Origin of the sequence: Pelomonas aquatica (assembly GCF_026712205.1) — a bacterium.
Taxonomy (GTDB): Bacteria; Pseudomonadota; Gammaproteobacteria; order Burkholderiales; family Burkholderiaceae_C; genus Pelomonas; species Pelomonas aquatica.
This window is the reverse complement of the sequence record NZ_JAPPUW010000031.1, coordinates 1-50,154: the sequence shown is the minus strand read 5'-3', so window position 1 is coordinate 50,154 and position 50,154 is coordinate 1. Positions and strand designations below refer to the sequence as shown.

At 69.5% G+C, this 50,154-nt stretch carries 40 protein-coding genes and 2 tRNA genes; 14 read left to right on the top strand and 28 right to left on the bottom strand.

All coding sequences use genetic code 11. The annotated features are described in order from the left end of the window. Positions 1-169 precede the first annotated feature (169 nt). Entirely contained in the window at positions 170-3,004 is a 2,835-nt protein-coding gene (locus tag NYP07_RS22370) for a TonB-dependent receptor (protein ID WP_268154135.1), read from the bottom strand. Positions 3,005-3,453: 449 nt separating this feature from the next. Then, positions 3,454-4,446: a glucokinase gene (glk, locus tag NYP07_RS22365; protein ID WP_268154133.1), complete on the bottom strand. Its 993-nt coding sequence runs from the start codon at positions 4,444-4,446 to the stop codon at positions 3,454-3,456. A 343-nt stretch (positions 4,447-4,789) separates the two neighbouring features. On the opposite strand from glk, the gene NYP07_RS22360 reads away from it, so the two are divergent. Together NYP07_RS22360 and NYP07_RS22355 are read left to right on the top strand one after the other, a co-directional pair. Continuing rightward, positions 4,790-6,694, top strand: a complete 1,905-nt coding sequence (locus NYP07_RS22360) for a glucokinase (RefSeq protein ID WP_268154131.1) — start codon at positions 4,790-4,792, stop codon at positions 6,692-6,694. A gap of 65 nt (positions 6,695-6,759) precedes the next feature. Beyond that, positions 6,760-7,557 (top strand): glutaminyl-peptide cyclotransferase, encoded by a 798-nt coding sequence (locus NYP07_RS22355; RefSeq protein WP_268154129.1) that lies wholly within the window; start codon positions 6,760-6,762, stop codon positions 7,555-7,557. Between the two features lie 56 nt (positions 7,558-7,613). Here the strand turns inward: NYP07_RS22355 and NYP07_RS22350 are convergent, their stop codons facing one another. Beyond that, positions 7,614-8,792, bottom strand: a complete 1,179-nt coding sequence (locus tag NYP07_RS22350) for an acyl-CoA dehydrogenase (RefSeq protein ID WP_268154127.1) — start codon at positions 8,790-8,792, stop codon at positions 7,614-7,616. Between the two features lie 144 nt (positions 8,793-8,936). Between NYP07_RS22350 and NYP07_RS22345 the strand changes: the two genes are divergently transcribed. Both NYP07_RS22345 and NYP07_RS22340 read left to right on the top strand, forming a co-directional pair. Further along, entirely contained in the window at positions 8,937-9,815 is an 879-nt protein-coding gene (locus tag NYP07_RS22345) for a LysR family transcriptional regulator (RefSeq protein ID WP_268154141.1), read from the top strand. Positions 9,816-10,125: 310 nt separating this feature from the next. After that, a complete protein-coding gene (locus tag NYP07_RS22340; protein ID WP_268154125.1) occupies positions 10,126-10,884 on the top strand; it encodes a hypothetical protein in 759 nt (252 codons plus the stop codon). Positions 10,885-10,985: 101 nt separating this feature from the next. Here the strand turns inward: NYP07_RS22340 and NYP07_RS22335 are convergent, their stop codons facing one another. After that, the gene (locus NYP07_RS22335) at positions 10,986-11,264 is read right to left on the bottom strand and encodes a hypothetical protein (RefSeq protein WP_268154123.1); all 279 of its coding nucleotides are present in this window, start codon (positions 11,262-11,264) and stop codon (positions 10,986-10,988) included. Positions 11,265-11,311: 47 nt separating this feature from the next. On the opposite strand from NYP07_RS22335, the gene NYP07_RS22330 reads away from it, so the two are divergent. The 8 genes from NYP07_RS22330 to NYP07_RS22295 all read left to right on the top strand — a co-directional run bounded on the left by NYP07_RS22330 (position 11,312) and on the right by NYP07_RS22295 (position 19,919). Next, a complete protein-coding gene (locus tag NYP07_RS22330; RefSeq protein ID WP_268154121.1) occupies positions 11,312-11,470 on the top strand; it encodes a hypothetical protein in 159 nt (52 codons plus the stop codon). A 162-nt stretch (positions 11,471-11,632) separates the two neighbouring features. Next, positions 11,633-12,757 carry an ABC transporter substrate-binding protein gene (locus tag NYP07_RS22325; RefSeq protein ID WP_268154119.1) on the top strand — a complete coding sequence of 375 codons (1,125 nt, stop codon included), beginning with the start codon at positions 11,633-11,635 and terminating at the stop codon, positions 12,755-12,757. Positions 12,758-12,857: 100 nt separating this feature from the next. Further along, the gene (gene kynB, locus NYP07_RS22320; RefSeq protein ID WP_268154117.1) at positions 12,858-13,499 is read left to right on the top strand and encodes an arylformamidase; all 642 of its coding nucleotides are present in this window, start codon (positions 12,858-12,860) and stop codon (positions 13,497-13,499) included. Beyond that, positions 13,496-14,749, top strand: coding sequence for a kynureninase (gene kynU, locus NYP07_RS22315; protein WP_268154115.1), 1,254 nt, complete (start codon positions 13,496-13,498; stop codon positions 14,747-14,749). Before kynB ends, kynU begins: the two co-directional genes overlap by 4 nt. A gap of 3 nt (positions 14,750-14,752) precedes the next feature. Next, on the top strand, positions 14,753-15,580 hold the full coding sequence (kynA, locus tag NYP07_RS22310) for a tryptophan 2,3-dioxygenase (protein WP_268154113.1): 828 nt from the start codon (positions 14,753-14,755) through the stop codon (positions 15,578-15,580). A 108-nt stretch (positions 15,581-15,688) separates the two neighbouring features. Continuing rightward, positions 15,689-16,897 carry an NAD(P)H-dependent flavin oxidoreductase gene (locus NYP07_RS22305; protein WP_268154111.1) on the top strand — a complete coding sequence of 403 codons (1,209 nt, stop codon included), beginning with the start codon at positions 15,689-15,691 and terminating at the stop codon, positions 16,895-16,897. Positions 16,898-16,982: 85 nt separating this feature from the next. Then, positions 16,983-18,800: an aminopeptidase P family protein gene (locus NYP07_RS22300; RefSeq protein ID WP_268154109.1), complete on the top strand. Its 1,818-nt coding sequence runs from the start codon at positions 16,983-16,985 to the stop codon at positions 18,798-18,800. Positions 18,801-18,818: 18 nt separating this feature from the next. Then, the gene (locus NYP07_RS22295; RefSeq protein WP_268154107.1) at positions 18,819-19,919 is read left to right on the top strand and encodes an NAD(P)/FAD-dependent oxidoreductase; all 1,101 of its coding nucleotides are present in this window, start codon (positions 18,819-18,821) and stop codon (positions 19,917-19,919) included. Between the two features lie 21 nt (positions 19,920-19,940). Here the strand turns inward: NYP07_RS22295 and NYP07_RS22290 are convergent, their stop codons facing one another. Further along, positions 19,941-22,184: an aminotransferase class V-fold PLP-dependent enzyme gene (locus NYP07_RS22290; RefSeq protein ID WP_268154105.1), complete on the bottom strand. Its 2,244-nt coding sequence runs from the start codon at positions 22,182-22,184 to the stop codon at positions 19,941-19,943. A 105-nt stretch (positions 22,185-22,289) separates the two neighbouring features. Here NYP07_RS22290 and NYP07_RS22285 point away from each other — a divergent pair, with 105 nt between their 5' ends. Continuing rightward, on the top strand, positions 22,290-22,778 hold the full coding sequence (locus NYP07_RS22285) for an Lrp/AsnC family transcriptional regulator (RefSeq protein ID WP_420852398.1): 489 nt from the start codon (positions 22,290-22,292) through the stop codon (positions 22,776-22,778). 58 nt (positions 22,779-22,836) lie between these two features. Here NYP07_RS22285 and NYP07_RS22280 read toward each other — a convergent pair. The 11 genes from NYP07_RS22280 to NYP07_RS22230 all read right to left on the bottom strand — a co-directional run bounded on the left by NYP07_RS22280 (position 22,837) and on the right by NYP07_RS22230 (position 33,365). Then, a tRNA-His gene (locus NYP07_RS22280) sits at positions 22,837-22,912 on the bottom strand. Positions 22,913-22,940: 28 nt separating this feature from the next. After that, a complete protein-coding gene (locus tag NYP07_RS22275) occupies positions 22,941-24,854 on the bottom strand; it encodes a peptidylprolyl isomerase (RefSeq protein WP_268154103.1) in 1,914 nt (637 codons plus the stop codon). A gap of 111 nt (positions 24,855-24,965) precedes the next feature. Next, positions 24,966-25,041 (bottom strand) — tRNA-Val (locus NYP07_RS22270). Between the two features lie 28 nt (positions 25,042-25,069). Then, positions 25,070-25,372 carry an HU family DNA-binding protein gene (locus NYP07_RS22265; protein WP_268154137.1) on the bottom strand — a complete coding sequence of 101 codons (303 nt, stop codon included), beginning with the start codon at positions 25,370-25,372 and terminating at the stop codon, positions 25,070-25,072. Positions 25,373-25,556: 184 nt separating this feature from the next. After that, complete coding sequence (gene pgsA / locus NYP07_RS22260; RefSeq protein ID WP_268154101.1) at positions 25,557-26,123, bottom strand: CDP-diacylglycerol--glycerol-3-phosphate 3-phosphatidyltransferase; 567 nt, start codon at positions 26,121-26,123, stop codon at positions 25,557-25,559. 74 nt (positions 26,124-26,197) lie between these two features. Next, complete coding sequence (locus tag NYP07_RS22255) at positions 26,198-26,929, bottom strand: substrate-binding periplasmic protein (protein ID WP_268154099.1); 732 nt, start codon at positions 26,927-26,929, stop codon at positions 26,198-26,200. 73 nt (positions 26,930-27,002) lie between these two features. After that, positions 27,003-27,746 carry an SDR family oxidoreductase gene (locus tag NYP07_RS22250; RefSeq protein WP_268154098.1) on the bottom strand — a complete coding sequence of 248 codons (744 nt, stop codon included), beginning with the start codon at positions 27,744-27,746 and terminating at the stop codon, positions 27,003-27,005. Between the two features lie 7 nt (positions 27,747-27,753). Continuing rightward, positions 27,754-28,683 carry a CsgG/HfaB family protein gene (locus tag NYP07_RS22245; protein WP_268154097.1) on the bottom strand — a complete coding sequence of 310 codons (930 nt, stop codon included), beginning with the start codon at positions 28,681-28,683 and terminating at the stop codon, positions 27,754-27,756. A 163-nt stretch (positions 28,684-28,846) separates the two neighbouring features. Further along, positions 28,847-31,207: a penicillin acylase family protein gene (locus tag NYP07_RS22240; protein WP_268154096.1), complete on the bottom strand. Its 2,361-nt coding sequence runs from the start codon at positions 31,205-31,207 to the stop codon at positions 28,847-28,849. 123 nt (positions 31,208-31,330) lie between these two features. Continuing rightward, complete coding sequence (locus tag NYP07_RS22235; protein ID WP_268154095.1) at positions 31,331-32,119, bottom strand: SDR family oxidoreductase; 789 nt, start codon at positions 32,117-32,119, stop codon at positions 31,331-31,333. 133 nt (positions 32,120-32,252) lie between these two features. Continuing rightward, positions 32,253-33,365 carry an ABC transporter substrate-binding protein gene (locus tag NYP07_RS22230; protein WP_268154092.1) on the bottom strand — a complete coding sequence of 371 codons (1,113 nt, stop codon included), beginning with the start codon at positions 33,363-33,365 and terminating at the stop codon, positions 32,253-32,255. A gap of 187 nt (positions 33,366-33,552) precedes the next feature. Here NYP07_RS22230 and NYP07_RS22225 point away from each other — a divergent pair, with 187 nt between their 5' ends. Further along, positions 33,553-35,184 carry a sensor histidine kinase gene (locus NYP07_RS22225; RefSeq protein WP_268154090.1) on the top strand — a complete coding sequence of 544 codons (1,632 nt, stop codon included), beginning with the start codon at positions 33,553-33,555 and terminating at the stop codon, positions 35,182-35,184. A gap of 4 nt (positions 35,185-35,188) precedes the next feature. Here the strand turns inward: NYP07_RS22225 and NYP07_RS22220 are convergent, their stop codons facing one another. The 12 genes from NYP07_RS22220 to NYP07_RS22165 form a co-directional block, all read right to left on the bottom strand. Continuing rightward, entirely contained in the window at positions 35,189-35,374 is a 186-nt protein-coding gene (locus tag NYP07_RS22220) for a hypothetical protein (RefSeq protein ID WP_268154088.1), read from the bottom strand. Positions 35,375-35,668: 294 nt separating this feature from the next. Beyond that, positions 35,669-37,165 carry a sucrose phosphorylase gene (gtfA, locus tag NYP07_RS22215; RefSeq protein WP_268154086.1) on the bottom strand — a complete coding sequence of 499 codons (1,497 nt, stop codon included), beginning with the start codon at positions 37,163-37,165 and terminating at the stop codon, positions 35,669-35,671. Next, on the bottom strand, positions 37,162-38,484 hold the full coding sequence (locus tag NYP07_RS22210; protein ID WP_268154084.1) for an MFS transporter: 1,323 nt from the start codon (positions 38,482-38,484) through the stop codon (positions 37,162-37,164). Before NYP07_RS22210 ends, gtfA begins: the two co-directional genes overlap by 4 nt. A 2-nt stretch (positions 38,485-38,486) precedes the next feature. Then, entirely contained in the window at positions 38,487-39,404 is a 918-nt protein-coding gene (locus NYP07_RS22205) for a PfkB family carbohydrate kinase (protein ID WP_268154082.1), read from the bottom strand. A gap of 136 nt (positions 39,405-39,540) precedes the next feature. Next, the gene (locus tag NYP07_RS22200; protein WP_268154080.1) at positions 39,541-41,007 is read right to left on the bottom strand and encodes a glycoside hydrolase family 32 protein; all 1,467 of its coding nucleotides are present in this window, start codon (positions 41,005-41,007) and stop codon (positions 39,541-39,543) included. 173 nt (positions 41,008-41,180) lie between these two features. Next, the gene (locus NYP07_RS22195; RefSeq protein ID WP_268154079.1) at positions 41,181-42,248 is read right to left on the bottom strand and encodes a LacI family DNA-binding transcriptional regulator; all 1,068 of its coding nucleotides are present in this window, start codon (positions 42,246-42,248) and stop codon (positions 41,181-41,183) included. Positions 42,249-42,290: 42 nt separating this feature from the next. Next, complete coding sequence (gene galK, locus NYP07_RS22190) at positions 42,291-43,439, bottom strand: galactokinase (RefSeq protein ID WP_268154077.1); 1,149 nt, start codon at positions 43,437-43,439, stop codon at positions 42,291-42,293. Next, the gene (locus tag NYP07_RS22185) at positions 43,436-44,470 is read right to left on the bottom strand and encodes a UDP-glucose--hexose-1-phosphate uridylyltransferase (RefSeq protein WP_268154075.1); all 1,035 of its coding nucleotides are present in this window, start codon (positions 44,468-44,470) and stop codon (positions 43,436-43,438) included. The genes galK and NYP07_RS22185 overlap by 4 nt, the downstream gene beginning before the upstream one ends. Beyond that, positions 44,467-46,629, bottom strand: a complete 2,163-nt coding sequence (locus NYP07_RS22180) for an alpha-galactosidase (protein ID WP_268154074.1) — start codon at positions 46,627-46,629, stop codon at positions 44,467-44,469. Before NYP07_RS22180 ends, NYP07_RS22185 begins: the two co-directional genes overlap by 4 nt. Further along, positions 46,626-47,762, bottom strand: a complete 1,137-nt coding sequence (locus NYP07_RS22175; protein ID WP_268154072.1) for an ABC transporter ATP-binding protein — start codon at positions 47,760-47,762, stop codon at positions 46,626-46,628. The genes NYP07_RS22180 and NYP07_RS22175 overlap by 4 nt, the downstream gene beginning before the upstream one ends. A gap of 19 nt (positions 47,763-47,781) precedes the next feature. Beyond that, complete coding sequence (locus NYP07_RS22170) at positions 47,782-49,077, bottom strand: ABC transporter substrate-binding protein (protein WP_268154070.1); 1,296 nt, start codon at positions 49,075-49,077, stop codon at positions 47,782-47,784. A gap of 2 nt (positions 49,078-49,079) precedes the next feature. Beyond that, complete coding sequence (locus NYP07_RS22165) at positions 49,080-49,970, bottom strand: carbohydrate ABC transporter permease (RefSeq protein WP_268154068.1); 891 nt, start codon at positions 49,968-49,970, stop codon at positions 49,080-49,082. Positions 49,971-50,154 lie beyond the last annotated feature (184 nt).

Here is a 50,154-nt window from a genome sequence, read left to right as displayed (position 1 = left end):
TCCGGCTTCCTTCAGACCCACAGTCACCCGCGGAACCCTTGCCATTGGCTAACCATTCCCCTTGCCGGGCTGATAGAGGACTCTCACCTCCGAGTAGGTGCACCCTGCCGGGCGCACCAAGAAAAAGCCCCCAGGCCAACCTGGCCGGGGGGCTCTGAGTGCCGAAGGGTTACTGCAGCTTGTAGCTGACCTTCACGATGATCGTGTGGCCTGTCTTGTTTTCGGTGTCGATGCTGTTATCGCGATTCAGCTGACGATAGACCGGGTTGTTCAGGTTGTTGCCCTCAACTCGGAAGCTGAGCCCCTTCATCTGCCCCTCCTGGAACTCGTAGCCAACCTGGGCCGACACCCAGCTCGAACCCTGAATTCGCTTCAGCACCGGGTAGCCGCCGGTCTGGTCGTTCGCCACGAAGCCGACGTAAGTCGAGCGGTAGTTGTCAGCGACGAAGGCGCTGAAGCCCCACTTCTCAAAGTACAGCGTCAACTTGGCGTTTTCCTTTGACAGGCCCGGGATCGCGATGTTGCCGACCTGCGGGACCTGCACGTTAGGAATCTGACCCAGCACGTCCGGGAACTTGATCGTGCTGCCGGTGTTCGAATAGCTGGCGTAAGCGCCGAAGCCATCCAACCAGGACGAGATCATGTTGAACGGCGCAGACACGGCCCATTCAAAGCCATGGACATTGCCACCCGTGCCGTTCACCGAGGTGGTGAAGATACCGACGTTGCCCTTGCCGGTGGTGCTCGGTGCCAAGCCAAGTGACTGAACGTAAGGCGTGAAGTCGTAGGACAGATTGGTCTGCGGAGCGATGTAGGTGTCGATCTTCTTGTAGAAGAGCGCACCACTCACATAGGCCTTCTTGCCGAAGTACTTCTCATAGGACAGGTCGAAAGCCCAGGCCTTGAAGGGCTTGAGGTGCGGGTTACCACCCGAACCCACCAGCAGATCGTACACAGGCGACGTCTTGTCCCCAGTCAGGAATCGAGATGCGGCAAAGGAATTGCGCATGTCGGTCAAGGTCGGCCGCGCAATCTGCTGGGCCACGCCAAAACGCACCACGTTGCCACCACCCAGTTCCCCGTTGAGGTTGAGCGAGGGCAGGAAGTCGGTGTACTTGGAGCCATCCGTTACCAACGTGCCAGCCGGGTTCGTCAAGGTCACACCGGAGCCAACTTGGGCGCGGTAGCCGCCCGAGGACTGATCCGTGTTCACGATCTGCAAGCCTGCGTTGCCTCGCACCGGGATACCGCCGATCTCGGTGTCGATGTTCGCCTTCGCGTACGCGGTAGTAACCTTCTCAGCGATGGTCCAGGTCTTGGACAGGATGTCATCGTTGTACTTACGAACAAGAACTGCGCCGTCCCACAGGTTGACCTTGGGATCGAAGGTCAACATGTTCAGACCTGTGCCGCCGATGTTCGTCGACACATAGGCATCGGATGGGAAGGCAAACGGATCGAAACCATTGCCGGTCTTGGACTGAAGCACGCCTTCGTCGACGATGCGGTCCTTGGTGCGCTTGGCGTAGTTCAGGCCGCCTTGAATGCTGCTGAACATTGACCCGCTGGGCAGTTCCTTAGTCAGGTCAAAACGGATGGCGCTGACCTTATCCGTCACGGTCGGGCCCTTGTCGTAGCCAGCCTGAGCCAGGTTTTTGCCCGGGACCACGGGGTCCGGCACGCCGCTCCAGCCTTGCTGGTCACGCACGAAGATCATGGTCCGGTCTGTGTACGCCGTGGGGTTGCCGACCTTGAACTGGACGGTACCGCCGCCCGTGTTGTCGAAGCTCAGCGTATCGGCGGCGGCAATGCCAGCGTAGGCCTCGATATCGCGCTCCACGCGCTTCGCCGAGTTGTTGCTCAGGTCGACGCTCGCGGTCCAGCCGTCATCAAGCTTAAGGGTGTTCTTCCAGCCCAGCGACTTAATGGTGTCGTTGTCGAAGATGCTTTCCGCGCGGTCAATGAGTCCGGCACCATTGGCACCGAGCTGGAATGTGCCCTTGGTGGCCACGCCGTTGACGACAGTCGCGTTGGTGATCGGGCCACCCAAGCCACCCTGGATCCGGGCTTCCTTCTGGACGGCGTCAATCTTCGAATAGAACACATCCAGCTGGCTGGTGAAGTTCTTGTTAGGCTTGTACGCCAGGATCGCCGCACCACCCCAGCGACTGTCAGTCACGCGACGGTTCTTGTAGTCGACACCGTTGCCGAAGGGAGCGGGCACGGTCACATTGTTTTGCACCGTTCCGTCGGTCAATGTTGCCTTCACGGTGGCGGAACCCCAACCACCCGTGCCCAGTTCGTTGGTCGTGCCATCCGCCTTGACGAAGCCCAGGGCAATACCGATGGTCCGATCTGCAAACTGATCGATGTAGGCCAGGCTCTTTCGATTGCCCGTTCCAGGGTTGGGCAGGCTGATGCCGGTGCGGTCGCGCTCGTAGCTCGCAGCAAGCACCCGGCGACCAAACGCCAGCGGATCGATCAGGCGCTTGTCGATCGTGCCAGCCATGCCCGCACCCATCAGCGCCGCATCGTTGGTCTTGTAGACGGTGGCGCTGGCGATCAGTTCAGCCGGGTAGACGCTGAGATCAACCGCGCGGCTGTCACCGGTGCTGGTTTGCTCGCGACCATTCAGCAGATAGCCCGTGAAGTCCTCATTCAAACCACGAATGGCGATATTGGATGCAGTGCCGCTCTTGGTACGTTGCGCCGTGACACCAGGCAGTCGGGCCAGAGCCTCGGCAATGGTCGTGTCGGGCAACTTGCCAATGTCTTCCGCCGAGATCGCCTCAACGATGGAGTCGTTATTGCGTTTGACCGAAATCGCGTCCTCGATGCCCTTGCGGATGCCGGTGACGGTCACCGTTTCGAGCTGCTGGGGTTGCGGCGCCGTCTGTGCCGTCGCCGCCGCGGCGGCGATCAGCAGGGTGCAGCCGACGGCCACCGGACTGATGTGGAAGGACTCGGCGCGGCCCGAGCCGCGCTTGTCATTGCTCATGCTCATGAATGTCTCCTCTGGTTCACTGGAAAACGGCTTGGCCCGGGAGGCGCCGCCGGGTGCCGGCTTGCGTCTGGAGGGCGAGAACCCAACGTCTCGACCATGTTTGTATCAAAACTAGATTTTTTTCCGCACCTGCGTAAACCCTAGAAGTTGCGCAGAAACGACCTGATTTCCGACAAATGCCAAGGGAAAACCAGCATTAAATCAAGTGACGATCGATGGCGCCGCCGAAGTCGACATCAAGAAAAACAAAATTCTGTAGCTCAACTACACATCAATTTTCAGGGTCACGGCAGCCATCCATCCGTGAACAAATGCGCACGGCAGAGCCGCTCGGCGCCGCTTGCCAGTGCGGCGCCGAGCAGTCATTTCTGATGGAGTGATGAGGGCTGCGCCACCGAACGGCCGCGCCGCAGGGACAGGCGGCGGGCGCGAGCGGACCCGCCGTGAGCTCAGGCGTCGGCCTGCTCCAGGGCCTGGGCCGCGCCGGCCAGGGCGGCCAGCGTGTCGGTGATGAGGGCGGTGGGGATGCCGGCCAGCAAGGGCTGGAAGCGGCCCTTTGCCTCGAAGCGGCCGCGGAATTCCGATTGGAAGAAGCGCTCGCCCAGGCGCGGCACGATGCCGCCGCCGATGAAGACACCGCCGCGCGAACCCAGCGTCAACGCGACGTTGCCGGCAAAGCCGCCGAGCATCGCGCAGAAGACGTCCAGCGCGCGTGAGCAGGCCGGCGATTCGCCCGCCAGGCCGCGGGCCACGATCTGCTCGGTGGGCAGCGCGTCGACCGCCTCGCCCTCGCCCAGCACGGCGGCGACCGCACGGCACAGCACCGGCAGGCCGATGCCGGACAGGAAGCGCTCGGCCGACACATGCGGGAACTCGCGGCGCGCATGGCTCAGCACGGCGCTTTCGAAGTCGTCCGCCGGCGCCAGCGTGGCATGGCCGCCCTCGCCCGGCAGCGCGATCCAGCGCCCCGGCGCCCGCACGACGCCGCCCACGCCCAGGCCCGTGCCCGGGCCGATGACGGCCAGCACAGCCCCGGTGGCCATGTCCTTCGCCGGCGGTGGCGCCGCGCCCCAGGCGCGCAGCTGGTGCCCGCCCAGCCGCGGCAGCGACAGGGCCTGGGCCTCGAAGTCGTTCAGGCACAGCAGCGTCTGCAGGCCCAGTTCGGCCTGGGTGCCGGCGCGCGAGAAGCTCCAGGCACCATTGGTCAGTTCGATGCGGTCGCCGCCCAGCGCCGTTGCCAGCGCGAAGGCGGCGCTGCGCGGCGCGGCCTGGCCCGGCGCCTGGCCGGCGAGGTAGGCGCGCACCGCGGCGGCCGGCCCGGCATGGCCCGCCACGGGCAGCACACGCACGTCCTCGACCGCCGCGCCGGGGCCGGCCACGGTGCCGAAGCGGGCATTGGTGCCGCCGACATCGGCCACCAGCCAGGGGTAGGCGGCCGTCATGCGAGGGCTCCCGACGACGGGCAGGAAAGGAGGCGGGGTTTCGGGAGTCGGTTTTTGGCAGGCACGGGAGCAAAAAGGTGAAATTTCGGTCGCGGCGGACGGTAGCAAAACTACATATCCCCGACAATACGCATTCGCCCCAACGATTCAATTCGCCTTCTGCAATCGCTTCCAAACGCCTCGCAACCAGCAGCTCCCTGGGCAAAATCGGTTGCCGCAATACTGTAGTGAAGCTACAAGAACTTTCCAGCACCACCGCCGCAGGCCGCCTTGCGCCGCCGCCGGCCGGCCTGCTGAATAATCCGCCGGTCCTTTCACAGCCCGTTTTCCAGCGCCAGCGCCTATGCCCCGTTTCGACAGCCCCCGCCTGCTCGCCGACATCGGCGGCACCTATGCCCGATTCGCGCTGGAAACCGGCCTCGGCGAATTCACGCAGATGGCCTCGCTGCGTTGCGCCGACCATGCCGACTTCCATGCCGCCGTGCGCGCCTATCTGCAGGGCCTGAGCTGGCAGGACGGCGGCCCGCAGCAGATCGCGCACGCCGCCATCGCCATCGCCAACCCGGTGGAGGGCGACCGGGTGCGCATGACCAACTATCACTGGCAGTTCTCCATCGAGGAGATGCGCCAGCGCCTCGGGCTGGACACGCTGGTCGTCGTCAACGACTTCACGGCGCTGGCCATGGCCCTGCCCCGGCTGGCCGAGGCGGATGTGCGCCAGGTCGGCGGCGGCCAGGCGCGGCGGCCCAGCGTCATCGGCCTGCTGGGCGCCGGCACGGGCCTGGGCGTGTCCGGGCTGATCCCGGCGGGCGAAGGCTGGATCGCGCTGGGCACCGAGGGCGGCCACGTCAACTTCGGCCCGCGCGACAAGCGCGAGATGGAGATCCTGCAGTTCGCGTGGAAGACGCTGGACCATGTCTCCTACGAGCGCCTGATCTCCGGCCCCGGCCTGGAGCTGATCTACCGCGCACTGGCCGACCGCAACGGCGTCGCCAATGCCGAGCCGCTGCTGGCCCCCGCCATCACGCAGCGCGCGCTGGAGGATGGCGACGCCCTCTGCCTGGAGACGCTGGAGGTCTTCTGCGGCCTGCTCGGCACGGCCGCGGCCAACCTGGCCGTCACGCTGGGCTCGCTGGGCGGCATCTACATCGGCGGCGGCATCGTGCCGCGCCTGGGCGAATACTTCGACCGCAGCCCCTTCCGCGCCCGCTTCGAGGACAAGGGGCGCTTCCACGACTACGTCGCGGCCATCCCGACCTTCGTCATCACCGCCGAGAACGCTACCTTCAAGGGCGCGTCGGCCATCCTCGAGAACCAGCTGCGCAACCTGCAGGCCTCGCCCGGCTCGGCCATCCTCGGCCAGATCCGCCGCGCGCGCAGCGAGCTCTCGCCCGCCGAGCTGCGCGTGGCCGACCTCGTGCTGGCCCAGCCGCGCTCGGTGCTGAACGACCCCATCGCCGAGATCGCCCGCGCCGCCGGCGTCAGCCAGCCCACCGTCATCCGCTTCTGCCGCTCGCTGGGCTGCGAGGGCCTGTCGGACTTCAAGCTGCGCCTGGCCTCGGGCCTGACCGGCACCGTGCCCGTCACCCACACCCAGGTCAACACCAACGACTCCATGCTGGAGCTGGGCGCCAAGGTGCTGGGCAACACGGCCAGCGCCATCCTGCAGGTGCGCAGCCAGCTGAACCGCGACACCATCGACCGCGCCATCGACATGCTGCTGCAGGCCGGCCGCATCGAGTTCTTCGCACTCGGCCATTACGGCGTCGTCGCGCAGGACGCTCAGTTCAAGTTCCTGCGCTTCGGTATGCCCTGCGGCGCCTACACCGACCCGCGCCTGCAGCTGCTCGCGGCCGACGTGCTGCGCGAGGGCGACGTGGCCGTCGTCATCAGCAGCGGCGGGCGCCTGCCGGAGCTGCTGGCCGTCGTCGAGAAGGCCCAGGAGCGCGGCGCCAAGGTCGTCGCCATCACGGCCAGCCAGAGCCCGCTGGCCAAGAAGGCCGACGCGGCGCTGATCGTCGACCACGTCGAGGACATCGCGACCCACCTACCCATGGTCAGCCGCATCCTGCACCTGCTGGTCATCGACATCCTCGCCGTGGGCGTGGCCATGCGCCGCAGCCCCGACAGCATCGCCGCGCTGTCGGCCGGCGCCGAGGACGACGAGGCCAACAAGCCCACGCGCACCACGGCGCCCGGCGTCAGCATGGCCTCGCCGCTGGCGCGGCTGACCTCGCACAGCCGCTGAGCCCCAGCCGGCCTGAAGACCCCTTGCAGACAGCTCTCGCCCACGGCTTGGGCTAGGCTGACGGCATGAATCCGATCTCGCGTTTGCTAGCCTCCCGCCGCGCCGCGCTGGCCCTGCTGGCCGCCGCGCTGGCCCTGCCCGCCGCCTGGGCCGCCGCGGCCGTGCCGGTGCAGGGCTTCAAGGTCGTGCACAGCTACCCGCACGACCCGCAGGCCTTCACGCAGGGCCTGTTCTTCCACGACGGCTTCCTGTACGAGGGCACGGGCCTGCGCGGCCGCTCCACCATCCGCAAGGTCGAGATCGAGACCGGCCGCGTCGTGCAGGCCGTGGAACTGCCGCCCGAGGTCTTCGGCGAGGGCATCTCGCAGTGGGGCGACCGCCTCATCGGCATCACCTGGCAGGAGCAGACCGCCTTCGTGCTGGACCTAAGGAGCTTCAAGCTCTGGCGCAAGTTCAACTACCCCGGCGAAGGCTGGGGCCTGACGCACAACGCCAAGGAACTGGTCATGAGCGACGGCAGCGCCGAGCTGCGCTTCCTGGACCCGCTGAGCTTCAAGGAACTGCGCCGCGTGCGCGTGACGGCCGACGGCCGGCCGGTGGACCAGCTCAACGAGCTGGAGTGGGTCGAGGGCGAGATCTTCGCCAACGTCTGGCAGACCGACCGCATCGCCCGCATCGACCCCAGGACCGGCCGCGTGACGGCCTGGATCGACCTCGCCGGCATCCTGCCCGACGACCAGCGCCTGAATGCCGATGCCGTGCTCAACGGCATCGCCTACGACGAGAAGAAGAAGCGCCTCTTCGTCACCGGCAAGCTCTGGCCGCGGCTGTTCGAGATCCAGCTGACCAAGCCGTCACGCTGAACTCATTGCCCTGGCCGGCCAGCATCCCGGCATCCCGGCATCTCGGCCTCAAGTCATCAGAACGCGGCAATGCCCGTCTGCGCGCGGCCCAGGATCAGCGCATGGATGTCGTGCGTGCCCTCGTAGGTGTTCACGACCTCCAGGTTGACGAGGTGGCGGGCGATGCCGAACTCGTCCGAGATGCCGTTGCCGCCGAGCATGTCGCGCGCCATGCGGGCGATCTCCAGGCTCTTGCCGCAGCTGTTGCGCTTCATGATGGACGTGATCTCGACCGCCGCCGTGCCCTCGTCCTTCATGCGGCCCAGGCGCAGGCAGCCCTGCAGGCCCAGCGCGATCTCGGTCTGCATGTCGGCCAGCTTCTTCTGCACCAGCTGGTTGGCCGCCAGCGGCTTGCCGAACTGCTTGCGGTCCAGCGTGTACTGGCGGGCCGTGTGCCAGCAGTCCTCGGCCGCACCCAAAGCGCCCCAGGCGATGCCGTAGCGGGCCGAGTTCAGGCAGGTGAACGGGCCCTTCAGGCCGCGCACGTCGGGGAAGGCGTTCTCCTCGGGGCAGAACACCTTGTCCATGACGATCTCGCCGGTGATGGACGCGCGCAGGCCGACCTTGCCGTGGATGGCCGGCGCCGACAGGCCCTTGGCGCCCTTCTCCAGCACAAAGCCGCGGATCTGGCCGCCGTCGTCCTTGGCCCAGACGACGAAGACGTCGGCGATGGGGCTGTTCGTGATCCACATCTTGCTGCCCGTCAGCTCGTAGCCGCCGGCAACCGACCGGGCGCGCGTGACCATCGAGCCAGGGTCGGAGCCGTGGTTGGGCTCGGTCAGGCCGAAGCAGCCGATCCACTCGCCGCTCGCGAGCTTGGGCAGGTATTTACGCTTGGTCGCCTCGTTGCCGAACTCGTTGATCGGCACCATGACGAGCGACGACTGCACGCTCATCATCGAGCGGTAGCCCGAGTCCACGCGCTCCACCTCGCGGGCGATGAGGCCGTAGCTGACGTAGTTCAGGCCGGCGCCGCCGTACTCGGCCGGGATGGTCGGGCCGAGCAGGCCTAACTCGCCCATCTCGCGGAAGATGCCCACGTCGGTCTGCTCGTGGCGGAAGGCCTCGAGCACGCGCGGCCGCAGCCGCTCCTGGCAATAGGCCACGGCCGCGTCGCGCACCATGCGCTCGTCCTCGGAAAGCTGCTCGTTCAGCAGCAGCGGGTCGTCCCAGTGAAAGCTTGCCTTGGTGGCCATGATCGCGGTCTCCTGCGTGATGGTGGCGCGCCCGGCATTGGCCGGGCGCTGATGGCGCCCAGTATTCCGCGCCCTGCGATTCGTGTCCAATTCAGCAAACGACTTCGACGATTCGCAATGCCTATCGACGCCGCCACCCGATCCCTGGAGTTCCGCCACCTGCGCTACTTCCTCGCGCTGGCCGAGGAACTGCACTTCGGCCGCGCCGCGCAGCGCCTGGCCATCTCGCAGCCGCCGCTGTCGGTCGCCATCCAGCAGCTGGAGGCCAGCGTCGGCGCCCGCCTCTTCGACCGCGACAGCAAGGGCGTGCGCCTCACGCCCGCGGGCGAGGCCTTCCGCGGCAGCGCGCAGGCCCTGCTCGACCGCGCCGAGGACGCCTGCGCCCTCGCCCGTGAGGTGCAGGCCGGCGAGGTGGGCCGGCTGCGGCTGGGCTTTGTCGGCTCCACGCTGTTCAACGGCCTGTCGGCCTGGCTGCAGGTCTTCCAGGCCAGCCACCCCAAGGTCGAGGTGATCGTCATCGAGCTGAACTCGCAGGACCAGATCGACGCGCTGCTGGCCGAGGAGCTGGACCTCGGCCTCGTCCACACCGACCGCCTGCCGCCCGCCCTCGCCTCACAGCCGCTCTACAGCGAACCCTTCCTCGCCTGCCTGCCGGCGGGCCACCCGCTGGCGTCGCTGGAGCAGATTCCGCTCGCGAGCTTGAGCGACCAGCCCTTCATCCTGTTCTCCCGCAAGGGCTCGCCCGACTACCACGCCCGCATCGTCGAGATCTGCCGGCAGCATGGGTTCTATCCAAGGCTGCAGCACGAGGGGCGGCATTGGCTGTCGGTGGTGTCGCTGGTGTCGCAGGGCCTGGGCGTGAGCATCGTGCCGGCGGCGTTTCGGCAGGCGGGCGTGCAGGGGGCGGTGTTCAGGCCGCTGGCCGAGGCGATTGAGGCGTCAGCGGTGTTTGCGGCGTGGAGGAGGGATTCAGCAAGCGTGTTGCGCGCGCGGTTTTTGACGAACCGAGCCAGCAAAGCATGAAGCTCGTAGAAAGTTCACGCTTTGATCCAGTACCCCAGCATGATCCAGCGCCCCGACATCAATCCCGCTGGACCGCGTCGTTTGGGTCAAGAGCAAAGAGCCCGACGCGGCGCAGTCCATGGCTCGGCATGAGGGCTTCGGCTGGCTCGTCGAGTTCCCTGGGGGATGCGACCGGGTGCTTGGCGCACCGCAAAATCTTCATCGCCACCGCGGTCGCCTGGACGCCGTTTGAGCAAAACGGCGAGCCGTTGAGGTTCTTCTGAGCAAAGCCCCATGGGCGGGCCGGTTACGATTGAGCAGGAGTGCGTCTATGCGTCTTTTTGCTCTTTCTTTCCCTCTGATGCTTGCATGCGCGCATGCGCAAGGCCAGATCTCGCTTGAACAGCAGACGAACGAAGCGCAGCTGCGACAAATGCAGCACGAAATCGACATGGCGCGGATTCAAGCTCAGACAGAGAGTATTCGCAATCAAACCGAGCTGATGCGGCTTCAAATGGAGCGGCGCGAAGCCGAGCGGGCCGCTCAGCCGCGAGAAAAGAGCATCTTCGAGATCATGGGCGAGATACAGGCGAAAAAGGAGGCGGACGCCGCCGCCGCCCAAGCGGAAGCCAACCGGGTCGAAGAGGCCGCAATCGCCGCCGCGAAGTCTGCCGACACCGCCTACCTTGCCATCGCCGTCGCCGCTCCCTTGGCATTCGCCTTTTGGATTGCCCGCCGCGCAAAGACATCAGGAGTCAACATGAAATACGAAGAAAAGTTTGGCGTGATGATGATGATCGCGTCGCTGCTGCTGGGCCTGTTGGCCCTTTCGATCTCCGAAAATTGGGTGCCTCACCTGGACGCCGTCCAAAACCTGATGCTGACGCTCAAAATTCGAATGCTCGCCGAGAGCGAGTCGTCATACGCCTCGGCGATGGTCGATGTCTACACAAAGCATGTGCTGCTGGGTTTGCTTGTCGTCGCGGCCTACGGCTTCACAACCTACCTGGGCATCACGCCGCCGTGGAAGAAGTCCGACGCGGCCCCTGTCGCCTCGCCAGCGCCCGTCGAGCCGCCCAAGGAAACGTGACCTCTTCACAACAAGAGAAAACGCGGCGAATCAGTCTCGCCTGGCGGCACACCCGCGTATTGCAAGATGTCCACGCCCACGCGGGGTGGGCATGCTGGTTGTCAATCGGTTGACCTGGTCTTGACCAGGTCTATGGTCCGCTGCTTCGCGCGAACCAAAGCCGCCTTGGCGCGCTTCCCCACTGCATCAAGATCGTCCTTCATGAACTTGATTTGCTCGTCGATCTCCGCCTCTGACATGAGCGCCGGCGAAATCACCGGCACGTCGCGATTCATCCCCCATCGTTTGAGTTCGATGTGAACCTGCGGGTCGAAGGGCAAAGAGTCCCCCTTCTTCATCGTCATGATGCTGTATTCGAACTGCCCAATCGTGCTTCCCATGGTTGACCTCCAAGAATGGGAAGAGGCCTCGAAAGAGCCCTCCCTTGATGAACAATTATCTCAGCCATGAGAGCAAGCCCGGGCAGCTTCAAGAATGTGCCCACTGCGTCAATCAACGTGGGTCCTTGGGATTCGTGGCGATTGAAGTGGCGGCCATCGCCCTTGATCTTCGCAAGCGCAATCGTCAAACCGAGAGCGCCGAGTAGGTGAATGAATGCGGCGCGGGCTAAGTCACAGCCGTGTCACGTCGCCCGACGACGGTTTCGCCAAACGCCTCCTGCACCCATGCTTGAATTGCACTCCCGCGAGCAGGCCATCAAGAGCGCCACAGAGCCCGCCGCAGCCAGGAACAGCTTGGAGACAACCCCATGACCCCACTTCGGCACCTCGCCGGCCGCCTCGCGCTCGCCGCCCTCACGGCCACCGGCCTGGCAGTCCCCCCCGCCCACGCCGACATCACCATCGGCCAGACCGCCGGCTTCACCGGCACGGTCGCCGCCAGCGTGAAGGAGGCGACCCAGGGCGCCAGGATGTACTTCGACGCGGTGAACGCCGCCGGCGGCGTCAACGGCCAGAAGATCACGCTGGTGTCGCTGGACGACAAGTTCGAAGCCAAGCTGGCCGCCGCCAATGCCAAGACCTTGATCGACCAGGGCGCGATCTCGCTGTTCCTGATCCGCGGCACGCCGCTGGCGCAGGCCATCATGCCGCTGCTGACCGAGTACAAGGTGCCGCTGGTGGCGCCGTCCACGGGCGCGATGGTGTTGCACAAGCCGGTGCACCCGTGGCTCTTCAACGTGCGCGCCACCTACCAGCGCGAGGCAGAACGGGCCATCGAGCACCTGAGCCTGATCGGCGTGGACCGCATCGCCATCGTGCAGGTGGACGACTCCTTCGGCGAGGACGCCGTGCAGGGCGCCCATGCCGGTCTGGCCAAGGTCAACAAGACAGCCGTGGCCCACGAGAAGTACGACCGCGCCAAGCCCGATTTCGGCCCCATCGTGCCCAAGCTGCTGGCCGCATCGCCCCAGGCCGTGCTGTTCATCGGCTCGGGCACGGCGGTCGTGCAGGGCATGAAAGCGGTGCGGGCCGCGGGCTCGAAGGCGCAGCTGGTGACCCTGTCGAACAACGCGACGGCGGGCTTCGTCAAGGACCTGGGCGACATCGCCTACGGCGTCATCGTCAGCCAGGTCTTCCCCTACGAGCGCTCGATGGCCAAGCCCATCATCAAGGAGGCGTCCGAGGCGGCACGCAAGGCAGGCGTGGAGCTGACGCCCACCGTCGTCGAGGGCTATGTGTCGGCCAAGGTGCTGGTGGAAGGCCTGAAGCGCGCCGGCCCCAAGCCCACGCGCGACGGCCTGCGCAAGGCGCTGGAGGGCATGGGCCACTACGACGTCGGCGGCATCGAGCTGGGCTACAGCCCGACGGACCACACGGGCCTGGAGTATGTGGACCTGTCCATCGTGGACCAGGCCGGCAAGTTCCGGCGCTGAGCCCGGACCGGACTCCAGGGGGGCGCCCGGCCCGAGTTGACAGGCAGTTGGAATTAACCGACACCACGAAGGTTCCGGCAAAGCTATGGTGCCGCCCGCCATGCCTTCCAAGCCCTGCCCACGCCTGTGGGACATCTCCCCCACCGTCGCGCCCGATGCGCCCATCTTCCCGGGCGACGAGCCCTACAGCCTGCGCTGGACGGCGCGGCTGTCGCCCGGCTGCCCGGTCAACCTCAGCGCGATCACGATGTCGCCGCATGTCGGCGCGCATGCCGATGCGCCGCTGCACTACGCGAACGACGCGCCGGCGATTGCCGACGTGCCGCTGGACAGCTATCTCGGCCGCTGCCGCGTCATCCACGCCATCGGTGCCGCGCCGCTGGTCACGGTCGAGCACCTGCAACACGCGGAAGAAGGCCTCCCCCCGCGCGTGCTGGTGCGCTGCTGCGAGCGTGCCGACACCCGCTGGAACCCCGCCTTCACGGCCTATGCGCCCGAGGCCGTCGAGTGGCTGGCCGCGCGCGGCGTGCGCCTGATCGGCATCGACACGCCCAGCGTGGACCCGGCCGACTCCAAGGTGCTGAGCAGCCACCAGCAGCTGCGCCGCCACGACCTGCGCGTGCTGGAGAACCTCGTGCTCGACGACGTGCCCGAGGGCGACTACGAATTGATCGCCCTGCCACTCAAACTCCAAGGCGCCTGTGCCTCCCCGGTGCGCGCCGTCCTGAGGGAACTGAAATGAACATCGACGACGCCAAGCGGCTCGACGCCGCCGACCCCCTGCGCAGCTTGCGCGACCTCTTCACGCTGCCCGACGGCGTGACCTATCTCGACGGCAACTCGCTCGGCGCCCTGCCCCGCGCCACGCCCGAGCGCATCCGGCGCGCGGTGGAGCAGGAATGGGGCCGGGACCTCATCAAGAGCTGGAACACCGCCGGCTGGATCGACCTGCCGCGCCGCTTGGGCGACCGGCTGGCACCGTGGCTGGGCGCCCGCCCGGGAGAGGTGCTGGTGGCGGACTCGACCTCCATCAACCTCTACAAGGTGCTGCACGCGGCGCTGCAGTTGCAGCAAGGCAAGCGCCGCGTGGTGGTGAGCGAGCGCAGCAACTTCCCGACCGACAACTACATCGCGCAGAGCGTGGCGCGCGCGCATGGCGGCGAGCTGGTCCTGGCCGAGCGGCCGGAGGACATCCCGCCGCTGCTGGACGAGCGCTGCGCGGTGCTGATGCTGACGCATGTGAACTACCGCAGCGGCCGCATGCACGACATGGGCCTGCTGACGCGCTGGGCCCACCAGGCCGGCGCGCTGGCCGTTTGGGACCTGTGCCACAGCGCAGGCGCGGTGCCCATCGACCTGCTCGGCGCCGCGGCGGACTTCGCCATCGGCTGCGGCTACAAGTACCTGAACGGCGGCCCCGGCGCGCCGGCCTTCGTGTGGATGCACCCGCGCCACGAGGGCCAGGTCTGGCAGCCGCTGACCGGCTGGATGGGCCATGCCAACCCCTTCGATTTCGACAGCGACTACCAGCCCGCGCCGGGCATCCAGCAGTACCAGTGCGGCACGCCCGCGGTGCTGGCCGCGACGGGGCTGGACACGGCGCTGGACGTCTTCGACGCCGCCCAGAAGCTGGGCGGCATGAAGGCGTTGCGCAACAAGTCGCTGGCGCTGACCGAAGCCTTCATCGACAGCGTGGAAGCACGAGTGCCCGGCGCCGTCATCGCGACGCCGCGCGACGCGGCGATGCGCGGCTCGCAGGTGTCGTTCAGCCTGCCGCGCGGCACGGACGGCTATGCGGTGATGCAGGCGCTGATCGCTCGCGGCTTCATCGGCGACTTCCGCGCCGGCGACCCCGAGCTGCTGCGCTTCGGCTTCGCGCCGCTCTACAACGGCTTCGCCGACGTGGTGCGCGCGGTGGACACGCTGGCGGACATCGTCGCCACCCGATCCTGGGACGCCCCCGAATTCACCAGCCGCTCAAAGGTGACCTGACCCATGACGCCCCTGGAACACCACGGCGCCCAGCTCGATTTCTCCCGGGACATGAGCTATGGCGACTACCTGCAGCTCGACGCCATCCTGAGCGCGCAGAAGCCGCTCTCGCCCGACCACAACGAGATGCTCTTCATCGTGCAGCACCAGACCTCGGAGCTGTGGATGAAGCTGATGCTGCACGAGCTGCACGCGGCGGTCGCCAACGTGGCCGCCGACCGCCTGCCCGAGGCCTTCAAGATGCTGGCCCGCGTGTCGCGCATCATGGAGCAGCTGGTGCATGCCTGGGACGTGCTGGCCACGATGACGCCGCCCGAGTACAGCGCCATCCGGCCCTATCTGGCGAAGAGCAGCGGCTTCCAGAGCGCGCAGTACCGGCGCATCGAGTTCATGCTGGGCAACAAGAACGCCGCCATGCTCAAGCCCCACGAGCACCGGCCCGACCTGCTGGCCCAGGTGCAGGAGGCCTTCGAGGCGCCATCGCTCTACGACGAGGTGCTGAAGCTGATGGCCCGCCGCGGCATCGCGGTGCCGGCCGCGCGGCTGCAGCGCGACTGGACCGAGCCCTATGCCGCCGACGAGGGCGTCAAGCAGGCCTGGCTGACCGTCTACCGCGCGCCGCAGGACCACTGGGACCTCTACCAGATGGGCGAGGAGCTGGTGGACCTTGAGGACGCCTTCCGCCTCTGGCGCTTCCGGCACGTGACGACGGTGGAGCGCGTCATCGGCTTCAAGCGCGGCACCGGCGGCACCGGCGGCGTCAGCTATCTGCGCAAGATGCTGGACGTGGTGCTCTTCCCGGAGCTGTGGACGCTGCGCACCGAGCTCTGAGAGGGTGAGAGCAAGCGCCTAACTTGCGCTGTCGATGACTTGGGTCAAGGCGACGGTCGGCGGCAAGGCCTAGGCTGCGACGTTTCTGCTCGTCAACCTGGCCCGCCGATGAACCCCTTCCCGCACATCTCCCAAGAACTCGGCGCCCTGCTCGTGCGCTCCGGCCTGAAGCCGTTGCAACTGGGCGGGCGCGAGCTGCTGCCCGTCGTGCAGGGCGGCATGGGCGTGGGCGTCAGCGCCCAGCGCCTGGCCGGGGCCGTGGCCGCCGACGGCGGCATGGGCACGATCAGCTCGGTGGACCTGCGCCGCCTGCACCCCGACCTGATGGAAGCCACCGAAGGCTGCAATGCCGGCGAGGAGGCCAAGCGCCGCATCAACGAGGCCAACCTCGTGGCGCTGGACCGCGAAATCGCCGGCGCCCGCGAGCGCTCGCAGGGCCGCGGCCTGGTGGCGTTGAACGTGATGCGTGCCGTCAGCGAGTACGCGACCTCGGTCAAGCGCGCGTTGGCCGCGGGCGTGGATGCCGTCGTCGTCGGCGCGGGCCTGCCGCTGGACCTGCCCGACCTGGCCCAGGGCCACCCCAAGGCCCTGCTCATCCCCATCCTCAGCGATGCGCGCGGCGTGCAGCTCATCGTCAAGAAATGGGAGCGCAAGAAGCGCCTGCCGGACGCCATCGTCATCGAGCACCCGCGCCTGGCCGGCGGCCACCTGGGCGCCGCGCGCATCGCCGACGTCAATGACCGCCGCTTCGACTTCGACCAGGTGCTGCCCGCCTGCAAGGAATTCTTCCGCCAGGCCGGCATCGAGCGCGAGATCCCGCTGATCGCGGCCGGCGGCGTGCGCAGCTTCGAGGACATCAGCCGCCTGCAGGCCCTGGGCGCCGACGCGGTGCAGTTGGGCACGCCCTTCGCCGTGACGACCGAGGGCGATGCCGACGCCGAGTTCAAGCGCGTGCTGGCCGAGGCGCGCGACGAGGACATGATCGAGTTCACCAGCGTGGCCGGCCTGCCGGCGCGCGCCGTGGCCACGCCCTGGCTGAAGACCTATCTGCGCCTGGAGAGCCGGCTGCAAGCCGTCGCCCAGGTCAAGCAGCGCTGCACCAAGGCCTTCGACTGCCTGGCCCAGTGCGGCCTGCGCGACGGCTTCAAGGACTGGGGCCAGTTCTGCATCGACAACCAGCTCGCCGCCGCGCTGCGCGGCGACGTGAAGAAGGGCCTGTTCTTCCGCGGCAGCGGTGCCCTGCCCTTCGGCAGCCAGATCCGCAGCGTGCGCGAGCTGATGGAGCGGCTGCTGACGCCCGCCCGGGCCCTGGCCTGAGACGGCACGCCCCGCCCCCTGCCGAACGGCAGGGCCGGGGCTACAAAACTAAACTTGCGGCTTCGACTCAGAAAAGGTCCTGGCCATGGACACCCGCACCTCCGAAACCCGACTGCGCATCGAGCGCGTGCGCGACGCGCTGATCGCCCAGGGCCTGCACGCCGTGCTCGTGCCCTCCAGCGACCCCCATCTCTCCGAATACCTGCCCGGCCGCTGGCAGGGCCGCGAATGGCTGTCGGGCTTCAACGGCTCGGTGGGCAGCCTGGTCGTCACGCGCGACCGCGCCGCGCTGTTCGCCGACAGCCGCTACTGGGCCCAGGCCGAGGCCCAGATCGCGGGCAGCGGCATCCAGCTCGAGAAGATGAACTCGGGCGCCTCGACGCTCTACATCGACTGGATCGCCAAGACGCTGCAGCCCGGCCAGGCGCTGGCCGTGGACGGCCAGGTGCTGGGCCTGGCGCTGGCGAACACGTTGCGCGCCGCGATGCAGCGTGCCGGCGTCACGCTGCGCAGCGACGTGGACCTGCTGCAGGCCGCCTGGGACGACCGCCCCGGCCTGCCCGCCGACGCCATCTACGAGCACCAGCTCCCGCAGGCCGTCGTGTCGCGCGCCGACAAGCTGGCCCGCGTGCGCCAGGCCATGGCCTCGGTCGGCGCCACCCACCATCTCGTCTCCACCGTGGACGATGTGGCCTGGCTGCTGAACCTGCGCGGCAGCGACGTCGAGTGCAACCCCGTCTTCATCGCCCACCTGCTGCTGGATGCGCAGGGCGGCCGCCTCTTCGTCGGCGATGGCAAGGTGCCGGCCGACGCGGCCGCCCGCCTGAGCGCGGACGGCATCCAGCTCGCGCCCTACGGCCAGGCCGCAGCCACCCTGGCCGCGCTGCCGGCCGGCGCCAGGCTGCTGATCGACCCGCGCCGCGTGACGCTGGGCCTGCGCGAGGCTGTGCCGGCTGCCGTCAGCGTCGTCGAGCAGATCAACCCCAGCACGCTGCTGAAGAGCCGCAAGACCGCCGCCGAGGCCGAGTTCGTCCGCGAGACCATGGCCCGGGACGGCGCGGCCATGTGCGAGTTCTATGCCGAGTTCGAGGCCGCGCTGGCACGCGGCGAGCGCTGGAGCGAGCTGGACATCGACACCCGGCTGACCGCCGCGCGCCGCCGGCGCCCCGGCTTCGTCGGCCCGTCCTTCTCGACGATTGCCGGCTGGATGGCCAACGGCGCCCTGCCCCACTACCGCGCCACGCCCGAGTCCTTCGCGCAGATCGAGGGCGACGGCCTGCTGCTGCTCGACTCCGGCGGCCAATACCTCGGCGGCACGACGGACATCACCCGCGTCTGGCCCATCGGCAGCGTCAGCGCCGCGCAGAAGCGCGACTACACGCTGGTGCTCAAGGGCACCATCGCGCTGTCGCGCACGCGCTTCCCGCGCGGCACGCTCAGCCCCATGCTCGACGCCATCGCCCGCGCGCCGCTGTGGGAACACGGCCTGGACTACGGCCACGGCACCGGCCACGGCGTGGGCTATTTCATGAATGTGCACGAAGGCCCGCAGAGCATCTCCAAGGCCGTCGCCGAGCCGGCCATGGCGATGGAGCCCGGCATGATCACCAGCATCGAGCCGGGCCTCTACCGGCCGGGCCAGTGGGGCGTGCGCATCGAGAACCTGGTGCTCAACGTCGCCATCGACACGCCGGAGAAGAACGCCTTTGGCGAGATGCTCGAATTCGAGACGCTGACGCTCTGCCCCATCGCCACGAGCTGCATCGACGCCAGCCTGCTGCGCGCCGACGAGATCGCCTGGCTGAACGACTACCACGCCACCGTGCGTGCGCGCCTGCAGCCGCTGGTCAGCGGCCCGGCGCTGGCCTGGCTGCTGGCGCGCACGGAGCCGCTGGCGGCCTAACCCCCGACCTGGGCGGCGATGGACCACGTGGAAATCGCCGTCATCGGCGCCGGCGTCGTCGGCCTCGCGGTGGCCCGCGAGCTGGCCTTGCGCGGGCGCGAGGTGCTCATCATCGAAGCGGCCGGCGCCATCGGCACGGGCATCTCGTCGCGCAACAGCGAGGTCATCCACGCGGGGCTCTACCACCCCGCCGGCAGCCTGAAGGCGCGGCTGTGCGTGCGCGGCAAGGCCCTGCTCTACGCCTACTGCGCGGCACGCGGCGTGGCGCACGGCCGCTGCGGCAAGCTCGTCGTCGCGACACGCGCGGCCGACCTGCCGCGGCTGGCCCGCATTGCCGAACAGGGCGCGGCCAATGGCGTGGACGACCTGCGGCTGCTGGACCACGCGCAGGCGCTGGCCCTGGAGCCGGCGCTGGACTGCGCCGGCGCGCTGCTGTCGCCGTCCAGCGGCATCGTCGACAGCCACGGCCTGATGACGGCGCTGCTGGGCGACGCCGAGCACGCCGGCGCCACGCTCGCGCTGGCCAGCCGCGTCAGCGGCGGCGTGCGCGATGGCGGCGGCTGGCGGCTGCGAGTGGGCGATTTCGAGCTGGGCGCGCGCTGCGTCGTCAACGCGGCCGGGCTGTTCGCGGCGGAACTGGCCCGCTCGCTGGGTTGCGACGCACCGGCGCTGCGCTTTGCGCGCGGCCACTATTTCGCGCTGGCCGGCCGGGCGCCGTTCAAGCACCTGATCTACCCGCTGCCGGTGGACGGCGGCCTGGGCGTGCACCTGACGCTGGACCTGGGCGGCCAGGCGCGCTTCGGGCCCGACGTGCAATGGCTGCCCGGCACCGACCCGGCCACGCTGGACTACGCCGTCGACCCCGCGCTGGCGCCGGCCTTCGAGGCCGAGGCGCGCGGCTACTGGCCGGGCCTGCCGCAGGGCGCGCTGCAGCCGGCCTACAGCGGCATCCGGCCCAAGCTCACGGGCCCGGGCGAGCCGGCGGCGGATTTCCGCATCGACGTCGCGCCCGGCCTCGTCAACCTGTTCGGCATCGAGTCGCCGGGGCTGACCGCGGCGCTGGCCATCGCCGAGTGGGTGGCCGAGTCCCTCAGCCCCTCGCCGACTGCTTCGCGATGAAACAGTCGAATTCAGGGGCCGTCAGATCGCGAAGGCCGCGTCGGCCGCCGCCGTGATGCGGGGCCACAGCGCCAGGCCGCCGCCCAGGCTCCAGGCCTGCTCGTGCCCCAGGCGGCGCAGCGCCTGCGCGGCCTGGGCACTGCGGTTGCCGCTGCGGCAGAAGAACACGACGGGCGTGCCGGCCGGCAGCGCGATCCAGCGCGCCAGCGCATCGGGCAGGCCCGACAGCGCGACGGCCTCGCGCCGCACCGGCACGCCCAGCTCCGGCGCCTGGCCCAGCCTCTGCTCATAGGGCTCGCGCACGTCCACCAGCAGCAGGCCCGGGTGCTCGCCGGCCAGCTGCGTCAGCGCGGCCATGCTCAGCTCGCTGGAGGCCAGCGGGCAGCCGCTGTCCACGCGGGCGCCGCAGGCGACGGTCTGGTAGGCCGTCAGCGCCAGGCCCTGCTCCAGCTGCGCCTTGGCCGCCGCGAAGCCGGCGTCGTCCAGGCGGCCGCCGAGCACATCGGCCAGCAGCGGCTGGGCCGCGCACTCCACGGCCAGCGTGCTGGCGAAGCGGTCGTCATAGTCGTGCCCCGGCAGCAGCAGCGTGCGCGGGCCGACGGCCTGCTCCAGCCGCCGCAGCGAGCCGCCATAGGCCTGCGGCGCGCTCTGCTCGAAGTCGCTGCGGCCTAAAGCGCCGGGCATCACGGTGTCGCCGACGAAGGCCAGGCGGAGCCCTTGGGTGTCGTGGAGCAGATAGGCGGTGGAGTCCTGCGTGTGGCCGGGGATGTGCAGGCGCGTCAGCCTCAACGCGCCGAGTTCGATCGCGTCCGCGCCGCTCGGCCAGCCCAGTCCGTCGACATCGCCGCGCGGCTTCTGCGTTGCAGCCAGCAGCTCCGCTGCGGAGGAGGCATGGTCGCCATGGCTGTGCGTGTCGAGCACCGCCGCCAGCGCGTAGCCCTGGCAGCGCAGCCATTGCGCCAGGCGCCCGGTCAGCTCGGGCAGCGGGTCGATGACGACGGCGCGGCGGCTGGCGGCGTCGGCCAGCAGATAGCAGCAGGCGCCGTCGACGACGAAGCGCGTCAGCCCGTCGACCGGCAGCGCATGGCCGGGCGCGCTCGGGTCCAGGCAGCTTTCGCGCAGCGACTCGCCGCAGACGCGGATGCGCGCGCAGGCCTCGTCGATGAAGGCGGCGTCCGCCACCGGCCCGAACGACAGCCGCACGGCCGATGCCGCCTGCCAGGCCGGCAGGCCCATGGCCTGCAGCACATAGCTGGGCTGGGCCTTCGATGCACTGCAGGCGGAGCCGCCGCTGACGCGCATCTCGGCCGCGTCGAACAGATCCAGCAGCAGCTTGGAGCTGAGGCCCGGCACCGCGAAATTCAGCGTCGTCGGCAGGCAGAGCTCGGGCGGCGCGTTGAAGACGAGGCCCGGGAAGGCCTGCTGCAGCGCGGTGGCGAGGCGGTCGCGGCAGGCGGCCTGCGTCGCGGGGTCGCGGAAGCTGCCGCCCTCCTCCAGCGCGGCCAGCACGGCGCCCAGCGCCGCGATGCCGGACATGTTCTCGGTGCCCGAACGCAGCGCGCCCTCCTGGCCGCCACCGGCCAGCAGCGGCGTGAACGGCGCGCCGTCGCGCACATACAGCAGGCCGATGCCCTTGGGCGCATAGAGCTTGTGGCCCGAGAACGGCGCGTAGTCGATGCGGCGCTCGGCCAGGCGCAGCGGTAGCTTGCCCAGCGCCTGCACGCCGTCCACCATCCACAGCGCCGCGCTGCCGGCCAGGGCGGCCTCGATGCCGTCCAGGTCGCTGATGACGCCGGTCTCGTTGTTCGCCGCCATCGTGCAGACGAGGCCGGCATGCGGCGCATGCTCGCGCAGCCAGGCCAGGTCATGGCGGCCGTCGCGGCCGACCGGGATGGCCAGCAGCCGCAGGCCCAGCCCCAGCAGCGCGTTCCAGTGCCGGATCGCCTCGGGCACGGCCTTGTGCTCGGTCGCGCCGTAGAGCAGCAGCTCAGGTCCCTGCGACCGTTCGCGCAGTGCGCTCAGCGTGGACAGAACGGCCGTCTGTATGCCCTCGGTGGCGCCGCTCAGGAACAGCAGCTTGCCGCTGCCGGCGCCCAGCACGCGCCGCGCGCGGGCACGCACGCCGTCCATCAGCGCCCTCGCCTTCAGCCCGGTGCTGTGGATGCTGCTGGGGTTGCCGAAATCCTCGGCCATCGCGGCCAGGGCTGCCTCGCGGGCCTGGGGGAGGACGGGTGTCGTGGCGTTGGCGTCGAGATAGATTTCCATGGGCGGGGCCGTGCGGCGGTGATGGCACTGCCGCGAATTGTGGCCAGCGCCGGCCAAAAACGGTTTGCGATCTTCGGCTATGCAAATGCCACATCAGAGCAATTCATGCCGAATATCATCGTCAACATGAAACTGGATTCCATTGACATCCGAATCCTGGAAATCCTGCAGCAAGACGCCGAACTGCAGGTCGCCGAGGTCGCGCAACGCGTGGGCCTGTCGACGACGCCCTGCTGGCGGCGCATCCAGAGGCTGAAGGAATCCGGCGTCATCACCCGCCAGGTGGCCTTGCTGGACGCGCAGAAGGTCAACGTCGGCGTCACGGTGTTCGTCGCGGTGCGCACCAGCACGCACAGCCAGCAGTGGTTCGAGACCTTCAAGGCCACCGTGCAGGCCATCCCCGAGGTCGTCGAGTTCTACCGCATGAGCGGCGACGTGGACTATCTGCTGCGCGTCGTCGTCCCCGACATCGCCGCCTACGACAGGGTCTACAAGCGCCTCATCGCCGGCACCGAACTGCGCGACGTGAGCTCCAGTTTCGCGATGGAGGAACTCAAGCTGACGACGGCGCTGCCGCTGGGCTACGTCGGCTGAGCGGCGAAGAAAAAGGAAAAAGGCCCGGGAGCTTTCGCTTCCGGGCCTTCGTATTAGATGGGGTGGCTGATGGGACTCGAACCCACGACAACAGGAATCACAATCCTGGACTCTACCAACTGAGCTACAGCCACCGCAGAGCCAAAGAGTATAGCGCAGAAATCAGGGGGCGCTTGCGGCCGAGGCAGGAGTGGCGACCTTGATCACTGCCTTGTACTGCGACTTGAGTGCGGCCAGGTAGGCCTGCGCCTCGGCGCGCGCCCAGGCACCGGCGTATTGCTGGGCCGCACGCTTGTCGTCGATGACGGCGGCGTCGCGCGGCTGCAGCTGGTTGATGCGCACGACGACGTAGCCGCCGTCATCGGCCGGCACGCCGACCACGGCCGGCAGCTTGGATGCATCGGCGCCGAGCACGGCTTCGAGCTGGGTGCGCGACAGACCTTGCGGCTTGGCGCGCGACGCGCTGACCGCGGCGTCCAGGCCGGCCACGTCGGCCGGATTGGCCTTCAGCGCGGCCAGGCGGGTTTCGCCGGCCTTGCGGGCCTGCTCGCCGGCAAGCTTCTTGACGAGTTGCTCGCGCACCTTGTCCTTCACGTCGGCCAGCGGCGGCACGCGGGCCGGGTTGTACTGGGCGACGCGGGCCGACACGAGCTGGTTCGCGCCGGTTTCGACGGCCTCGGTGTTGCGCTTGTTGCGCAGCGCGTCGGTGCCGAAGACGGCGTCCAGCAGCTTGGCCGAGGCCAGCGGGCCGGCGGCGCCCGGCTGGGGCTGGCGCAGCACGGTGGCGGTCTGGATCTGCAGCTTGAGCTTGTCGGCGGCGGGCTGCAGGCTGTCGGACTGCTCGTAGACGAGGTTGCCGAACTGCTCGGCGACCTCGGCGTACTTCTTCTGCGCGAGCTGCTTGCGCACCTCGGCCTCGACCTCGGCGCGCACGGCTTCGAAGGGCTTCTTCTCGCCGCCGCGCACGCCCGTCAACTGAATGATGTGGTAGCCGAAGTCGGTCTCGACGAGATTGCTGATCTCGCCCTGCTTCATCGCGTAAACGGCGGCGTCGAACTCCTTGACCATCGCGCCGCGGCTGAAGAAGTCGAGGTCGCCGCCATTGGCCGCCGAGCCCTCGTCCTGCGAGTTCTTCTTGGCCTGTGCGGCGAAGTCGGCGGGGTTTTTGCGGACCTGGGCCAGGATGTCCTCGGCCTTGGCCTTGGCCTTGGCGCGCTCCTCGGCAGAGGCCTTGCGGTCCACCTTGATGAGGATGTGGCTGGCGCGACGCTCCTCGGGCACGCCGTAGCGCGACGCGTTTTCCTTGTAGTAGTTCTGCAGATCTTCGTCGGTGAACTTGACGTCCTTCTTCAGCGCCTCGATGTCGAGCACGAGGTATTGGATCTGGGCCGATTCGGGCAGCTGGAACCTGGCGGCGTTGACCGGGTCCTTGTAGAAGGCTTCGAGCTCGGCATCGCCGGGGTTGGTCTTGGCCGCGAAGTCCTTGAGGTCGAAGCGCTGCAGCTGCACCTCGCGCTGCTGCAGCAGCGCATCGAAGGCGAGCTTGGGTGCCGCGGCGCCGGCCACGGCGGAGGTTTCCACCGGCGCCGAGACCTGGCGCAGGCCGTAGTCCTGGCGCAGGCGCTCCATGAACATCGACGGCGTCATGCCCTGGGCGGCGAGCAGGCCCTTGTTGACGGTGCCGTCGGGGTTGCGCAGGAAGGCGAACTGCGGGTCGTTCCAGAACCGCGCGTTGACCGCCTCGACGCTGGGCGTGAAGTGCTGGTGCGTCGCCGCGGCCTGCAGCGTGCGCTCGGTGACCAGGCCTTCGAGCGCCTGGTGCTTCATCTCGGGCGTGTCCAGCAGCTTGGCGTCGACGGTCGGGTTCTGGCTGCGGATGCGCTGGGCCTGCTCGCGCTGTGCGTTGTCCCATTCAAGCTGGGTGATCTTGCGGCCATCGACGCTGGCCACGCCGGCGTTGGCGCCGCCCATCATGCTCGTGTAGCCCTGCATGCCGACGAAGGCGAAGGACGGCAGGATCAGCAGCAGCAGGATGAACTGGAACAGGCGGTTGTGCTGGCGGACGAAATCGAACATCTCGGGGAGCCTTGAGGATCAAACGATCAAATGCGACGAAGGCGAACCGAGGTTCGCCTTCGAGGGGAGCCGCATTCTAGATGGGACGGCTGGCCGCCGTCGCAGGGCGGGTGGTGGGCGCTGACGGGCTCGAACCGCCGACAATCTCCGTGTAAGGGAGGTGCTCTACCAACTGAGCTAAGCGCCCGGGAATCCGGGGGGGCGACCCGTGAGGGTCAGTTCACGGCGTCTTTGAGCGCCTTGCCGGGTTTGAACTTCGGCACCTTGGCCGACTTGATCTTGATGGCTTCGTTGGTGCGCGGGTTGCGGCCGGTGCGCGCCGCGCGCTTGGTGATGCTGAAGGTGCCGAAGCCCACCAGCGAGACGGTGCCGTTCTTCTTCAGCGTCGTCTTGACGCCGCCGATCACGGCTTCGAGCGCACGGCCGGCGGCGGCCTTGGAAATGTCGGCCTGCTTGGCAATGTGCTCGATCAATTCGGACTTGTTCACTCGTGCCCCCTCAACGGAACGTTGGGCCATGCTGCCGTTGCCGGGGGCATGGACTGCAAAGAGATGTCGGTCCCGCGCACTGCGCAGCCCGTTGCAGGCCACCATGGGCGGCCAAGGCGCGCGCGGGAAAGCGGATTCTAGACGCGCGTCCGATGCGCGGCAGGGCGGGAAAAGTCCCGATACAACTGAACGTCTGCCCCGAGCCGCCGGATGTCTAGCGCGCCTTGGCGCGGATCTCGGGCAAGGCCTTCTGCAGGTAGTAGGCCATGGACCAGATGGTCAGCACGACGGCCGCGTAGATCAGCCAGGTGCCCCACGGCCGCGTCGGGATGAGGCCGAAGAGCCGGCCGTCGAAGAGCAGGAAGGGGATGGCCACCATCTGCACCGTCGTCTTGAGCTTGCCGACCATGTGCACGGCGACGCTGCGCGACGCGCCGATCTGGGCCATCCACTCGCGCAGCGCCGAGATCGTGATCTCGCGTCCGATGATGACCAGCGCGACGAAGGCGTCGACCCGCTGCAGCTTGAGCAGCACCAGCAGGGCCGAGCAGACCATCAGCTTGTCGGCCACCGGGTCCAGGAAGGCGCCGAAGGAAGAGGTCTGGTTGAGCTTGCGGGCGAGGTAGCCGTCGAGCCAGTCGGTCAGCGCGACGACGATGAAGAGCGCCGTCGCGATCAGGTTCTGGTGGGCGGGCGCGAGGTCCAGGTAGAACACCCCGACGATCAGCGGGATGGCCACGATGCGGGCCCAGGTCAGCAGAGTCGGCAGGGTCAGGAACATGGGGGCATTGTTGCGCAAGGCCAGGGCGTTGCCGAGCAAGCCTGTGGCCGTGCGGCCTCAGCGCGGCACCTTGCCTAGGGCGTGTAGCCGTAGCCGGCGTAGATCTTGCGGATCGCACCGGACTTCTCCAGTGCGTGCAGCGTCCGGTTGAGCTTCTGGACCTGGGCGTCGGGCAGCTGGATCTGGCAGGCCAGGTACATCTCCGTGCGGTTGAAGTTCAGCACCGGCTCGATGCTGTCGATGCCCTGCTGCTTCAGCCGGTACTGGCCGATCAGCCGGCCCGTGGCCCAGAAGTCGATGCGGCCGGCGAGCAGCTTCTTCGGGTTCACGTCGTCGCTGGGCGCCACGTCCACCTGGTGGCCGCGGGTCTGCAGATAGGCCACGATGGCATCGCCCTGGTAGCTGCCGATGCGCATCATCATGGCCTCGTCCAGCGTCTGCGGCCGGCTCGCTCCGGCACGCGCGAACAAGGCCCAGTCGTTGAAGACCAGCGGCCCCACCCATTTGTAGAGGGCCTCGCGCTCGGGCGTGCGCGACATCGAGTACACGCAGGTGTTGACCTGGGTGCGCGCCAGCGCAATGGCGCGGGCCCAGGGGTAGACGGTGATCTCGTATTCGTAGCCGGCGGCATCGAGCAGCGCGCGCACGATGTCGGTCGAGATGCCGGTCACCGTGCCGTTCGGGCCGCTCATGTTGTAGGGCGGGTATTCCTCGGTCGCGAGCACCAGCCGGAACGGGTTCGCCTGCGCCAGCAGGCCCCATGAAACCGCCAAGGCGGCGATCAGGCCCCGGACCGATCTGGACATCGTCAGAGCCTGCATGCTGCGCTCCCGGAGTGGCCGGGCAAGCATAGGCCGGGCCAACCGGGGCCGCAACGACTCAGCCACGGCCGACGAAGGGCATGTCGCGCGCCATCACCGTCATCGACTGCACATTAGCCGACAGCGGCAGCGAGGCCATGTAGACGACGGCGCGGGCGACGTCCTCGACATCCATCGTCGGCTCGATCGCGACCTGGCCGCTGGGCTGCAGCACGCCCTGGCGCATGCGCAGCGTCATGTCGGTCGCGGCGTTGCCGATGTCGATCTGGCCGCAGGCGATGTCGAAGGCGCGGCCGTCCAGGCTCAGGGCCTTGGTCAGGCCGGTGATGGCGTGCTTGGTGGACGTATAGGGCGCCGAGCAGGGCCGCGGCGCGTAGGCCGAGATGGAACCGTTGTTGACGATGCGGCCGCCGCGCGGCGCCTGCGCCTTCATCAGCGCAAAGGCGGCGCGGGCGCACAGGAAGCTGCCGGTGAGGTTGGTGTCGACGACGGCGCGCCACTGCGCCGGGGTCAGCTCGTCGATGGGCAGCGGCGGCGCCGAGATGCCGGCGTTGTTGAACAGCAGGTCGAGCCTGCCGAAGCGCTCGCGCAGCCGCGCGAAGGCCGCATCGACCTGGGCCTCGTCGGCCACGTCGGCCGCCAGCACGAGGGCCTCCGGTTGAAGATCCTGCAGCGTCTCGCGCAGCGGCGCCTCGCGGCGGCCCATCAGGGCCAGCGCCCAGCCGTCGGCCGCCAGCGCCCGCGCCACCGCGCGGCCGATGCCGGAGCCGGCGCCGGTGACGAGGGCGACGCCCCTGGTCATAACGGCATCACTTGACGGAAGATGCCGCTGCCGCGGGCTTGGCGACCGACTTCTGCGTGGGCTTGGGAGCCACGTTCACAGGCGTTTTTGCCGGCTGGCTCAGTTCCTTGGATGCCGGAGTCGTGCCGCCATCCACACCTAGACGTCCGCCCGTGCCCAGGCCGCCCTTGACGGTCTGGGCCTTGTAGTTGCGCAGCGCCTTGACCATCTGGTTGTAGGAGTCCGCAAAAGCAGCCACGATGATCTTGCCCTGAGGGGTCTTGGCGTAAGCGCCGCCCCCGCCGACGCCGCCGCCGCCGAAGGCCGCGCCAAAAATGCCGAAGTCGAAGTTCTTGGCCGTGCCTTCGGACGCCGAGATCTGCACGCCAGACCGGTTGTCGATCAGCAGCAGCGTCGTCGATGCCTCATTCTTGCTGACGCTGCCGGCAGCCAGCAGTGCCAAGCCCACGACGCCGCCACCCCCGAAACCGCCGCCGCCGCCGGTCTTGCCGGCGAACTGCACTTCGGGGCTCAGCGTGTAGTCGGCGGCCACCATCTGTCCCTGGCCCATATTGGAGCCGGCACGCGATTCGCCGCTTTGCATCAGTGCGCGCTCGCGCATCATGTCCTGCATCGCCTTGCCGCGCTCGACAACGACGAAGCAGTTGCTTTGCTGGATCATGAGCCGGATGACGGGCACCGTCGAACCGAGCTGGCGGCTGGTGAGCTGTATATACCAGGGCGCAGCGGTGTCTTCGTGGATCGACAGCGTCCCGAGGCTCTCGGAGCAGGTCTCCAGTTGGGTGTTTTCGCCCTGCGCGGTTTCGCCCCCGGCAGCGCCGGAAACGGTGCCCTTGTTCTCACCCAAGGTGGGCGCCGTGGCCAGGCACCCGCTCAATAGCAGCGGCGCAGCGAACACAAAGGGCGACAGAGATGACGACAGAGCGAACTTTTTCATGGAATGACCCTCTCCTTTAACGTGTAAATGCCCCTGATGCGGGGCGGGGCGCAGACAAGGCATTGAAGACGGACCGCTCACAACACCGTGCCCACGAGCCCTGCATTGTGCCCAGCGAAGAGCCGCCCGGCATCCTCATACCACCCGAGCGGGGTCGCCTTTATCAGGGTCGCAACACGAGGCGGTGCGTGGCTTCCCCGGGCAGGAAAGGCAGCGGCTCGCCGGCCAGCCAGGCGGCGTGATCGCCCCGGTAGAAGGGCGACAGCGGATGGCCGCTCTGCCCGCCCGGGATAACGAGGATGCCGCTCTCCTCGTGGCCCGGCGAAACCACCATGCGCTCGCTCTGGCCGTGGCCATGGTTGTGCACGCGGGGCATATGGCTGTCGCCGGCCATGGGCGTGGCGGGCATGTCCAGCCAGCCCGACAGCATCGGCAGAGCGGCCGACAGCGGGTGCCGGATGCCGGCCGGGTTCTCGGCCCCCCAGGTGGCGGCGGCCAGGCTGCCGAACTTCTTCAGCAACTCGGCGCGGCTGTCCAGCACGGCACGCTGCAGCAGCGCCTCCCAACTGGCCGCGCCCGCAGGCAGCGTGTCGGCGCGGCTGGCCTGGATCAGCGCCCAGCCGGGCGTCTCGGGCGCCATCGTCAGATCCTGCAGCCTGGCACCCTGAGCCTCCAGCCGGCCGGCCAGCGGCGCGAAGACGGTCTTGAGCGTGCGCTCGCGGAAGGCGCGCACCAGCAGATAGCCCACAGCGTCGGGCCGCGCCGCCTCGGCGTTCTTCTCGACCTCGGCGCGGTAGTCGGCCAGGCCGTTGGCGGCCACGAAGCCGGGCGTCAGCACGCGTTCGAGCAGCAGGCCGCGCCAGCGCTGCAGCAGCAGCGCGCGGTGATCCAGCTGGATGGCGTGCAGGGCGGCCTCGTCGAACTTGTCCCGGGCGCGCAGCCCGTCGCGGATCTGGCGCGCGCGGGCGCCGAGGTCGTAGCCGCCGTTGCCGAGGATCTTCAGGGCCTCGCCGCCGATCATGCGGGCGTTGGCCGTCCACAGCCGGCCATCGGCCGGGTCCAGCACGCGCGGCTGCTCGTCCGCGCCGAGGTAGCCCTGCCAGGCGGAACGGCCGTCGCTCCAGTCCTGGGGCACGGCCATGTCCTGCGTGGACACGCGCCGCGGGATGGCGCCCATCACCGTCCAGGCGATGCGCCCGCGGGCGTCGGCCACCATCAGGTTCTGCGCCGGTATGCCGGCACCGGCGGCCAGCTTCACGGCCTCGTCCACGCCGCCGGCGGCCTCCATCTGCATCAGCCGCAGGTTCATGGCCGCCGCGTCGTGGGCCACCCAGCGCAGCGCGTAGGCATGGCCGGCCGGCGCCTTCTCTGGCATGACCGGCCCCCACTCGCTCTCGCGCACCTCGAAGTCCACCGCCGGCTGGCCGGCGACCTCTATCCTCTCGACGCTGCGCACCAGCGGCTTCTCGGCGCCGCCGCTCCAATAGCTCTGCCCGCCGGCACCGAGCTGCAGCGAGATGACGTCCGACCAGTCCGACGTGGTGTTGGTGAAGCCCCAGGCCACATGGCCGTTGCTGCCCGCCACGACCAGGGGCGTGCCCGGCAAGGTGACGCCGGCCACGTCGAAGCTGCGGCCCTGGGCCTTCCATTTCAGGCGGGCCTTGAACCAGGTGCCCGGCACGCGCAGGTTCAGGTGCATGTCGTCGGCCACGATGGCGCGGCCGTCCGCCGTGCGGCTGCCGGCCACGGCCCAGTTGTTGCTGCCGATGTCGCGCGCATCCGTCAGGCTGCAGTCGCTGCAGGCCAGTTGCACGCTGCGCAGCCAATCCGGCAGCGGCGAGGCCGGCAGCGGCACGGGCTCGACGCGGCTGTCGTCCAGCGCCGCCTGCCAGTCGGCGCTGTGCTGGGTCAGGAAGGCGTACCAGTCGGCCGGCACGGCCTGCTTGAGCAGGCCGTTGGCAATGTCGTCATGCCCCTGGCCGCGCTGCAGGTCCAGGTACATGCCATAGGCCACCAGCAGCGAGTCGGCGGGCACCCAGGGCCGCGGCGACTGGCGCAGCAGCAGGTATTCCGGCGGCCGCGTCGAGAGCGCCGCCAGGCCGGCGTTGACGCCGCCGGTGTAGGCCTCGGCCAGCGCCTTTTCCTCGGGCGACAGCGCCGCGGCGATCTGCTCGGCGCGGTGGCGGAAGCGGTGCAGCCGGCGCGCCTTGTCCACCTCCAGCGCCTTCGCGCCGACCAGCGCCGACAGCTCGCCGGCCGCGTTGCGGCGCATCAGGTCCATCTGGAAGAAGCGCTCCTGGGCATGCACGAAGCCCAGCGCGCGCGCCGCGTCGAGGCGGTTCTCGGCCGTGATGCTCAGGTAGCCGCGCGCGTCGCGCTGCAGCTCGGCCGGCGCACTCAGCGCCGGCGCGGCGCGCTCGCCGTCCAGTTGGGCCAGGCTGCCGCGCAGCGCCAGCCACAGGGCCAGTGCGAGCAGCAGCACGAGCAGCAGCAGGCCGCCAAGGATTCGCTTGAACCACGTCATGAATTGCCTTTGATCAGTTGGGGACAGAGCTGCTCGCTTCGCTCGGGCGGTCTGTCCCGCAAGTGGAAATCAGTTGGGGACAGAGCTACTCGCTTCGCTCGGGCGGTCTGTCCCGCAAGTTCATCAGAATGTCCCCGGGTAGTTGCCGCCGTCGAGCAGGATGTTCTGGCCGGTCAGGTAGCCGGCCTGGGCGCTGCACAGCATCGCGCAGACCGCGCCGAACTCGGCCGCGCTGCCGAAGCGCTGGGCCGGGATGGCCGCGCGGCGTTTGGCGGCCACCGCGTCGGCATCGAGGCCGGCCTCGGCCGCGCCAGCCGCCAGCGTCTTGCGCAGCCGCTCGGTGTCGAAGGCGCCGGGCAGCAGGTTGTTGATCGTCACGTTGGCGCCCGCCAGGCGCGGCTGGCGCGCGAGACCGGCGACGAAGCCGGTCAGGCCGGAGCGCGCGCCGTTGGACAGGCCCAGCACGTCGATGGGCGCCTTCACGGCGCCCGACGTGATGTTGACGACGCGGCCGAAACCGCGCGCGGCCATGCCGTCGACCGTGGCCTTGATGAGCTCGATGGGCGCCAGCATGTTGGCCTCCAGCGCGGCGATCCACTGTGCGCGGTCCCAGTCGCGGAAGTCGCCGGGCGGCGGGCCGCCGGCGTTGTTGACGAGGATGTCGACCCGCGGGCAGGCGGCCAGCGCCGCCGCGCGGCCCTCGGGCGTCGCGATGTCGCCGACGACGGCCAGCACCTCGACGGCCGGGTGGGCCGCCTTCAACGCGGCGGCCGTCGCCAGCAGGTCGTCCTCGCCGCGCGCCGTGATGACGACGTTGGCGCCCTCCCCCGCCAGCGCCTCGGCGCAGCCGCGGCCCAGGCCCTTGCTGGCCGCGCAGACCAGGGCCCAGCGGCCCTTTAATCCGAGATCCATAACCACTCCTCAAGCAGACTGCGGCTGTGCGCAGCACGCCGCATCATCGCGCGACTGCCGCGGAACTGGCTTTGCCAGGCCGCTGGCAGTGCCCCCTCGAAGGGGGCGGCCGTCAGGCCGTAGGGGGTGAGCTCTATCTCCAGAACTTGCCGTCCGGCCCGACGATGGACACGTCGGTGAACTCCAGGCCGCTGTGGTCCTTGTCGGTGTAGTGCACCTGCAGGCCGCCCAGGTCGAAACGCGCGCCGTCGAGCGCCTTGACGAGGCTCTCGCGGCTCACGTCCTTGCCGGCGCGCCGGAGCGCCTCGACGACGAGCTTGGCGGCGGCGAAGCCTTCCAGCTGGGCCGGCGTCAGCTCGTCGCGGCCGGCGGACTTGGCCAGGCCCAGGGCCTCGCGCACCAGCGGGCTGGCCGTGGAGCGTTCATAGGGGAAGAGCTGGGTCACGATGACGCCGCGGGCATCCTTGCCGAGCGACTTCACGAAGTCGGCCGAGGCGTTGTTGGACAGTGTCGCGACATGGGCCGTCGAGCCGGCGGCGCGCAGCGCATTGATGCCCTCGACGACGGCATAGCCCGGGCCGATCATGACCAGGGCCTCGATGCCGGCCTTGGCGATGGCCTGCATGACGGGGCCCAGCTCGGGCTTGTTGCGGTCGAAGCGCAGGCGCGACATCGCGCGCAGCTTCATGTCGTCCAGCCCCTTGATGGCGCCCTTGCTGGCGTCGTTGCCGAAGGGGTCGTTGACCTGCACGATGGAGATGCGCTTCACGCCGATGCCGGCGAGGTGGCGGACCGCGCGCTGCGCCTCGCGCTGGTAGCTGGCGCGCAGCAAATAGACGTAGGGCTGGGCCGGCTCGTAGAGGTTGATGTCGCCGACGGCCGGAGCGATCAGCGGCAGGCGGTTCTCCTTCAGCACCGGCAGCAGGGCCTCGGTCGGCCCGATGCCGCGGCTGAGCATCAGCGCCAGCACGCCCTGGCTGGCGAGGGACTTGGCCTCGGCCACGGCGGTCGCGGGGTCGTATTTGTCGTCCTGTGTGACGAGCTCGATGTTCTGGCCCTTGATGCCGCCCTGGGCATTGACCGAATCGAAATAGAGCTTGGCGCCCTCGGCGCTCTCGCGCACGAGGCTGGCGACGGGCCCCGTGAAGCCGGCCACCATACCGATGCGCAGGCCGCCCTGCGCGAACGCGCCATCCATCCCCAAGCAGGCAGCAAGCAGCGCCACCAGGCCGACCCAAGGTTTCACAGTCTTCTCCAGCCCATGCGCCTGCGGCGCTTCAGTGGCGGCAGATTGTGGGGCCAAGCCCCCGGCGGGCCGCAGCCCCGCCAACCCAGGAAAAACCCGAGCCTGCGCGAACCTGTTCACGGCCCCAAACGCGTATTTCGACCGGACTCCTGGGCCTAAACTCGCGCGGCCCCTGGCTTCCAAAAACATGCCCGAAAGCCCTGCCCCGCCCAACGCGTCCAGGCCGCCGGCCGCCCCGCGCAGCCTGTTCGGCCTGCGCAGCGATTCATTGACCATCGCCGTCGTGGTGGCCCTGCTGCTGGGCCTGCTGCTGCCGACGACGGCCGTGCTGCTCTACGACGGCCAGAAGACCCGCACCACGGCGATGGAAGACCTCAGGCGCGACCTCGGCCGCGCGACCGAGGTGATGGCGCTTTCGCTGGCCGAGCCGGTCTGGCAGGTCTCGCCCGACCTGGCCGACCCCATGGTCAAGGCGCAGATGGACGACCCGCGCTTCGTGTCCGTGCTGGTCGTCGAGCCGGCGGCCTCGGCGCCCTTCCTGTCGCAGCAGCGCCCCGGCGAGCGCGGCGACGAAGACCTCGTGCTGAGCCAGACCCGCCCCATCCAGCGCGACGGCCGCGAGATCGCGCGGCTGACCGTCAGCATGAGCGCGGCGCCGCTGCTGCAGGCCAAGCAGGCCGAGGTCTGGCGCACCTTCTGGCGCAGCGGCCTGACGCTGACCCTGTCGCTCGTGCTGATGCTGTGGGTGCTGCAGCGCTTCGTGTTACGCCCGATGACGGAGCTGACCGGCGCGGCCGAGGCGCTGGCCGCCGGCCGGCTGGACCAACCCCTGCACGTCGGCGGCGCGGACGAGATCGCGCGCGTCGGCATGGCCATGGAGCGCATGCGCCAGGCCCTGCTGTCGGCTTTCGAGGCACTGCGCCAGCACAACCTGAACCTGGAGGCAACGGTGGCCCAACGCACCGGCGAGCTGACGGCCAGCAACGCCGAGCTGTCCAACGCGCTGGAGACGCTGCAGAAGGCGCAGCGCGAGCTGGTCGAGTCGGAGAAGCTGGCCTCGCTGGGCCGGCTGGTGGCCGGCGTCGCGCACGAGCTGAACACGCCGCTGGGCAATGCGCTGACCGTCGTGTCCGCGCTCAACGACCGCTACAAGCAGCTCGAAGCCATGCTGGCCGGCACGACGCAGCTGCGCCGCAGCATGCTGGAGGAACTGGCGCGCGACACGCGCCGCGGCCAAGACATCCTGCAGCGCAATGTGCAGAAGGCCGCCGACCTGGTGCGCGACTTCAAGCAGGTGGCCATCGACCAGACGGCCGACCTGAGGCGCGACTTCGACCTCGCCAAGGTCGTCGAGGACGTGCTCGTCATGGTCGAGCCCAGCTTCAAGCACACGCCCTTCGTCATCGACACCGAGCTGGCCCGCGGCCTGGTCATGAACAGCTACCCCGGCGCGCTCGGCCAGGTGTTGACCAATCTGCTGATGAACGCGCTGCTGCACGGCTTCGAGGGCCTGGAGCAGGGCCGCGTGTGCGTGCATTGCGCGCGGCTGAGCGACACCGAGGTCGAGCTCAGCGTGCAGGACGACGGCCGCGGCATGGACGAGTCCGTGCGGCGGCGCATCTTCGATCCCTTCTTCACGACCAAGCTCGGCACCGGCGGCTCGGGCCTGGGCATGCACATCGTGCACAGCATCGTGACCAATGTGCTGGGCGGCCAGATCGAGGTGAAGTCCTCGCCCGGCCAGGGCACGCAGATGCTGATGAAGCTGCCCCTGCTGGCGCCGCAGCGCGCCGCCGGCGAGGACTCAAAGACTCACTGAAGACTCACTGCGAAGCGGCCGAGGCCGGTGCGGATGCCGCGTCGGCAACGGCTGCGGTCGAAGCCGCCGGCTCCGCCGCCGCGCCCACGTCGTGCTTCTCGCCGCTCATGTCGATGCCGCCGCCGCTCTTCATCAGCACGAACAGCGCCAGCACGGCAAAGAGGACGAAGCCAACAATGATCTTCCACATGCTCGGGACTCCCGGGGTTAAAACCTAGAAACGGCAGTTGACCGCTTGCTACTCGTCGAAAGTCTCGGTGCATCAAGACCTGGCTCACGACGCCATGTTCACCACTTCGGTGAGCAGCGCTGCAAGCCCGCTGGCACGCCGCTTCGGACCGCTGGCTGCGTTGCTCCTCCTCGTGGGCATGAGCCCACTTCGTCGTCGCGCCTTGCCAGCCGCCCGCCTCGGCGCGCCCTCGGGCCTGCCCAACTACCGTTTCTAGGTTGGATTGGCCGGGATTCTGCGCAGCGAGGCTGACGCTCAACTGAAGGCGAAGCGTTCGGTCGCGCCACCATCGGCGCTGAAGCTCAGCTCATGCGCGAGGCTGGCGAAGTCCACGCGCAGCGCGGCCCAGTCGGCGCCCTGTTGCCAGCGCAGGTGCAGCTCGTCGGCACCGCTGGCCTCGACGCTGAATGCGCCGCCGAAGGCCGGGTGGCGGTTGCGCAGACGGATCAACTCGATGAGGCGGCGCACGACGGGGCGCTCGCAGTCGCGCGCGATCTCGGTCGCGTCGTAGTGATGGCGGTTGATGTCGCGGCCGACCTGGGTGCGGGCGAGCAGCTCCATGTCGTTGTGGCCGGCCAGCAGGCCGACGTAGTAGACCTGGGGCACGCCGGGCAGGAAGAACTGGATCGCGCGGGCCAGCAGATAGGCCGTCTCGTCGCGGCCCATCGCGTCGAAGAAGCTGCAGTTGACCTGGTAGAGGTCGAGGTTGCTGGCCGCGGCACCCGTGGCCTTGCGGCTCTGGCCCTGGCTGGCCGCGTGGATGCGCTCCACCAGCGCGTCCAGCTCCTCGGGCGGCACGAGGCCGGGGTGGCCCGCGCGGTCGCCCGCGTCGGCGCCGATGTCGATGATGCCGATGCCGTCATGGGTGTCGAGCACGGTCAGCGCATTGGGCGGGCGGACAGCGATCCAGCGCTTCAGCGCCGCGGCCGTCTTGAACGCGAAGGCGTGCAGCACCAGCGGCGGCAGCGCGAAGTCGTAGACCCAGTCGACCTGGGACGCGATCTCGATCTGGCGCTGGTAATAGGCATGGATCTCGACCAGCACCTCGATGCCCAGCGCCTTCGCCTCGGCGGCGAACTCGGCGATGAAGTCGAAGGTCTCCGGCATCATGAAGCAGCTCGCGCCGGCCTTCTTGATCGCATAGCCGACGGCGTCCAGCCTCACCATGCGGATGCCGTTGGCGGCGAAGGTCTGCAGGATGCTCGCCAGGTAGGCGCGGCCCTGCGGGTGCTGCACGGCGATGTCGATCTGCGCCGCGGTGAAGGTGGTCCACAGGATGCGGCGCTCGCCGCACTGAAGCGTCGCATAGGTCAGCGGCAGGCCCGGGCGCGGGCGGTAGACGGCCAGCAGGTCCCGCTCGGTGGCGCCGTTCGGAAACACCGCGTCCAGCGTCAGGAACAGGCCGGCATAGGCCGAGGCCTCGCCCTTCTGCGCGAAGTCGAGGAACTGCGGCGACTCGCTCGACATATGGTTGACGATGACGTCGGCCATCACGTCCAGGCCTTCGGTCAGCGCCTTGATGTCGTCCCAGCCACCGAGGCGCGGGTCGACTTGCCTGTGGTCGATGGGGTCGAAGCCGGCATCGGCGCCGTCGATGGCATGGAAGAAGGGCAGCAGGTGGACGCCGCCGAACACGCCCGCCAAGGGCTGGCCAGGCTCGCAGAGCAGCTTCTTCAGCCGGGCCAGGTCGGCGCCGTCGAGCTGGCCGCCGAGGCGGTCGACATAGGTGATGAGCTGGACTTGGTTCTTCATGAGGAGGACTTCGGGGTCTTGACGGCCAGCACGCACAGCGCGGCCAGGGCCAGCAGCACGCCGGCAAGGCGGATGACGTTCTCGGGCCGGCCGCCCAGCAGGCCGTCGTAGAACAGCGGCAGCGTCAGCGACTGGATCAGCATCGGGATCACGATGAACATATTGAAGATGCCCATATAGACCCCGGCACGTTCGGGAGGGATGCTGCCGGCCAGCAGCACATAGGGGTTGCCCATGATGGAACCCCAGGCCAGGCCGATGCCGACCATGGGCAGGAAGAGCAGCGCCTTGCCGTGGATGCCGGGCAGGGCCCACATGCCGGCCGCCGCGCAGGCGAGCGCGAAGGCATGCACCCGTTTCGCGCCGAAGCGCCGCGTGAACGGCAGCATCGCGAAGGCGGCGAAGAAGGCGACGACGTTGTAGAAGCCGCCGACCTGGCCGTTCAGCAGCGCCGCGTCGCGGAAGCCCGCGCTGTGCGGGTCGTCGGTGCCGAACACCGTCGCGGCCAGCGTCGGCACGATGTAGATCCAGTAGCAGACCATGCCGTACCACTGGAACAGCGCCATCCACCACAGGCGCCGCATCGTCTGCGGCATGTCGCGCAGCGCCTGCCAGATCTCGGCCAGGGCCGGCCCGAGGCCGCGCGGCAGCGCGCGCAGCCGCGCCAGTTCGTCGGCCGGCAGCGGCAGCTCGGGCACGCGGCGGATGGACCAGTAGACCGTCGTGAAGGACAGCAGCGCGCCGACCATGAAGGCCAGCGTCGTGACCACCGGGATGCCGTTGGCGCCAAGGGCATCCTTGCTCATCCCCAGGCCGACGAGGATGCTGGGCGTCAGATAGGCCAAGGTCTGGGCGAGGCCGGTGAAGGAGGCCTGGGTCAGGAAGCCGCTCGCATGCTGCTCCTCGCGCAGGCGGTCGCTGACATAGGCCCGGTAGGGCTCCATGGTCACGTTGTTGGCGGCATCCAGGATCCACAGCAGGCCGGCCGCGAACCACAAGGTCGGGCTGAAGGGCATCAGCAGCAGGCCCAGCGAGCAGATCAGCGCGCCGAGCAGGAAGTAAGGCGTGCGCCGGCCCAGGCGGTGGGTCGTGCGGTCGCTCATTGCGCCGATGAGGGGTTGCACCAGCAGCCCGGTGATGGGGCCGGCCAGCCAGAGATAGGGCAGATCCTTGCCCTCGGCGCCGAGCATCTGGTAGATCGGGCTCATGCTGGCCTGCTGCAGGCCGAAGCTGAACTGGATGCCGAGGAAGCCGACATTCATGTTCACGATCTGCGAGACCGACAGGCGGGGCTTGTCCATCGCGAGGGCTTGGCTCATGGTCAGGCCTCCGCGGCGGGCAGCGCGTGCAGGGCGGCACGCCACGTGGACAGCACCACCGGATCGGCCGGCAGCGGCCCGCGCAGGCCGCAGATCGCGGCGGCGTAGCGGTTGGCCAGGCCCAGCGTGCCAGTGAGCGAGCGGCCCAGGCACAGGCCGGCCAGCAGCATCGCGGTGAAGGCGTCGCCCGCCCCCACCGTGTCCCGCAGCTGCGGCTGCAACACGCCGGCGCCGCCGTCCATCGACCGCCCGCCCGGGCCGAACAGCTCGAAGCCCTGCGCACCGCGCGTCACCAGCAGCCGGGTCAACACGAAGCGCGCCATCAGCGCGGCCACGCCGTCAGGCGCGAACCAGGCCTGCAACTGCGCGAGCTCGTCCTCGTTCACCTTGACCCAGTCGGCCAGCATCAGCGACTCGGCGGCCAGCTCGCGCAGCGATTCGCCGGGCCTCAGGTTCAGGTCGAGAAACACCGGCCCGCGGTTGCGTTTGGCCAGGGCACGCAGGCTGTGGCGCGACACTGGGCTGCGCTGTGCGAGGCTGCCGAAATACAGCCAGCCCTCGGCCCAGCGCGGCTCCAACTCGGGCACCTCGATGTGGTCCCAGGCCGCATCGGCGTGGATCTGGAACCGATGCCCGCCGTCGGGAGATTCGAGCACGCTGACGCGCCCCGTCGCACGGCGGGCATCGCGCTGCAGGCCGGCAACGGGCAGCGCGTATTCGCGGGCACTTTCCAGCACCAGGGCCGCCGCGGCGTCTTCGGCGCCGATACGGCTGACGAAGTGCACCGGCGCGCCCAGCACGGCCAGGGAGCGCGCGACATTGAACGGCGCCCCGCCGACCACCGGGCCGTCGTGGAACTCGTCGATCAAGGCTTCGCCCAGCACAAGGACGGTGCTGGCGGCCACCTGCTCTCGGGGCATGTTGTCTCCTGTTCTTGTCATGTCGATCTCGATCGCCGGCTTTTCCGGATGAGTCAATTTTCAGCCACATCCAGTCATTTTGCAATCGATTGCATCTGAGGGAAAACTCTGCATCCCAGATGACGGATCGGGCTCGCTAGGCCTCCAAGGTCCAGCACTCCATGGTCACCAGCTCGGCCGCCCCGCCGCTCACGAAGGCCTTCAGTTCACGGCTGCCGGGCGAAGGAAAGATCAGATTCGTCAGCACGACGGCGCCGCCATCGGCGAACACTTCGACGCTGCAGCGGTCCAGCAGGAGCCGCCACCTGACGCTGCCGTCGGCCTGCGGCGCCAACGGCGCGTACTGGGGCGACCGGAAGACCGGGTCGTCCGGGCCGGGGCCGCTCTGGCGGCGGTCGACGAACAAGGCGCGGCGCTCGGCATCCCAGCCGACCCGCGTCGCCTGCTCGCCGCCGCAGCGCAGCAGCAGGCCGAACTCCCTGGCCGTGCCGGGCCGCCAGACGATGTCGAGATCGAGCACGTCGCCCGCGCCCAGCCCAACGACCTCGTCCGCGCCGCCGGCCCCCAGACCGAGAGGCCCGCAGCGCCGCTGCTCGCGCCGCGCCGCCTGCAACTCCGACACCGGCTCCTGGCACAGCAGCAGCGCAGCGCCATCATCCCGCACATGGAGCACGCGCGGAATGCTCATGGCCCCGCACCAGGACAGGGTCGGCGTCGCGGCGGCGTAGCGATGGTTGTTCATCCAGCCCAGCCAGACGGAGCGCCCGTCCTCGGCCGGCACATGGGCCCACGAGATCGCGGCATAGAAGTCGCTACCGTGGTCGATCCAGCGTGCGGGCTGAGTCGACTGGAAGCTCTGGCCGTCGAAATCCCCGATGAAGACCTGGGCGCCGGAGCCGCCGCTCGGATGTCCCTCGAACACATCGACCTTCAACACCCAGGCCCGCCGCCCGGCGTGATCCTTCACCGGCACGGAGATCAGGTCGGGGCATTCCCAGATCCCCTGCACGCCGCCTTCCGGGCCGAAGTCGCTGAGGTGGGACCAGTGCTTCAGGTCCGCCGAGGCATAGAAGCTGACGATGCGGCCGTGCGCAAGCACCACGGCCATCACCCAGCGACCGCTGGGCCCGTGCCAGAACACCTTGGGGTCGCGGAAGTTCTCGGCGCCGATGTCCAGCACCGGGTTGCCCGCGTACTTCGTCCAGCGGGTGCCGCCATCGTTGCTGAAGGCCAGATGCTGGGCCTGGTGGCGCGCCGGCGGCTGGGCGCAGGCGGTGTAGATCGCCACCAGCGGCGCCTGCCCGCCGTCGCCCAACCCGCTCGTGCCCTTGTCATCGATCACGACCGATCCGGAAAAGGCCATGTGGGTCGGGTCTTCCGCAATGGCCAGGGGCAGGTGCCGCCAGTGCAGCAGGTCGCGGCTGACGGCATGCCCCCAGCTCATATGCCCCCAGGTGTTGCCCTGGGGGTTGTGCTGGAAGAACAGATGCCATTGGCCGCAGGCAAACACCAGGCCGTTGGGATCGTTGATCCAGAAGCGCTCGGCCGTGAAATGCAGCGCCGGGCGCCAGAAGTCCTCGGAGGTCGACGGGATGCTTGTCATGGTGGATGGGTGCAGACCCGGACGTCGTGACGGCCCCATGCCGTTCACCGCGTGCCCATCGGCATTCTGGGTGAGTCCAGCGCAATTTGCAATCGATTGCATTTTCAACGCGAACGCCACCATCGCCATCCCGGAAAGGGGCCGCGGCAGCCGTCCGCCCCGCCCCGGGCCGCTCAACCCGCCGCGTCGGGCGCGCTCCCGCGCAACTTCAGGTAGACAGGCAGGGTGCGCGGCCCGAGACGCTTGCCGTGCAGCTGCGACAGCAGCGTCTCGACGAGCTCGACGCCGGCCTCGGCAACGGGCTGATGCACCGTGGTCAGCGGCGGATCGCAATAGGCGGCGAGCGGCATGTCGTCGTAGCCGACCAGCGCGACGTCGCCCGGCACGCTGCGGCCCGCGGCGCGCAGCGCCTGGATCATCAGCAGGGCCAGCACGTCGCTGCAGCAGACGACGGCATCGAAGTCGCGGCGCCTGGCGCAGAACTCGTGCACGACATCGGTCGCCGCGCCGGGCTCGAAAGGCGCGGGCAGCTCCAGCGCCGGGTCCACGTCGACGCCGAACTCGCGCAGCGCCTGGGCATAGCCCTGGCGCCGCAGCCAGACCTCGGGCAGCCTGGCGTCGCCGACGAAGGCGATGCGGCGCCGGCCGAGCTGCAGCAGATGGCGCGCGGCCAGGCTGCCGCCGAGCACGTTGTCGCCGCCGACGCTGCAATAAAGCTGCTGGGGCATCTCGCCGCCCCAGACGACCAGCGGCAGCTTGCGCGCGGCCATCTCGTTGAGCTGATCGTGGTGGCGCCACTGGCCGATCAGGATCACGCCGATGGCCTTGCCGGAATCGAACCAGTGCGAGGCCAGGTCGAGGTGCTCGGCATCGACGCGGGACAGCAGCATGTCGTAGCCGCGGTCGGTCAGCGCGTCGGCGATGGCGCCGACGATGGACAGGAAGAAGGGGTCGGAGATGTGCTGGCGCGACTTGGCGTCGTAGGGCACGACGACGGCGACGGTCTTGTTCTCCTGCAGCCGCAGATTGCGCGCGCCGAAGTTGATCGAGTAGTTCAGCGAGCGGGCGAGTTCGGCGACGCGCTGGCGGGTCTCGGCGTTGACGAGTTCGCTGCCGTTGAGGGCGCGCGACACGGTGGACACCGACACTCCCGCCAGGCGGGCGATGTCGACCATCTGCAGGCGACGCTGCTCGCCGGCGCTTGGCGTGGCGACGGGTTCTTTTGGGGCTGACTTGGACATTGCCGGCATCCTCTCAGGGGTCACCGCAAACGACAAGCAGCGTCAACCCGGCCCGGCACCCGCGCTGGCCCGGCAGACCCAGACCGTCGGCGCCTCCCCGCCCGGGGCGCGGTAGCCGGCCTCGACCACCGCGCGCACCGCGTCGACGCGGCCCCGCGGCAGCAGGCCGACGACGCAGCCGCCGAAGCCGCCCCCCGTCATGCGCGCCCCGCCCTGCGGGCCGATGGCCTGCCGCAGGATCTCGACGAGGCGGTCGACGGCGGGCACCGTGATCTCGAAGTCGTCGCGCATGGACGCATGCGACGCGGCCATCAGCGCGCCCAGCGCCACGAGGTCGCCCTCGGCCAGCGCGACGGCGGCGGCCCGCGTGCGCGCGTTCTCGGTGACGATGTGGCGGGCGCGGCGGTAGACCACTTCGTCCAGCCCCGCGGCCCCCGCTTCGAGACGTTCGAGGTCGACATCGCGCAAGGCCGGCACGCCGTAGTGGCGGGCCGCGGCCTCGCACTGGCGCCGGCGCGTGTTGTATTCGCTGTCCACCAGGCCGCGCTTCACGCGCGAGTGCACGATCATGACGGCGAGGTCGGGCGGCAGCCGCACCGGCTCGGCATCCAGGCTGCGGCAATCGATCAGCAGCGCATGGCCGGCCTGGCCGCGGGCCGAGATGAGCTGGTCCATGATGCCGCAGTTGCAGCCGACGAACTCGTTCTCGGCCCGCTGGGCGGTCAGGGCCAGCTCGGTCGGGTCCAGCGCCAGGCCCTGCAGCGACTTGAAGGCCTGGCCGATGGCCACCTCGAAGGAGGCCGACGAGGACAGCCCGGCGCCCTGGGGCACGTCGCCGGCCACGGCCAGGTCGGCACCGCGCAGCGCCAGGCCACGCGCCGCCAGCATCTGCACCATGCCGCGCGCGTAGTTGGCCCAGGCGGCGTGCTCGTGGTGGGGGATGGCCGTGCCGACGCAGAAGCGGTCGATGGCGCCGTCGCAGTCCGCCGCGACGATCTGCACCTGGTCGTCGTCGCGCGGCCGCGCGGCGACACAGGTGCCGAAATCGATGGCGCAGGGCAGCACGAAGCCGTCGTTGTAGTCGGTGTGCTCGCCGATCAGGTTGACCCGCCCCGGCGCCTGCACCTGCAGCGCGGGCTCGGCGCCGAAGGCGGCGCGGAAGGCCGCAGCGGCGCGTTCGCGGGCCGTCATGGCGCGCTCCGGTAATGCACGTCGCTGACCGCGCGCAGCTGCGCCGCGGCCTGCTCCGGCGTCAGGTCGCGCTGGGCCTCGGCCAGCATCTCGAAGCCGACCATGAATTTGCGCACCGTCGCCGAGCGCAGCAGCGGCGGATAGAAATGCGCGTGCAACTGCCAGGGCGACGCGTCGCGCGCGTCGAAGGGCGCGCCATGCCAGCCCATCGAATAGGGGAAGGAGCAGCGGAACAGGTTGTCGTAGCGCGAGGTCAGGCGCCGTAGCGCGTCGGCCAGGCTGGCGCGCTGCGCGGCCGTCAGCTCGGGCAGGCGCTGCACCGCGAAGCGCGGCAGCAGCAGGGTCTCGAAGGGCCAGGTGGCCCAGAAGGGCACGATGGCCAGCCAGTCCTCGTTCTGCACGACGACGCGTTCGCCGCCGGCCTCCCGCGCCGCCACGTCGAGCAGCAGGGGGTGGCCCTGGGCCGCGAAATGCTCGCGCTGGTGGGCGTCCTCGGTGGCGGCCTCGTTGGGCAGGAAGCCGGTGGCCCAGATCTGGCCGTGCGGATGGGGCTGGGAGCAGCCCATGATATCGCCCTTGTTCTCGAACACCTGCACCCAGGCATGCTCGCGGCCCAGCTCGGCGCTCTGCTCGCACCAGGTGTCGACGACGGCGACGATCTCGTCCCGCGCCAGCTCCGGCAGCGTGCGCGAGTGGTCGGGCGAGAAGCAGATGACGCGGCTGGTGCCGCGTGCGGCCTGGGCCTGGAACAGCGCATCGCCGGCCGGCGCGTCCGGCACCTCGGGCATCAAGGCGGCATGGTCGTTGGTGAAGACATAGGTGCCGCGGTAGTCGGGGTTGGCCTGGCCGTTGACGCGGGTGTTGCCGGCGCAGAGGTAGCAGCCCGGGTGGTGGCGCGGCAGCTCGGCCGCGGCGCTGGCTTCCTGGCGGCCCTGCCAGGGGCGCTTGGCGCGATGCGGCGAGACCAGCACCCACTGGCCGGTCAGCGGGTTGCGGCGGCGGTGCGAATGTTCTGCGGGGTCGAAGTTCATAGGCGTTCGAGGTGGACGATGAAGCAGGTTTCGGCAACCGAGCGCGGCAGCGGCAGGCCGGCGCGGGCCAGCCAGGCGCCATCGAGCTCGACGCCCTGCTCCAGCGCATCGAAGAAGTCCGTCGACGGGCCGAAGCCGTCATGCCCGGCGGCGGGCGCCTGGCGCATGCGCCTGACGCGGTAGCGCGCGCCGGCGTCCAGCATCGGCAGGCGGGCGGGCGGGTTGTACTTGAAGCTGCTCGGCTCGGTGCGATAGACCAGCAGCAGCACGTCGCTCGCCGACGCGTCGCCATGGGCCTGCCAGACCAGGCCGTCGCCCGCCTCGCCCAGCCAGACGCGGCCGTGGTGCAGGCGCTCGCGCCAGCGCTTGTAGAGCGCGATCCACTGCGACACCTCGGCGCGGGTCGCGTCGTCGAACAGCCGCGCGTCCAGCTCCACGCCCAGATGGCCGGGCAGCGCGACGGCCGCGCGGAAGGCCATGCTCTGGGTGCGGCCGGTGGTGTGGGCCGGCGAGGTGCCGATGTGGGCGCCCATGATCTCGGGCGGGAAGAACTGCAGGAAGCCGCGCTGCATCGCGACGCGCGACAGCGCGTCGATGCAGTCGCTGGTCCAGACGCGGTGGGTGTGGCGCAGCACGCCGAAATCGATGCGCCCTCCCCCGCCCGAGCAGCTCTCGATCTCGACCTCGGGATGGGCCGCGCGCAGCCTGTCCATCAGCGCATAGGCGGTGCCCACCTGGGCGCGGTAGCCGGCCGTGCCGTCGGCCAGGCCGGCCGTGGTCAGGTCGCGGTTGTGGTCCCACTTCAGGTAGGCGATGGGGTGGGCCGCGAGCAGCGCGTCGATCTTGTCGAAGAGGTAGTCGGCCACCTCGGGCCGCGAGATGTCCAGCACCAACTGGTTGCGCGCGGTGATCAGCGGCCGGCCCGCGAGCTGCAGCGCCCACGCCGGATGGGCGCGGAACAGCTCGCTGTCGGGGTTGACCATCTCGGGCTCGACCCACAGGCCGAACTCCATGCCCAGCCCGTTCACATGCGCGACCAGCTCGCCCAGCCCCTGCGGGAACTTCGTCGCATCGGGCCACCAGTCGCCGAGGCCGGCGCGGTCGTGGTGGCGGGCATTGAACCAGCCGTCGTCGAGCACGAAGCGCTCGACGCCGAGCGCCGCGGCGGCCGTGGCCAGCGCCTTGACCTTGTCGGGCTGGAGATCGAAATAGAAGCCCTCCCAGGTGTTCAGGTGCACCGGGCGCGGCTTCATCGCGCCGCCGTGCCAGGGCAGGCGGGCGCGCAGTTCGGCGTGGAAATTGGCGGCCAGGCCGTTGAGGCCCTCGGTCGAGCAGCTGGCCACCAGCTCGGGCGTGGCCAGCGTGGCGCCGGGGGCCAGGCGCACCTCGCCGGGCGCCAGCCATTCGCCGAACTGCCACTGGTACTGGCCGTCGTTCAGCCATTCGATGGTCTGCGCATGGTTGCCCGACCAGGCCAGGTGCGCGCCGTAGACGAGGCCGGCGTGCGCGGTGGCCCCGGGCGTCGTCACGACGGCACCCGGGAAGCAGTCCTGCGTGGTGCGCCCGCGCCGGCTCTCGCGGCGCCACAGCGAGCGGGTCAGCGCCTCGGTCTGCAGCAGGAACTCGTGCATATGCTGGCCGGCGTAGAAGCGCACCTGGTCGGCATCGCCCGGCAGCGGCAGCGTGGCGGCGGCCAGCCATTGCAGGTCCAGTTCGCCGTCGCCGAGGTTGGTCAGCTCGCTGCGGGCGACCAGCACGTCGCTGGCTTCGTCCAGCCGCAGATGCAGGTCCAGGCGCAGCCGCGCGACCGCATCGGTCAGCCGCAGCACGACGGCCCGCCCCGGCTCGACCCAGTCGACCTCGCACCGCGTGAAGGCCTGGGCGAAGTCGCGGCCGCCGCGGTGGGCGAGCAGCGCGCTCTGGCCGAACCAGCCGACGCCGAAGCTGGGCGCGACGGCCAGCGGCTGGTCGCTGTCCAGCATGAAGCTGGGCAGCGGCCGGGTCGCGCGCAGCGCCGCGCCCGGGTCGACGGCATCCGGCAGGCGCGGGCCCCAGTAGCGCCACAGCGGCGCCTCGCCGGGCGGCAGTTCGAGGACGAGGCTGCTGCGGCGGCCGTGCAGGAAAAGGTAGTCGGCGGTCATGGTTTCGGGCGGCTTCATGCGGCTTCCGGCAGGCGCAGGTCGGGGGCCGGGATGCAGCGTGGCAGCGCCAGGCCTTGTTCGTCAAACAGGTGCAGGGCCGTGGCCGGCAGCGTGACGGCCAGGCGCTGGCCGGCATCGGCATGGGCCTGGCCAGGCGCCTTCACGGTCAACTCACCGTCGAGGTAGAGGTAGGTGGCCTCGCCCAGGCGCTCCTGCCAGCGCAGCTCGCGCACGATGTGCTGGCCGGCCGCGCCGGGTTCGGCATGCTCGGGCCGCATGCCCACGGTGACGGGCGCACCGGCCGGCAGCGCGGCGGCATCGACGGCCGCCTCCAGCAGCTCGCCGGTCGCCAGCCGCAGCCGGGCGCCGTCGCCGCGCCCCTCGACGACGCTGGCCGGCAGGAAGTTCATCTTCGGCGAGCCGATGAAGCCGGCCACGAAGAGGTTGCGCGGCCGGTGGTAGAGCTCCAGCGGCGAGCCGCACTGGGCCACGCTGCCCTCGCGCGCCACCGCCTCGCCGGCGTTGAGCAGCAGGATGCGGTCCGCCAGCGTCATGGCCTCGACCTGGTCGTGGGTGACGTAGATGGTCGAGGCCCGGCCGAACTCGCGGTGGATCCTGGCGATCTCGAAGCGGGTCTGCACGCGCAGCGCGGCGTCGAGATTGGACAGCGGCTCGTCGAACAGGAACACGCCGGGCTCGCGCATGATGGCGCGGCCGATGGCGACGCGCTGGCGCTGCCCGCCGGACAGGGCCTTGGGCTTGCGCTCCAGCAGCGTCTCGAGCTGCAGCTTGCGGGCCACGCCGTCGAGCTTGGTGGCGATGGTGGCCTTGTCGACGCCGGCGATCGTCAGGCCGAAGGCGAGGTTCTCCCGCACCGTCAGGTGGGGGAACAGCGCATAGCTCTGGAACACCATGGCCACGCCGCGCCGGGCCGGCGGCGTGTCGTTCATGCGCTGGCCGCCGATGCGCAGCTCGCCGGCGCTGATCTCTTCCAGGCCGGCCACCATGCGCAGCAGCGTGGACTTGCCGCAGCCGCTGGGGCCGACGAAGACGCAGAACTCGCCGTCGCGGATGTGCAGGTCGACGTTGCGGATGACGGGGACGCCGCCCGCATAGGTCTTGCAGACGGAGGACAGTTCGATGCCGGCCATGGGATTCTCGTGGGTGCGTTCAGGGCTGCAGCAGGCGCCGCACGCGGGCGTCGACGGTCTGCAGGGCGGTGGCGGCACCGATCTTGCCGATCAGCACCGACTCGATGGCCGTGCCCACCCAGTCGTCGATCTCGGCGCCGTGCTCCGCGATGGGCATGGGGAAGTTGCGCTCGCGGCTCATGGCCAGGAAGGCCGCGGCGTCGACACCGCGCCGCGCCTGGGCCTGCACGGCCAGCTCGGCCATGCCGCGCAGCGCCGGATAGGTGACGCCGGCCTCGGCCACCACGCGCTGGCATTGCGCCGAGGCCATGAAGCGCACCCACTGCCAGGCTTGCTCCCTGACCTGGGTGCCGGCCCAGATGGAGTCGCCCAAGCCGTTCATCATGCTGGCGCGCCGGCCGCTGGGCCCCACGGGCAGCGGCACCCAGGCATGGCGGAAATGGGCGTTGCGGGCGAAGTTGGCCACCATCCAGGAGCCCTCGGGCACCATGGCCGCCTTGCCGGCGATGAACATCGCGGCCGAGCCCAGCGAGCGGGTCAGCTCGAAGCGGGCCGAGATGCCCTTGCCCGGCAGGCCGGCGATGTAGCCCAGCGTCTGGGCCAGGCGCGGGTCGTCGTAGTGCAGGCGCGGCGCCCAGGGCTGGTCCTGCAGCGTGAAGCCCATGGAGGCGGCGAAATGGCTCCACTCGGTCTGGCCCAGCGCGCCGCCGGGGCCGGGCGTCTGGAAGCCGTAGACGCTCACGCGGCGCCGGTCGAAGCCGGGATCGGCCGCCGAGCGGCCGGCCCGGTCGCGCGACAGCCGGCGCGCGATGCGCTCGAAGCTGCCGCCGTCCACCGGGTTCCAGGTCATGGACCAGAGCTCCTCGCGCGTGATGCCGGCCTTCTCCGCCATCTCCAGGTTGACGGCCAGGGCCACCATGTCCCAGTCCTTGGGCAGGCCGTACTGCGCGCCGTTGCGGCCCCAGATGCCGAACAGCCCGGGCATGAAGGCCTGCGGGTCGACCGGGTCGCGGCGCAAAAACGGCGCCAGGTCAAGCAGCTGCCCGTTCTTCATCAGCTCGGGGAACTTCGCCAGGTGGTTGACGAAGACGTCGGGCGCCGTGCCGGCGATGAAGCCGGTGGACAGGGCCGTCCAGTAGTCGGCCCAGCCGGCCTGCTGGAACTTGATGCTGATGTCGGGATGCTGCTGCTCGAAGCGCCGCGCGCACTCGCGGTAGGCGGGCTGCTGGTCGGAGTCCCACAGCATGTAGCGCACCTCGACGGCCTGGGCCAGCGAGGCCGCCAGCGCGAGCGCGATGGCCAGGATTCGCTGCATCGTCATTTGCCTCCGCTGTACTGGACCGACTCGATGACGCGCCGCCCGAAGGCCAGCAGCAGCAGCAGCACCGGCAGCACGGCGACGGCGGCGGCCGCCATCAGGCCGGTCCAGTCCGGCTGGCCCTGGGGCGTCTGGGACTTGAAGGTCTGCAGGGCCACGGTCAGAACCTGGTGGGCCTCGTCCTTGGCGACGAGATAGGGCCAGAAGAACTCGTTCCAGATGTTGATGCCGGTCAGCATCGCGATGGTGGCCAGGGCCGAAGACGACAGCGGCAGCACGACGCGGGCGAAGATATAGGCCTGCGACGCGCCTTCCAGCAGCGCGGCCTCCTCGATGTCGCGCGGGATGCCGAGGAAGAACTGGCGCAGGAAGAAGACCGAGAAGCCCTGCATCAGGCAGAACGGCGCCACCATGCCGGCCAGCGTGTCCAGCCAGCCCAGTTCCTTGATGAGGATGAAGTTGGGGATGAAGGTGACGACGCCGGGCACCATCATCGTGCCGACGAACAGCGCGAACAGCAGGTCGCGCCCCGGGAAGCGCAGCCTCGCGAAGGCATAGGCCGCCATCGCCGCGCAGCCCACCTGCAGCGTGACGATGATGGCCGTGAACAGCACCGAGTTGCCCAGCGCGCGCAGGAAGTTGATCTCCGCCCCGGAGCCGCCGACGGCCAGGCTCTGCTCCGGCGACAGCAGGCCCAGCACGCGGCGGAAGTTCAGCAGCGTGGGGTCGCGCGGCACCAGGCTGGCCGACTGCTCGTAGAGCTGCTGGGGCGGCACCAGCGCCGTCTTCAGCGCGAACCACAGCGGCAGCAGCGTGACGAGCAGCATGCCCAGCAGCGCCGCCCAGGCGAGCAGGCGGCCGGGCGTCCAGCGTTGGCCCGGGGCGGTCACTGGTGCACCCTTCGCGCCACGCGCTGTCCCGCCAAGCGGGAGCGAGCTTGCTTGGGGCGGCCCGGCGCGGCGCTCATTGGGCAACCTCCTGCTTGTTGACATCGACGAGGAGGTGGACCGAGGGTAGGAACTGACTTCCGTGCCCCCATGGTGACTGCCTGCGGCGCTGGCCTCGCGAAGGCCC

Excerpts from the sequence above, each read along its gene's own strand:
- glk (WP_268154133.1), bottom strand. The coding sequence starts at position 4,446 with ATGACGGCCGCCTACCCCTGGCTGGTGGCCGATGTCGGCGGCACCAAT.
- pgsA (WP_268154101.1), bottom strand. The coding sequence starts at position 26,123 with ATGTTCCTGACCCTGCCGACTCTGCTGACCTGGGCCCGCATCGTGGCC.
- NYP07_RS22200 (WP_268154080.1), bottom strand. The coding sequence starts at position 41,007 with ATGACAAGCATCCCGTCGACCTCCGAGGACTTCTGGCGCCCGGCGCTG.
- NYP07_RS22355 (WP_268154129.1), top strand. The coding sequence starts at position 6,760 with ATGAATCCGATCTCGCGTTTGCTAGCCTCCCGCCGCGCCGCGCTGGCC.
- NYP07_RS22305 (WP_268154111.1), top strand. The coding sequence starts at position 15,689 with ATGAACCCCTTCCCGCACATCTCCCAAGAACTCGGCGCCCTGCTCGTG.
- galK (WP_268154077.1), bottom strand. The coding sequence starts at position 43,439 with ATGACGGCCCGCGAACGCGCCGCTGCGGCCTTCCGCGCCGCCTTCGGC.
- NYP07_RS22360 (WP_268154131.1), top strand. The coding sequence starts at position 4,790 with ATGCCCCGTTTCGACAGCCCCCGCCTGCTCGCCGACATCGGCGGCACC.
- NYP07_RS22175 (WP_268154072.1), bottom strand. The coding sequence starts at position 47,762 with ATGGCCGGCATCGAACTGTCCTCCGTCTGCAAGACCTATGCGGGCGGC.
- NYP07_RS22225 (WP_268154090.1), top strand. The coding sequence starts at position 33,553 with ATGCCCGAAAGCCCTGCCCCGCCCAACGCGTCCAGGCCGCCGGCCGCC.
- NYP07_RS22275 (WP_268154103.1), bottom strand. The coding sequence starts at position 24,854 with ATGTTCGATTTCGTCCGCCAGCACAACCGCCTGTTCCAGTTCATCCTG.
- NYP07_RS22250 (WP_268154098.1), bottom strand. The coding sequence starts at position 27,746 with ATGACCAGGGGCGTCGCCCTCGTCACCGGCGCCGGCTCCGGCATCGGC.
- NYP07_RS22285 (WP_420852398.1), top strand. The coding sequence starts at position 22,290 with ATGCCGAATATCATCGTCAACATGAAACTGGATTCCATTGACATCCGA.
- NYP07_RS22180 (WP_268154074.1), bottom strand. The coding sequence starts at position 46,629 with ATGAAGCCGCCCGAAACCATGACCGCCGACTACCTTTTCCTGCACGGC.
- NYP07_RS22300 (WP_268154109.1), top strand. The coding sequence starts at position 16,983 with ATGGACACCCGCACCTCCGAAACCCGACTGCGCATCGAGCGCGTGCGC.
- NYP07_RS22330 (WP_268154121.1), top strand. The coding sequence starts at position 11,312 with ATGAACAATTATCTCAGCCATGAGAGCAAGCCCGGGCAGCTTCAAGAA.
- kynB (WP_268154117.1), top strand. The coding sequence starts at position 12,858 with ATGCCTTCCAAGCCCTGCCCACGCCTGTGGGACATCTCCCCCACCGTC.
- NYP07_RS22340 (WP_268154125.1), top strand. The coding sequence starts at position 10,126 with ATGCGTCTTTTTGCTCTTTCTTTCCCTCTGATGCTTGCATGCGCGCAT.
- NYP07_RS22235 (WP_268154095.1), bottom strand. The coding sequence starts at position 32,119 with ATGGATCTCGGATTAAAGGGCCGCTGGGCCCTGGTCTGCGCGGCCAGC.
- NYP07_RS22195 (WP_268154079.1), bottom strand. The coding sequence starts at position 42,248 with ATGTCCAAGTCAGCCCCAAAAGAACCCGTCGCCACGCCAAGCGCCGGC.
- NYP07_RS22255 (WP_268154099.1), bottom strand. The coding sequence starts at position 26,929 with ATGTCCAGATCGGTCCGGGGCCTGATCGCCGCCTTGGCGGTTTCATGG.
- NYP07_RS22220 (WP_268154088.1), bottom strand. The coding sequence starts at position 35,374 with ATGTGGAAGATCATTGTTGGCTTCGTCCTCTTTGCCGTGCTGGCGCTG.
- NYP07_RS22210 (WP_268154084.1), bottom strand. The coding sequence starts at position 38,484 with ATGAGCCAAGCCCTCGCGATGGACAAGCCCCGCCTGTCGGTCTCGCAG.
- NYP07_RS22170 (WP_268154070.1), bottom strand. The coding sequence starts at position 49,077 with ATGCAGCGAATCCTGGCCATCGCGCTCGCGCTGGCGGCCTCGCTGGCC.
- kynU (WP_268154115.1), top strand. The coding sequence starts at position 13,496 with ATGAACATCGACGACGCCAAGCGGCTCGACGCCGCCGACCCCCTGCGC.
- NYP07_RS22350 (WP_268154127.1), bottom strand. The coding sequence starts at position 8,792 with ATGGCCACCAAGGCAAGCTTTCACTGGGACGACCCGCTGCTGCTGAAC.
- NYP07_RS22265 (WP_268154137.1), bottom strand. The coding sequence starts at position 25,372 with ATGGCCCAACGTTCCGTTGAGGGGGCACGAGTGAACAAGTCCGAATTG.
- NYP07_RS22185 (WP_268154075.1), bottom strand. The coding sequence starts at position 44,470 with ATGAACTTCGACCCCGCAGAACATTCGCACCGCCGCCGCAACCCGCTG.
- NYP07_RS22205 (WP_268154082.1), bottom strand. The coding sequence starts at position 39,404 with ATGCCCCGAGAGCAGGTGGCCGCCAGCACCGTCCTTGTGCTGGGCGAA.
- NYP07_RS22245 (WP_268154097.1), bottom strand. The coding sequence starts at position 28,683 with ATGAAAAAGTTCGCTCTGTCGTCATCTCTGTCGCCCTTTGTGTTCGCT.
- NYP07_RS22325 (WP_268154119.1), top strand. The coding sequence starts at position 11,633 with ATGACCCCACTTCGGCACCTCGCCGGCCGCCTCGCGCTCGCCGCCCTC.
- NYP07_RS22370 (WP_268154135.1), bottom strand. The coding sequence starts at position 3,004 with ATGAGCATGAGCAATGACAAGCGCGGCTCGGGCCGCGCCGAGTCCTTC.
- NYP07_RS22335 (WP_268154123.1), bottom strand. The coding sequence starts at position 11,264 with ATGGGAAGCACGATTGGGCAGTTCGAATACAGCATCATGACGATGAAG.
- gtfA (WP_268154086.1), bottom strand. The coding sequence starts at position 37,165 with ATGAAGAACCAAGTCCAGCTCATCACCTATGTCGACCGCCTCGGCGGC.
- NYP07_RS22290 (WP_268154105.1), bottom strand. The coding sequence starts at position 22,184 with ATGGAAATCTATCTCGACGCCAACGCCACGACACCCGTCCTCCCCCAG.
- kynA (WP_268154113.1), top strand. The coding sequence starts at position 14,753 with ATGACGCCCCTGGAACACCACGGCGCCCAGCTCGATTTCTCCCGGGAC.
- NYP07_RS22240 (WP_268154096.1), bottom strand. The coding sequence starts at position 31,207 with ATGACGTGGTTCAAGCGAATCCTTGGCGGCCTGCTGCTGCTCGTGCTG.
- NYP07_RS22295 (WP_268154107.1), top strand. The coding sequence starts at position 18,819 with ATGGACCACGTGGAAATCGCCGTCATCGGCGCCGGCGTCGTCGGCCTC.